The sequence below is a fragment of the Heyndrickxia sp. NPDC080065 genome (assembly GCF_050281185.1).
In the GTDB taxonomy this organism is placed as follows: Bacteria; Bacillota; Bacilli; order Bacillales; family Bacillaceae_C; genus Heyndrickxia.
The window spans coordinates 1-57,671 of the sequence record NZ_JBNNWS010000020.1 but is presented as its reverse complement, the minus strand read 5'-3'; the positions used below and the strand labels follow the sequence as shown (position 1 = coordinate 57,671).

Sequence of the window (57,671 nt, the reverse complement as noted above, 5' to 3'; positions counted from 1 at the left end):
AACCTTCAAAAATGGCAGGTGCAGCAAAAATTGCACAGTCACTTGATCGTCCTCCAATAATGACATCTGCTCCCATTTCCAAAGCTTTTATAAAAGGGTGGATACCAGCAACTGCGACAACTCGAGTAGTTTTTTGAATCTCTTCTTTAGTTAAATTCTCTCTACCATCAAGGCCTTCAAGTATAATGTTATGATTCACTTTGTCGCTTAAATATGAAGTATCCACTTCTGAATAAAAGTAAGCGATTTTGAAAGGAGGAAGATTATGCTCCCTAGCAAGGTCTTTGATGATTTGGACATATAAATCTACACGACTGTTTGTACCACAATCGCCAGCTGAACCAACAAGCATTGGAACATTTTGCTCTCGAGAAGCGAGGAGCATTAATTCAAGATCATGCTTCTGCCATTTATACATACTTACTGAACGATCGGCTCCAAGTGCAGCAGCACCAATATCATCACTTCCAGAGTCGCAACAATAATAATCAGGCTTTGTGGCAGCAGCAAGATAAAAACTTTCTTCTTTTGTCGGTGCGAATCCAAGATGACCGTTTGGACTTACAATCCTAAGCTCTTTTTTCATAATAACGCCTCCAAATCATCACTTGTTATAACCACTGATAACAATATATTACCAATTTTATGTTATGTCAATTCTGAAAATTAAAAAAGTCACGAAATTTATTTATTTCGGGACTGATTTTTTGGTAAGGGCAATGTAAAACTATTTTCTTTTTATAACTTAACTAAGAAAGTTCTCTAACTCTAGCTTCATGGTTTAGCCCTTAAGGTCAAGCTTTTATCAAGGAAGTCAACTTCTGAATTCCAAGTTGAAAGCTAATTTGTTTCGAGACTAAACAAGGTGCTTGTGTAATTGTTCATAATAATTCAGGGAAATTTCTTTTGATAAAGAAGCGATATTTATCTCCTCTGTAAAATGCCTCACGATATTCAAGGGGAGTATTTTCGTTATACATAATGGACGTAACTTTAAAGATAGGCCAGCCTTCTTGCACTTTCAACAATTCAGAAAGTTGAACGTTGGAAGTTATCGATTCAAATGTCTGTTCTACATGAGTAGGCTTTATGAGAAGTTTACTACGATACAAGTCAAGTGTTGAGAAGGCAAGACCAGTCTTTTCAGCTTCACTCGCTTCGCGTTCCATCTCTTTACCAATATGGATAGGGAAAAAACTATCGTAAAAAACAATAGGATAACTGTCTCCATAACCAAGCAGTTTAATATTTGTTATCTGATCTGTTAAATCAACATTCAATACCTTGGCAAGTTGCACACTGCACAGCATATGTCCACAAGTAACAATTCTTGTAGAAGCGATAACTCCTTTTTGTATAAGTGTTTTCTGGAAGCTTTTTATCTCATTTAGTTGTTGTTCGAGTTTATTTTCCATTGAAACGAAGGTTCCGATGCCGTGTTTTCGTTGGAGTAATCCTTCATTCTCGATCATATCAATAGCCTGTCTTACAGTTATTCTGCTTACTTCATATAAGTCGCATAACTCTCTTTCAGGAGGGAGTTGTTTTCCATTCGCCCATTCACCAGATAATATCTTTTCTTTAAATAGAATCCCCAATTGTTCATAGAGAGGCACCGAACTATTACGTTTTAACATATTTTCACATCCTGTACCATTTTATGAGAGATTATAACATCTATTATTAAAAAAAGCCGAAAAATATAAAAATTAAATTTATCTGAAAAATTATTTCATAATTTAAAAAAGTCTGATATAATAAATTGAATTTCATATAACCACTGGTATAACTGGTTATGAAAAGAAGTGCAAATCGGAAAAAGGAGGAAAATTATGCTTGGAATACCTATGCCCATAATTTTTTTGTTGTTGTTAATTGTTTTTGTAGCTGTATTATTTCTCTATTTTAAGAGACCGATGTATGAAATTATGGCTTTATCGTTTCTATTGATGATCACTCTTTCAGGACAGTGGAATAAATTTTTAGAGTTTCTTTTATATCCATCGACAAGCAGTCTTTTTTACACAATTTTCGCTTTTATGATTATTGCTGTTTTATTCGATGCAACAAAAGTAGTTAATAAAATTGTCCAGATCATGCTGGCAATAGTAGGAAGGGTTCGTGGGGGAGCAGGTTATGTTGCTTTACTAGCAAGTACTTTTATGGCCGCACTTTCAGGATCAGGTCCAGGAAATGTAGCAGCTACAGGGGTATTTACAATTCCAATGATGAAAAGATCTGGATTTCCTGCACATTTAGCAGCAACTACAGAAATGTCATCTAGTATGTTAGGTAATATTATTCCTCCCGCAGGAATTATCTTTTTGAGCTATGGAATTCTTGAAAATACTGTACCAGGGAGCATATCGTTAAGCGGATGGATGCTAGCTGCATATTCGATAGGTGCCTGGTTCTTCTTACAAAGATGGTTAACGCTTTTTGTACTTTGTAGGGTATATAAGGTACGACCAATACCATCAAATGAAATCCCTTCATTGTCGGAATCATTTAAACTTGGTTGGTCAGCACTTGTTATTCCAGCTTTAATTTTCATCCCACTATTTATCGATGCACAAGCAAAAGATTGGTTGATTGCTAGAATTGGCGAAAATGGAAGCGCATCCTTTTCTAGTTCAGTATTAATGTTCACTCCCGGAATTGCTGGTGCCTATGCTATTTGGACTGGAAGAAAATCTTTATCAGATAGGAAAGTGAAATTTGGGGCATTGGTAGAAATAGTTAAAAGTTCTTTAACTAAGGTAGTGCCTATTGCCGTTACTATATATTTTGCTTACGCGACTTCACAAGCTTTTGTGGGCATTGGTGCAGAGGAGCAAATCAAGCAATGGTTCATGTCATTAGGTCTTAATGTCACTGCTTTTGTTATTATCCTCCCGATTTTCTTTGCGTTATTGGGAATGGTTCTACCTGGTACTGCCCAGGTTGCTATTTTAGGTGGAGCTATGATTGCTTCTTTTAGTGCACTCGGAGGAAACCCTGTTTTGTTTGCTGCCTTACTTCCAGCTATGACTGGTGCGATGGAAGGAATGACACCACCACTTGCTCTTGGTTTATTTGTAGCAATGGGTATAGCTGATTCGGATTTTTATAAAACAACAAAATTGGCAATCATTTGGATCATTCTCCATCTCATTTTAAGTATTCTACTATTAACGGGAATACTGCCTATTCTTGGATTATAGTTTTTTGTTATTTGAAATAAATCCTATTTTATTTTTCAGGAAAAGAGAGAATTTGAGTTTTGTATAAAGACTTAATACATGAGGAGGTAAAAAACTTGAATATTCTTCAAAAGGTTTATTCTTATGTCTCTATTTTAACTATTCTTTTAGGTTTTATTGTAGGTTTAATGTATTTAATAGCTGTTATTATTGGTGGTTCAGGTGGGGAAATGATTGCTATTTTTTCGGGAAAGGTAATGTTCTGGGGGATCAAGTTAGCGGCAATAGCAGTACTTTTCGGAATAATAAATATTTATATTTCGAAGGAACATTCACTTACAATTCAGGCAGATAAAAAAGAATTAAAAAATATTCAGAGGGATAGTAAAGATGGAATAAGCAGCTCGATTTAGTGAATTACCTATAATTCAAATGATTCTAGTCATATTTTAAATGTTTTAAGCTTGTGATGGACAATAAAAGTAGGGTCAGTCCCCAGTGAAGGAAAATATTTATTTTCCGGGTGACTGACCTTAGTTTTTTGTTAAATCCCCCTGAAGTCAAGATATATTTCTGCAAATTCCAAAAATAAAGATATTGTAGAATATTGTCGTATTTATTATAATATTTTTAATTGATATAATAGTTATGAATAAAAAATGGAATATAGTATATTGCAAAGTTAGCATTTTAACAGCAGGGGGGAACAATTGTGATTAGTGTTGTGAAAAAGTGGAATCATTTAAGTCTAGTAAAACAAATATGTATAGGTTTAATAATCGGAATTATTTTGGCAGTCGCCATTCCGACGGTAGCCAAGCCATTCGTCATATTAGGCTCTTTATTTGTAGGTGCATTGAAGGCAATTGCACCTGTATTGGTATTGTTCTTAGTAATGTCGGCCATTGCTCAGCACAAGAGTGGGCAGAAAACGAATATGAAATCTATTATCGTCCTCTATCTTTTAGGAACCTTTTTAGCTGGGGTAGTAGCGGTTATTGCAAGCTATATGTTTCCGGTCAGTTTAAAGCTGGCAACGGGTAATAATGAATTGACAGCTCCTGGCGGTGTTGTCGAAGTTCTTAGAAAATTGCTGATGAACGTTGTAGATAACCCAATCAAAGCCATTTACAATGCGAACTATATCGGGATCTTATCTTGGGCAATCCTTCTTGGTTTAGCTTTAAAAAACGCCCCAGATACAACAAAAACAATGATTTCGAATGTTTCAGATGCAGTATCCAAAATCGTTACATGGGTAATAAAATTTGCCCCATTTGGAATTATGGGTCTAGTTATTGAGTCTATTACGACAAATGGTCTTGATTCATTATTGAGTTATGGAAAATTACTTGCTGTTTTGATTGGATGTATGATTTTTGTAGCACTTGTTGTCAATCCTATCATTGTGTATGTATGTATCCGTCAAAATCCGTATCCGTTAGTGTTTAAGTGCTTAAATGAAAGTGCTATTACAGCATTCTTTACACGAAGCTCTGCTGCAAACATTCCTGTAAATATGAGATTATGCGAGAAATTAGGTTTAGATAAAGATACTTATTCTGTATCCATTCCATTAGGTGCAACGATCAATATGGCTGGTGCAGCTGTTACAATTTCTGTTTTGACACTTGCAGCTGTTCATACACTTGGTATTCATGTGGACATTCCTACGGCTATTATTCTCAGCGTCCTTGCAGCTGTATGTGCTTGTGGAGCTTCAGGTGTTGCTGGCGGTTCCTTGTTGCTGATACCATTAGCATGTAGCTTATTTGGAATTTCGAATGATGTTGCGATGACCGTAGTTGGAGTAGGCTTTATCGTAGGTGTTTTACAAGATTCTTGCGAAACTGCACTCAACTCTTCCACAGACGTACTTTTTACAGCTGCAGCTGAATTTAGGAAGCGTCGTAAAGAAGGGAAAAAAATAGATATCAATAAAGTAGCATAAAGAAGAAAGCCCCTATCTGTGTGATAGCGGGCTTCCCTTTTTTATACTATTTCAAAATATGGTAATATCTAACTAGAAATTATAAGTTATGGGGGCTCTAACATGCCAATCTACAACAAACTTGTCCGTGACAACATCCCGGAAATTATTAAATCTAATGGGAAAACCCCTAAAATATCTACCTTATCAGATGAAGAATACATAATAGAATTAAAGAAAAAGAGTATTGAAGAAATACAAGAATATATAGAAACTAGTAATGATAACGATGCACTGGAAGAGTTGGCGGATGTATTAGAAATTATACATGCTTGTGCAAAAATCCATAATGCTGATTTCGATAAGGTAGAAGCCATAAGAAGAGAAAAAGCGGAGCATCGTGGGGGATTTGAGAAAAAAACCTTTTTATTTGAGGTAGAGGAATAAGCTGCATTTTATTTGGAGAGAGAATAAGAATGTTTGAATAGATTAAAATAATGAAGCTAATCAAGCGAAAATGGAACTTAAAAAGGTTGTACAAATATTATTATTTTGGATATTCTGTAGAGTATAATTGAATTATTTGATATATATAGGGACTTAGAGATTCTGAATCTTCTGCTAAAAAAGTGTTGCAAAAATTATTTTCTGTATGATAAACTAAATTTAGTTGTTTTTTTACCCCAATCTTTTGAAATAGAGCATTTTACTTTTCATACGATAACTGAATATACATTTATTTTTAATGGAGGAGTCTGTCACCAAGGGATACTTATGTCCCTTAACGACAGGCTTTTTTATATTTTAATAGATAAAAATATTAGAAAGTGAGGAATTACATTTATGATCATTGGTTTATCAATTATACTGGTGCTCGTGCTATTGCTGCCGTTCACTAAGGTAGTTGAGCGTAACTTGGAAGTATTCCTGTTTATTATGGGGATTCTATCTGTACTTGTTAGTAAGTCATTGGACTGGAATCTAATAGAAGAAGCTTTGCTTCATCCGATTAATATTACATTAGCAGTACTTGTTGCCGGTCTTTTGTTCAGATGGTTCCAGGGACCGATTGAAAAAGGGATATTGGGGCTTAGTAAAGCAATTCCATATCGAATGTTTATTGCATTATTTGTAATTATTCTTGGATTCATTTCTAGTGTGATTACTGCTATTATTGCTGCTATTATCCTTGTTGCTGTTGTAAGCGTTTTAAAAATGGATAGAAAATCAGAAATTTCCTTAGTTGTTTTAGCATGCTTTGCAATTGGAATGGGAGCAGTTTTGACACCGATTGGAGAACCTCTTTCGACAATCGTGGTTAGTAAACTAGACGAAAGTTTCTTCTATTTGTTGAAATCTATTGGTGTGTATGTCATCCCAGGTGTCATCGCTTTCGGGGTACTCGCTGCATTCATGGTTAAATCGAGAGATGAATCAGCGGCCATTTTGGCAAAAAATGAAGTAGCAACTGCATCAGATTTAGAAGAGACAAAGAAGAAGGAACAAAATGAAGTGGAAAATGAAACACCATACCAAAAAGAAACGTATACAGAAATTATTATTCGTAGTCTAAAAATTTATTTATTTGTAATGGCATTAACTTTTCTTGGTGCAGGATTTCAACCGTTTATCGATAAATTCCTACTCGGCTTACATCCGTTAGTTATGTATTGGATCAATATCATTTCAGCCATATTAGATAATGCAACCTTGGCTGCTGCTGAAGTAAGCCCAGTCATGAATGAATCGACCATTCAAGCTCTGTTACTGGGACTTATCATCAGTGGAGGAATGCTGATTCCAGGAAACATCCCGAATATTATTTCAGCAGGGAAGCTCAAAATTACCAGCCTGGAATATGCACGAATTGCTTTTCCTATCGGCCTTATTTCCATGGTCCTATTCTTTATTGTCATTGTTATAGTTGGTTAATAGAAGTGTTAAAATAGAAAGAATATCTATTAGTAAAAAATAAGAAGTTGATATAAAAGGCTTTATAATTTTATTTAGCTTCATGGGGAGAAAAAGTTATGGAAATCATTCAACTAGATCTGAAATTTATGTATAACGAAAGTGAAATGGTTATTCATCCTACTATAATTAAAGATGAAAATGAAATCATTTTAGTTGATTGTGGATACCCTGGTATGCTTCCAATATTGGAAGCAGAACTTAAAAGTAAAGGAATTTTACCTGAATCACTAACGAAGGTGTTAATTACTCATCATGATGATGATCATATGGGAGCATTATTTGAATTAAAGGAAAAATACCCTAATATCAAAGTTATAGCAAGTGAAATTGAAAAAGGCTATGTTACTGGAGAAAAAAAGTCTCTTCGTCTTATTCAAGCAGAGGAAATGCTAGTGAACTTACCAGAGACAGAGAAAGATTTCGGATTAGCAGTTATTGATCGTTTGAAAAAAATAAAGAATGTACCAGTCGATATCGTTATTAAAGATGGTGACTCTTTTGATTGGGCTGGAGGCTGTAAAATACTTTTAACTCCATGTCATACACCAGGTCACATATCAATTTAAAATAAGAAATTGGATACGATCATCACAGGAGATGCAGCAGTAATTGAAGATAAAGTTTTGAATGTTGCAAATCCTAATTTTACATTAAACCTTGAGGAAGCAAAAGAATCATTAGATAAATTAATAAAATTAAATGCTAGAAAATATTATTGTTATCATGGTGGTTTATTTTTATATGATAAATGAAAAGCATTTAAACATCATGTGGATTTAGTTAAATAATGGAAGCGTATATACTATGATTTTTTTAAAATGATTATTGTAGATTTTCAATTAAGAGGTACTTTTCTTTAAATAAGGAAAGTGCTTTTTAATTTGGGGCAGGAATGTTTAGATTTATGTATTGGCACCATGTTTATTATTCTATATGAATTATTTCTCAAAGGAAAAATGTATAGATACTAATATCTAACCATTTTTTAAAACTGTTCTTATTATACGAACTGGAAGGTTTGATGAAGAAGATAGAATATTTGTCGAACGAATTAATCATAGAAATAAAGGATTTGTTTAAAATATATGGAATATTTATAGTGTTTTGAAAAAAGTAAAAGGTGGTAAGACAATTGGTGAAAAATTGAAATGTAGTCCAGTTAAGTGCGAAGTTGCATCAGTAATTTTGTGGAGTAGAGATTTAAAGAAATCTGTGGATTTATATAGTAAGTTACTTGGTTTGCCAATAGAAGAAAAAGATAATTTTAGAACTTTACACATATTCCGTTTATCAAATGGATTAGAGATAATGATTGATTCTAATGGAATGAATAAAATTCCAGTACCTCAATCTGCCTCTCCATTATTCTTTATGCCAGCTGATGATATTGATAAAGCTGCTGATTATGTTCATGACCTTGGCTTTGAAATTATTTATGGTGGAATTCATAGAAACCACGCGGTATCTTTCTTTAATATGAGGGATGAAGACTTTAACGTTATTACGATTTGTCAGAAGCATAAATAAAATAATAGAAAAAAAGAGATTGTGAACAATAAACTACAGTGTGATTGTTTAATAAGAACAGACACTTGTTTATTGTCTAGAAAACTAGTGCATTGTATTCCTTTAACTAACTATAAAATTATTAATCAGGAGTGAGAAAATTGGAAGTTACTCAAGTACAAAAGTCGTTATTCAGTAGAATTGGATATCTCTATATACCAGCTAATAATATTGATGAAACAATTGAATGGTATCAAAATAAACTTGGATTTAAGCTTAAAGCTCCAAAGTTTCAGGATGATATTGGTTATGTAGCAGTATTAACACCGCCGGAAGGAAATGTTGTATTACTCCTTGTAGAAACAAGGGACAATACAACAGCAGATTTTTTACGCGATGGTCGCCTGTATCAAACCTTTACTTTGAATTGCTCAGACCTTGAATATACACATAAATCATTAAAGAATAATGGTGTAGAAGTTACCGAAATTTGTATGCGTGGGGAAAATGCAAAATACTTTGTCTTTACAGACCCATCAGGTAATCAAATTGAGGCTGCTTGGTCTATATGGGATTAGGTGACTATAAAATAATTGCTTTTCGATGTAGTGACACTTATTTTTTTAACTAACAGGTGCGTTAATCAAAGAAGGATTAACGCTTTTTTTGTTAAAGTTATTAAGCTAAGGAAGCAGTATAGTTCAGGGAGATTGAAACTTCAAAATAAAGAAAACGTACTATTTTAATAGAGGGAAATTTAAAAAGGTGGTAAATGATAGATGATTTTTCTTGGCATTATTTTAATAGTTATTGGCGTTTTTATGATAATTAAGCCTTCTGTCTTCTGGTTAATAACACAGCGTTGGAAATCAACCGACGGTACGGAACCTTCATATTTATACATTTGGTCAACCCGTTTTGGGGGTATAATGATAACGCTTGCTGGTATCGGAGGGGTCATTGCTTTTTTTCTTTCAAAAAGTTGACTCTAATTTAAGCTATGGGTGCGTTAATGAAGAAGGATTAACGCTTTTTTTGTTAAAGTTATTAAACTAATGGGGAAGTTAGAGGAAGAAGGATTTTTGGTATTACCCAATTAACCTCTTTAATGAACAGATAAGTAAAGAAACTAAAAGTGCACATTGAGAATACGATCATTGTCTAAGCATATAAGGAAAATCGATACGCTAATTCGAATTACAATCTATCTCAAATTAATGGAATAAATGTTTATTGTAAATGTCGAAGGTGACATTTGCAAATAATATGTGTTTAGTTCTTGGTAATGATCTGTGAACTATTAGATTATTAAATAAGTAAAAATATCCAAGAAATAAAGTGAAAGGATAAATCCCTTATGAAACCATCACCGAATAAATCTTTTGTGTCACATGATATTCGAGTTGCCCGATATGCAGCTGTGTCTACTACATTAGCGTTGCTTTCTGATGAAAGGCTTCGAGAACGAGTAGAAGATGCTACTGTTCTTAATACTGGCATAGGTGGTACAACGGCTTTGTTGCAGCTTGAGGACACGGACATATTCTTGAAAATAATACCACTTACGGAATTGGAAAGGCACAATTTCATGTTCACTGGAAACGTGTTTAAACTTCCTGCATTTTGCCACTATGGAATAGGATCACCAGGCGGTAGCGTGTGGCGTGAGGTAGCTGCCCATACAATGACCACCAATTGGGTACTGGCTAAACAGTGTGAGAGTTTTCCGTTAATGTATCACTGGCGGGTGTTAAAAAGTTCAGATCGAAGTATCCAAATCTCAGAGGAACTGAGCGATATCCCCAGAATGGTTAAGTTTTGGGGTTCCACAAAAGTGCAGGATCGTCTCGAGGCTCTTGAGCAATCAGTGTACAGTGTTGTACTTTTTTGTGAGTACCTTCCCTATAACCTACACGGCTGGCTTACGGAACAGGTAGATAATGGTGAAAATGCAGCCACTTCTGCGTTAGCCATGGTGGATATCAATTTGCGATCCGCTGTTTCCTTTATGAATTCAAACGGGTTACTGCATTTCGATATTCACTTTAAGAATGTTTTAACTGACGGACATCTTGTTTATATAACGGACTTCGGTCTAGCAACGTCTTCACGGTTTGAACTGTCCGATTCTGAAATGGATTTTCTCGAATTGAACACAACTCATGATGGGTGTTATGTGGTAACACATTTGGTGAACTGGCTTGTAACGGCATTGATGGGTAAGGTGAATCGAGCTGAACGAATAGACTTCATCCGCCGGTGTGCTAAAGGTGATGAGTTGCCAGAGGTGATGAATTTAGCAGCGGGGATTATCATGCGATACGCTCCAATTGCTGTAGTGATGAATGATTTCTACACAAATCTCATTTCGAAGAGCAGAACTACGCCATTTCCAGTCGATGAGATTGAATGGGTTTGTACAAAAATTGGATTTGAACCGCTTTCCTTTGATGCCGAGCTTGTCTAGTATGTTTTTGAATTTTTTTTTATGGTAATAAAGTGAAGAGATTGTTCCAAAACAATTTATCCGAGGTGTCCAGAATATGCAAGGATTTATCCATAACCTTGTGTATTCTGGACTTTTATACGTGTTTGGAGGTAATAATGAAATAGTAAAAAAATTACTTCTAAATCAACTAATTAGGTTGTATTTTAGAAAATTAGAGCTCTTATTAGACTAATGGGAGTTTAGTTGAACAAGAACATAAATAAAAGGATTTTTGTGCTGTTTCTAGAACTTATTTCTAGAAGGAGTTGAGGATATGAAAAGGTTAGTCATTATTACAGTAGGTAAAACCCATTCTGGAAAAACTACATTTGCAAATGCTTTAAAAAAACAGTTAAATAACTCTTTTGTTATGGACCAAGATAATCACGCAGAATTTATTAATACTTATTATAAGAACTTACAACCCAAAAAAGGACCTAATACTCTTAAGCATTCTCTCTCAAGGCTAATTGTTGATTATGCCAAAGAACACACAGATTTTCACTTTATTATTTGTAACTCAAATCGAAGTAGAAAAGGACGATTGTATTTACTTGAAGAGGTATTTAAAACTGATGAGTTTGTCCGTATCTTGGTTCATTTTGATATTCCCGATGCTAATCTTCGAGAAAGAGTAATTCGAAGTCAAAGAAGTACGAATATATTTAGGGGCCCATATACAAATTTTGAGGAAGTTCTTGCCAGGCAACAGGCTGAATCTTTAAAAGAAGATGTAGTTGATCCAATAGAAGGTGAGGCGGACTATTTATTTGTAATTAAAGACAACGAGGAAACTAATTCAGTTATTCAAAAAATTATTCATATTGAAGGGCAGTTAAGTTGAGAAGAAAACTAATAGGAAGGGGAGAAGAATTTGAAAAGAGTAGATGTTGTATATGTACTTTTGTTTGATGAGAATAATGAAAAAATATTGATGGTAAAAAATAAAGGAATAAAATCATCTTATTTTACACTACCTGGTGGTGCAGTAGAAGATGGAGAAACACTCGAGGAAGCCGCTATTCGTGAAGTTAAAGAAGAAACTGGAGTAAATGTTGAAATAAGTGGTATTTTTACTGTGAGTGAAGCGTTTTTTGAAGAGAGAGGACATCACACGATCATCTTTACTTTTTTTGGAAAAATAGTAGGTGGAGAAATAAATATCTCATTACCTGACGAGATTGAAGAAATTACCTGGATGGACCTTCACTTAGTAGAAAATTACATACATATACCAAGTAAATTAAAAGGATTAATAAAAAGGAAACCTATAGTACCCTATATTCTTAGGGGAAATGTATATAATTAAATGTAATTATGTTTCTGAAGCTAACGGAGTGCATTTCTTTAATAAGAGATGCTTTTTTCTTAATGAGGTATAGAGTAGTTTAGTTGAACAAGCAAAAGTGATAAAATATGAATTCAGCAACTTTTGGAGGGGAATTATGGTAATAACTCAACAATGGAATCAAGAAGATAGTGAATATATTCGAAAAAAAGTAATTGAACATAATCTTTCTAAGCTACCTGATGATGTAAAACATCCAGTCAAGAATATTAGCTTTATTCTTAGGGATGAAGGAGGAGAAATATTAGGGGGCATAACAGGGACAATTTTTTTGTATAACTTACATATTGATTTCCTATGGGTTGATGAATCACTTAGGGGTCATATGAGTTCAAAAGGATATCACAAATACAATCCTGATAAAGCAAAAGACCTGGTGAGATAACCAGGTCTTTTTTGTAGCACACAAAATCTTAGCAAAGAAAAGCATATTCACCGATTAAAATGCTCTCTTGAAGTCTTTGAAATAATCAGCATATGATATTTGTCTATTTCTGTTTCTTACCTGTTCTAGCTGCTTGCGTATTTGGAACAGACTGAGGAGAACGGTGGTTTACACTTCCTCCATTCGGTGGCCCATATGTATGAGCATCGTCAGTGATTTTAGCCCCTTCTAAAAAATCATCTTTTGTTTTCATATCTTTCACCTCCATTTTTTATTATGAGTTTTCCTTTTAATATTATTAATTGGATTTATATTCTGCATGATAGAAATTCGATCCTGCATAAACAGATAATAGGGTATCAGAGTAACCAACCAGCCGATTGACTATTTCGTCTGCAATTGCATATAAAAGTGAGTAAAGTTCCTGGTTAAAGAGCCTTTCGTCGTCGAAGATAATAGTTGTATTAATTGAATATCTCCTTATCTCCATATAAGTTATAATGTATAATCGCTTTTCCTGCGGCCATACCAGTTTCTGGATTAGCATAATTCTTCATAAAAATGTACCATTCAACAGATTAAGTAGGCTGGAGGTTCAGTCAAGAAAGGAGCCAAATGCACCTGCTTCTGCAGATAAGAAAAAACAGCAAGCAGTACCACATCTTTCATTAAGCGGAGAGGAACAGCTTCACGAGAACCGCCGTCTCGTCAGGATTCTCTTCCGGGAAGAAGTGGCCACCCTTTATCGCCTGCCCTTGCACCTTCGGAGCCCATTGCCGCCATATGCCGAGCGGACCGCCTTCTTTTGCATAGTAAGTGTCAAGCCAACCGCCCTCCGCCCACAGGTGCAGCATCGGACACTCAATTTTTTTCGACGCTTCTTTGTCCGCGCGGTCGTGTTCGACATCGATTGTCGCTGCAGCTCGATACTCCTCACAGATACCATGCACGCGGGCCGGATTGTAATAGGTTGAAACATACTCTTGCAAGACTTCGTGGCCGAAGGAACCTTCGCCGAAGGGGTTATGGAAGACGGCCTCGGGAGCACCGAGCAGATAGCAATCCGGCAGAGGTGGTTTCTGCGACAGTAAACTCCAGGGCCAGTAGGTTTGAGCGAAGCGCGCATCTGCCAGTTTCCACGCTTCGAAAATCGGAATGACGTCAAACACGGCCAGACGCTCCACATTCTTCGGATAATCCAAGGCCATACGGTAGCTGACGCGTCCTCCGCGGTCGTGACCGATCACTATGAAGATCGGGAAGCCAAGTTTGCTCATCACCTCAACCAATTCCTTCGCCATCGCGCGCTTTGAATATGGAAAGTGATCGTGGCTAGAGGCGGGTATCCCGCTACGGCCGTAGGCGCGCAAGTCTACGCAAATCACAGTATGATTTTCCGCAAGTTTCGGCGCGAGGAGTCGCCACATCAGGCTTGTACGCGGGAAGCCGTGCACCAATAGAATTGCCGGTCCTTGTCCATAACGGCGCACGAAAATTGTGTTTCCCGAGACCTCGACAAGAAAACAGTTAAACATCCTTTTACTCTCCATTTCACTTTTTGTTATACCATTGAATATATTCGGTTAACTTCGACAATTTGCATGACCCAACAACGATAATTTGATTTTGGAGGCTAAAAGGATACAGGGGTATAAAATTTTGTGGAAGTAGTGATTTAAGTATTATTAAAAGGGGAATAATTTTTGCATTTTAAAAAGTGTGGAGTAGTATTTAGTGAAAGTGATATTGAAGATATTTTAGAAGAAAATGATGAACCAATCTGCGATGAATGTAATATTCTTGGAGATATGACTTTAGATCAAATGGTTAATGAAATAAAAACAGTTACTGCGTCCTTTTTTAAAAGATTTTATAAAGGATTGTTACGAACATAGGCATGATGAACCGGACGAAAATGTACTTGAATTAATTAATATGATTAGAAAAAGATATATATAAAATGCTCCTCTCCTTTGAGAAGGGGTTCCTTCTTATTTAACTAAAGGGGTAGGTGTGCGGCCGAGCCTAGGTCGTATCATATAACGGGTGGGATTGCCGTCGAGCAAGAACTAGCCATTCACTCGTAGCGAGTCTTGGAGGGCTAAAGGTAACTTTAGTCTTTAAGATGTCCTTGACCTTTGGTTCGAGAAAAGGGTTAGAAAACAGTGCAAAGGACAAGCATTCATAGTGAGATATGCAGATGATTTTGTTTGTTGTTTTCAATCTAAAAGTGAAGCTCAACAATTCTTCCAATCATTAAAAATGAGATTAAAGAAATTTAACTTAGAAATTGCTGAGGATAAAACCAAAATTATTCCCTTTGGAAGGTTTGCAGAGAAAGATGCAAAACAAAAGGGAAATAGTAAACCTGCAACCTTTGATTTCCTTGGTTTTACACATTATTGTGGGAAAAGTAAACAAGGAAACTTTCGAGTGTAACGAAAATCAAGCAGGAAGAAAGTCCAAGGCAAACTCAAAGAATCTAAGGGATGGTTGAAGATTAATAGAAATAAAGATATTCATATGATTATGGATAGATTTAAACGATCTCTTGTAGGTTATTACAATTATTATTGCATCACAGATAATACCCAAAGTGTAAACAAATTCAGGGACAAGATCGGATACTTACTGTTTAAATGGCTCAATAGAAGAAGTCAAAGGAAATCAATTACTTGGGATAAATTCAGACTCTTTCTCAATAAATACCCATTAGCTTACGCAAGAATTAAGGTTAACATATATGACTTAAGAAAAGAGATTAGCTACATTATGTGAATGGTAACTAGTAGGAGCCGTATGCGTTAATTACGCAAGCACGGTTCTGTGAGGGGGGAGGAATACAATCAACCGAGAGGTAGAGAGGTTCCCTTCTACTCGACTAGTTGAAGATTATCCTCCTAAACCTTTATTCCTCAACATAAATTAGAGTAATACTTTTTTGTAGGAGGGGGATTGCATATGCGTATTGTATCTCTTGTAATTCATATGAGTTTTTTGGATTTGGGTTATTTTTAATGGGGATTTATGGAGGTTTCATCGCATTTGGTATTATATGTTCTTTGCTTATTGAATTATTGTTAAAAATAAATGACCTGAATAAAAGTGGATTAATATTCTTGAAGGGGGAGTCTAATTGAAACACTTTACAAAATGGATAAATCGGACGTTCAATCATTATCCCAGAAAAAAATTGACTCTCGTTATGGGATCTCAATACGAACCACAAATATTTGGTCAACCAGTTGAACGAAACCAAACTGCGTTTATACGTACCAGTGATGCCGAAAAATACTTTCGTCCTTCCCGCCTCCCTATTAAAAATACCCTTGTCAAGAACATCAAATTTTTTGATCTTTATTATAAAAAAAACTACAAAGAAATTAAACTCCCTGCAACATTAACTCGGACTCCTGATGAAACTGTTTTAAACTACTTTAGTATTTTAAGAGAGGCAGAAAACCTCACTCAAAACCAGTTGGGTGGGTGCGGAACTGTGGGGATGGCAAAGTTGCCCTATCCAATTGCTTATAACTTTTTTACTAAAGACTATCACAAAAGGGTTTCCTATAATGAATATCTTCAATCGTTTGCTGGAATTGGACATATAAATTTAATTAAGATGAACAGACTACCTGATGAAAAAGGCATTGTTCCTTATTTCATTGAGCTAGAAAGCATCGAAGGCTCATCAAAAGGTGTCACCTATTTTGCTTATTATTACGGCTATGTCCAATTAAAAAAAGTTCAAAATCTGTATAAAATTGACCATATGAAATTGTACGGAGAGGACTTCCTATGTGCACCCTACCATCTCTGGCAGCATGATGCGGAAGCAGTCGTTGGTATTATGTATGGAAACTGGTGCAAGTTAATAAAAAAACAGCTACCTACTAAACAAGATAGTTACTTCAAAACCATTGATTATATTGGTACGGATGGAGCAGATTATCGGTTTATCTTTTATCAATTACCAAATGATACAGATGTATTAATTTCTCAATATAAAAAGGATTCTGAAGGAAATTGGGAATCCATCAGAATTGATCCTATCAAATGTGTAAAAAACTAAGCGTGTTAATAAAGAAACTAGAACATTTACTCTAAGCCACAAAATGGGCTTTCATTAAATGAAAGTTCTTTTTTCTTTGTGAAATATTGTACTTAAACGGTGCATTAGTCCAAGAAGGATTAACGCTTCTTTTTATAGAAGTTATTGTACTAACGGAGCAGGAGTTGAAACAGGATTTTTGTAAACCAGATCGAATTATAAACATTATACGAGAGTATGAGGTGGTAATAATGAAATTGGGATTAAAGCGCGATGAAGTAAGATTAGAAGTACATACTGTTGAATGGCAGAAAGAGTTTCATAAGGTGAAGCAGAATATTCTAAATTCAACTCCTATTCAGGAAACTCGAATTGAGCATATAGGTAGCACAGCGATTAAGGATATGGTTGCCAAACCAATATTGGATTTAGTTGTAGGTGTAGATGATATTGAAAATGTTGATAAGGCTATTTTTCAGGGGTTAAAAGAGGCAGGTTTTTTAAGGCTTCGAGTTCAACGTCCTAATGAAATCGTGCTTGCTAAGTTTACTGATGAGTCATACCAAAAAAAAACACACTTTATCCATTTAGTTGAATATAATAAGGAACTCTGGAAAAATTTAATCTTTTTTAGGGATTACCTAAATTCAAACGAAAAAGTACGGGAACAATACAGTAATCTAAAAAGGAAATTTATAGAAGAAAATAATGGTGGAATTGACGAATATACCGACTATAAAGAACAATTCGTAAGAGAAATTTATGGGAAAAGAATATAAGCCTTGTTCAACAAAAGGGAGTGTTAATCGAAGAAGGATTAACGCTTTTTTGCTGAAGTTATTAAGCTTTAGCTATTGAACTAAAGGGGACATTCCTTTAACAAGGGAAGGAATGTTTTTTTCTTTTTTAAGTAAAGGTGCAAGTTCAAGAGGGCAGAGCAGTAATCTAATTAGTAATTACAAGAGGAATATGTATTAAAAGTGACATAATATAGCCGCCATTTGGTGGCTTTATTAGTTTTAATGTATATTTTTTCCTTAAGAAAGAAATTATCAAATGTGTTTTACAAAAAACCAGAACCTTTTTTTAGTTTGAACGTCTAAACTGTAGGTGAACAAATTGGGGGTGAAAGAATGGTTGATTTTAAGGAGGAAGAAATAAAAGATTGGTTTGACCAATATCATCAAACCATCTTTAAATTTATCTTTATGCTTACAAAAGACTATCAACAGGCAGAGGACTTAACTCAGGAAACCTTCTATAAAGCATATAAGCATTATGAATCCTTTAATCGGAATTCAAGTGAAAAAACGTGGTTATTTAGTATTGCACACAATTTAACATTGGATTATTTAAGGAAACAAAAGCCTATACGTTTGATCAAAGAACTGTTCCAGCCACAGATTGATAAGTGTCAGCTTCCAGAAAATATTGTCCAACTGAAGGAAAGTTCAAGGGAGATATATAATGTTCTTTCCACACTTAAGGAGGCTCATCGTGAAGTTATTATATTGAGGAAGATTAAGGGATTTTCAATAAGTGAAACAGCAGAGATCTTGAACTGTTCGGAAGGGAAGGTAAAGTCCACTTTACATAGGGGGATGCTTGCTTTGGAAAAAAAGCTAAAGAAAAAGGAGGATTTTTATGAGCATTCAAACTGATATTAATTCTTATGACCGTTCCCTTAAGAAAGTTGAATATGATATGGAATGGAATATGGAACGTTCTCAGAGGGTAAGAAACCAGCTTAGTAAACAAATCCAAAAGAGTTACTTGAAAACAAACATCATAAAAAAACTTTTTTATCTTTTAACAATCGGGGTTAGTGTCTCTATTTTCTTTTTATTGTTAACTAATCAGTTGGCTGGGGAAGAAAGCCCTGTTACATTAGGTAGTAAAAAGGATAATCAGCAATTGTATACTATGGAAATGATCAATGGAGAGGAAACACCAGTCCTTACTAAAAAAGGAATGGAGAGTATAGTATATCCGATGGATGCTTATAAGCACATAAAAACAATTGTAGGAGAGCCACACCTTATTCCTGTTGTTCAAAAAGATTGGGCAAAAGAACAACTTTATGTTCATGCATTTTATCCAACAAGCTCAAGTGGAAGGTGGATTTCAGTACATTATTCATTAAACGAATCAGGTTCAGTTGAAGAAGGAATAGATGAAAATGGATTTCTGCCAGATTATCCGCTTGATGGACACAATGTTAAAGAGGTAAATGTTGCTGGGCAACGAGCTGTACTTTATGAGCCAACAACAGATTTAGGAATAGCACAGTTGTACATTATTACTAAAAAATATGTTTATTACCTAACAAATGAAGGAATAAATGAAAAAAAGCAAGATGATAGTAAGGAACTTATCCAGCTTGCAAACCTATTTAATTTTGAAGCGGAGAAGTAAAAATATAAGTTACAGTAAGGAACATTATGAAGAAATGTATTTAAACTACCGTGTGCGTTAATCGAAAAAAGATTAACGCTTTTTTTGTTGAAGTTATTAAGCTAATGAACGGGATAGTTTCATAAAAGCTTGAAATCTCATATTAATATAAGGTGTTTTGGAAAATAAACAGATAAAATAGAAAAAGTTAATTTTATTCATATTGTGTGTTAAAAGGATAAGAGCTGCTTTCGAGGGGATAACTGGTGCATCAACTAACTGTACGATTAGGTCTGGCTACTTTTTTTGTACTCTTCCTACTTTAATTATACCATATAAAAAATGGTCAATATAGACTATTTATTCCCATTTATTACTGGTAAAATCAATAGAATCGTTAATGGTTAGGAGAGATGTAGAATGAGTTCTTTGGTTCTCGGTTTTCAGGAAATGGAAAAAACACAGCTTTTCCTCGTTGGCGGAAAAGGGTTAAATTTAGGGGAATTATCAAAAATTCAAGGAATACAAGTACCAGAAGGATTTTGTGTTACAACATTGGGATTTCGAAAAGCTATCGAACAGAATGAAACGTACCAGGATTTATTGAATCGACTAACCATGCTAAAAGTGGAAGATCGGGATCAAATTAGTGAAATCAGCAGGAAGATTCGACAAACTATTATGGAAGTAGAAATTCCTTCCGATGTTGTGCAAGCAGTTATTCACTATCACTCCCAGTTTGGCGCAGACCATGCATATGCAGTGCGTTCTAGTGCGACTGCTGAAGATTTACCACATGCCTCTTTTGCTGGCCAACAAGACACCTATTTAAATATCATCGGCAAAGAAGCCATCTTGCAGCATATTAGCAAATGTTGGGCTTCCTTATTTACGGATCGCGCAGTAATCTACCGTATGCAAAATGGATTTGACCATAGTGAAGTGTACTTATCCGTTATCGTTCAAAGAATGGTTTTCCCACAGGCTTCAGGGATTTTATTTACCGCTGATCCAATTACCTCTAACCGAAAGTTGTTATCCATCGATGCCAGTTTTGGACTCGGAGAAGCACTGGTCTCTGGCTTGGTCTCTGCCGATTGTTATAAAGTACAGGAAGATAAAATCGTCGATAAGATGATAGCAACCAAGAAATTGGCTATTTATGGACTAAAAGGAGGAGGAACAGAGACACAACAGATCGATCCTGAACAACAAAAGCTTCAAACACTTACTGACCAACAAATTTTACAACTAGCACGTATCGGAAGACAGATCGAAGCATATTTTGGTTGCCCACAAGATATCGAATGGTGCTTGGTTGATGATACATTTTATATTGTCCAGAGTCGTCCAATCACTACTTTATACCCCATCCCTGAAGCGAATGATGAAGAAAATCACGTTTACGTATCTGTCGGTCATCAACAAATGATGACTGACCCCATGAAACCACTGGGATTATCTGTTTGGCTGTTAACGACTCCTGCCCCCATGCGTAAAGCTGGTGGAAGGTTGTTTGTTGATGTCACACATCAACTGGCTTCACCTGTCAGTAGGAACATTTTATTAAATGCCATGGGACAACACGATCCGCTCATGAAAGACGCACTTATGAACATCATTGAGCGAGGAGATTTTATAAAATCGTTGCCAAATGATAATAAAGCACCGAGTCCCACTAGAGGCAATACAGATAAACTGGCACAAATTGAAAACAATCCATCAATCGTTTCTGATTTGATTAAGCGTAGTCAAACATCCATTGGAGAGTTAAAACAAAACATCCAACCGAAATCAGGATCAGATTTATTTGATTTTATTCTAGAAGATATTCAGGAATTAAAGAAGATTTTATTTGACCCACAAAGTTCAGCTGTATTTATGGCTGCTATGGATGCTTCATCATGGATCAATGAAAAAATGAACGAGTGGTTAGGTGAAAAAAACGCAGCAGACACGCTTTCTCAATCTGTACCAAACAATATTACATCGGAAATGGGTCTAGCCTTATTGGATGTTGCAGATGTGATTCGTCCTTATCGAGAAGTAATTGATTATTTACAACATGTAAAAGATGATAACTTTTTGGATGAACTGGTTAAGTTTGATGGTGGACAGGAAGCTAGAGACGCTTTCTATGCTTTTCTCAACGAATACGGAATGCGATGTGCCGGAGAAATCGATATTACTAGAACTAGATGGAGTGAAAAACCAATTACACTTGTTCCCATGATTCTGGGTAACATCAAAAACTTTGAGCCGAATGAAAGCAATAGGAAATTTGAGCAAGGGCTACAGGAAGCTTTGAAAAAAGAACAAGAGTTATTAGAGCGATTGAAGCAATTACCGGATGGTGAACAAAAAGCCAGAGAAACAAAACGAATGATCGACCTAATCCGGAATTTCAGCGGGTTTAGGGAATATCCAAAATATGGCATGATTAATCGCTACTTTGTTTATAAGCAAGCTTTACTGAAAGAAGCGGAAAAACTCGTTCAAGCGGGCGTTATTCATGAAAAAGAAGATATTTACTATCTCACTTTTGAAGAACTTGGCGAAGTAGTACGCACAAATAAACTGGATTACCAGATCATCAGCAAACGAAAAGACGAGTACAAATTATATGAAAAACTAACTCCCCCACGTGTTATCACCTCTGATGGTGAAATCATTGCAGGTGAGTACAAACGAGAAAATCTCCCAGCTGAATCTATTGTAGGTCTACCTGTTTCTTCCGGAGTTATAGAGGGAAGAGCACGTGTCATCTTAAACATGGAAGATGCTTATCTAGAAGATGGAGATATATTAGTCACCTCCTTTACTGACCCTAGCTGGACACCATTATTTGTATCCATAAAAGGTCTAGTCACCGAAGTTGGTGGACTGATGACCCATGGAGCAGTTATCGCACGTGAATATGGCTTACCAGCAGTTGTTGGAGTAGAAAATGCTACCAAACTAATAAAAGATGGGCAACGAATTCGCGTGCATGGAACAGAAGGGTATATCGAAATATTGTAATTACTGAACATAGCCAGAATTAATTAGTAGCACCGCTCCGGTAGATGCCAGAGTGGTGTCTCACAATCTTTTCATTGGGACAAAAAGCTAAAGCCAACTTTATCGGTAATGCATACTTACAAACAATAGTTACCGAACCAATTCCACTCAATACACCTATATGGACGATTATCCAAATGCGGAGATCAGCTTTTTTTAAATAAATGTGTGAACGCTATAACTTACACTAATGGGTACATAGAACACTGTACTCTCGTTATTTATATAACAAGAAGGAGGGATTTTTATATGCAATATGGACCTAATCCTAATGCAATCTACCCAAATGAGGCAATTAAAAGTATATGCTATATTAAAAACGTTTTAACACGCTCAAATATTATTGTCGGTGACTACACATATTATGACGACATAAACGGTGCTGAAAAGTTTGAAGAGCATGTTACACATCACTATGAATTTATTGGAGATAAACTGATTATCGGAAAATTTTGCGCAATAGCAAAGGGGATTGAATTTGTAATGAATGGTGCAAACCATAGAATGTGCAGTGTCACTACCTATCCATTTAACATTATGGGCAATGGTTGGGAGAAATCGACTCCAACACTGGCAGACTTGCCCCTTAAAGGTGACACTGTAATTGGAAATGATGTGTGGATCGGTCAAAATGTCACCGTAATGCCCGGTGTGCATATTGGTGATGGGGCAATCATTGCAGCCAATTCTGTTGTTTCAAAAGACGTTCCCCCTTACCATATTGCAGGCGGGAATCCCTGCAAAATTATTAAGAAAAGATTTGATGACGAATTCATCGAATATCTCCTTACCATTAAATGGTGGGATTGGCCTGTGCGTAAAATTTTTGATAATCTTGAAACTCTATGCAGTGGGGATCTGACAAAAATTAAGGAAATTTAATAGCTCATTATGAGCAAAGTGGGAAGTCGAGAATAAGAGTTCTTGGCTTCCCACTTTGCTAATTTCTTTTCTGTTCTTAATCATTAAAGATTATCTATTTCCCACCATCAAAGTCTTCAAACCTTCGTACAATTAATTTCCTTTAAACGAAATAGATATCGTATCAATTTGTGAAGGTGTTGCATCCCTTTAATATTGGTATCGAAATAATCGAAATATTTTTAAGAAAATTAATTGACTCTATCGCTACTCGGTGATACAATGTACTTGTAATTAGTAATACTTAATAGTGTGATTTCCCAAAAGCTATTCAGCAAAAATTTACCTTAGTACTATGTTATACTAAATATAAGTCAGACAGAATAGAGGTGGCTTTGAACATGGAAAATTTAACTGAAATGCTGAAGGGTTCTCTGGAAGGCTGCGTGCTGGAAATCATCAGCCGCCATGAAACCTATGGCTACGAGATTACCCGCCGCCTGAACGAGCTTGGGTTTACCGAGGTTGTGGAAGGGACGGTCTACACCATTCTCGTGCGATTAGAAAAGAAAAAACTGGTGTGCATAGAAAAGAAACCGTCAGATATGGGGCCGCCCCGCAAGTTTTACACGCTTAATGAGGCTGGCCGCCAGGAGCTTGAATTGTTTTGGGAAAAATGGGATTTTGTATCATCAAAAATTAACGTCTTGAAGTCAACATAGCTTCATAAGATGTTCCATCTGATATTTTTGGAGTGTCTTGTTCAGCTTTATAAAAAAGGAGGAAAAATAACATGATGGAAATGTTCAAAAAAATGATTGGTGATAAAAAAGAATATAAGATGATGATGGCACGGGTTGAAGCCTTGCCAGAGGACTACCAGTATGTATTTAAGAAAATTCAAAACTATATGTGGAAATTCACAGCGGGCAACGGGATGGATATGCTGCATATACAGTATGAATTAATCGATTTGTTCGAAGCCGGTGCAGCGGATGGCAGACAAGTGCTGGAAATCACTGGGGATGACGTAGCGTCCTTTGCCGACGAACTAGTGGCAAACGCTAAAACCTATGTCGCCAAGTATCGTGAAGATTTGAATCAGAGTATCTTGAAGCGATTGGGAAAAAAATAAACTCATTAAATAATACCGACTGAATAGCTGGCTACAAATATGAATTGCCACCTTCGTTATTCAGTTATATTTTTAACCTAGTAATAAGTGATACAGATTACCAGTCAGACTAAATAGTAGAGTTTAGACAATCTAGCTCCGCAGGGGCGCTTTATATAAGGAGGAAAAAAGTATGAGCAAAGTAGCGATTTCTGTAAAAGGGTTAAAAAAATCCTTTAAAGACAAGGAAGTCTTAAAGGGGGTGGATTTTGAGGTGCGGCGTGGCGAAATTTTCGCACTGCTTGGCTCAAATGGAGCGGGCAAGACGACGACGGTCAACATCCTCTCGACGTTGATGAAGCCTGATGGCGGCGAAGTAGGTATTTGTGGCTTTGACGTCCAGCGTCAACCGGATCATGTTCGCCAGAGCATCAGCCTGACAGGGCAGTTTGCAGCTTTAGACGGCATGCTCACTGGACGGGAAAACTTGATGATGATCGCCAAGTTGCGGGGAGTTCCCAATCACGCACAAGTCGCGGACAATCTGCTTGCAAGATTCAGCCTGACTGATGCTGCCAACCGCCGGGCTGACAAATATTCCGGCGGGATGAAGCGCCGGATTGACATCGCCATGAGCCTGATCGGGAAGCCAGCAGTCATTTTTCTAGACGAACCGACGACAGGGCTTGATCCCGAAGCGCGGATTGAAGTCTGGGATACCGTCAAGGAGCTTGCCAACGGCGGCACGACCATCTTGCTGACGACCCAGTACCTTGAAGAAGCCGAACAACTGGCGGACCGTATCGCTATCCTGCATGGCGGAAAAATCATCACGACCGGCACCCTTACCGAACTCAAAGAGATGTTCCCGCCAGCGAAAGTGGAGTACATTGAGAAGCAGCCGACATTGGAGGAAATTTTCCTCGCGATCATCGGCAAAAAGGAGGAGATGTAAATGAAAAGCAAAACAGGGGTATTACTAGGGCGTTTAATGCTCAACATCATGCGCAGCCCGGATACGATTATCACGGTGGCGATTACGCCGATTATGATGATGCTGCTGTTTGTCTACGTATTTGGCGGCGCCATAGAAACAGGCACGGACAACTACGTCAATTATTTATTGCCGGGAATCTTGCTGATGGCTATCGCATCCGGCGTCGCTTACACTTCCGTGCGGCTGTTTACGGATGTAAAGAGCGGGCTGATGGCACGTTTCATTACCATGCCCATCAAGCGCTCGTCGATCTTGTGGGCTCACGTGTTGACCTCGCTTGTTTCCAATGCGCTTACTGTCGTGGTGGTTATTCTCGTCGCGCTCTTGATGGGCTTCCGTTCCAGCGCTGATATCCTGAATTGGCTCGCGGTAGCTGGGATACTCGGGCTGTTTACGCTGGCGCTGACATGGCTGGCGGTCATTCCCGGATTGACAGCGAGGTCTATGGAAGGGGCAACAGCCTACTCTTACCCGCTGATTTTCCTGCCGTTTATCAGTTCGGCCTTTGTCCCAACCGAAACCATGCCTAAAATTGTCCGTGCGTTCGCTGAGAACCAGCCCGTGACTTCAATCGTGAATGCGATTCGTGCTCTCTTGTATAAAGGGTCTGTTGGCAACGATATCTGGATCGCGCTTGCCTGGTGTGTCGGCATCATGGTCATCGCTTACTTCTTCGCCAGTAAACAATTTAAACGCCAGTTAGGGTAAGTACACCATAATGGGATTAGCCATATCAATAGTCAGCCGCTGCAATGAATGCATTTGTTATCATATGGAAGGCTGCTAAAATACCAGGGCAACCATCGACAATATCAAAGAAACCCTCAAAATTGGTGTGATTGGTGGCGGCTCTATCACTTATCCCAACGCGAGGTTTGCCATGCATACTTTAGAAGAATTTCCAGCGGGTAGTTCTCTATCGAAGGAGGATAAATTAAAAGAATATAGCCCATAGAAATAAGTGACAGTAAAAGAGTAGATTCCGATTCAAAATCGCTTTGGTAATCAATGTCATTAACTTAAGGAACTATGGATTACATTTCAGTTGGAATGTGATTCATAGTTTTTTTTCGATTGAAGGAAAAAATCTTTAAAGCAGCACGAAAAGAGAGATTTTCCCCCCTTAAATCGGATTTTAAGTTGTTTTATTGAACCTTATCCATTAAAAGGCGCAAAAGGCGCAGGATAGTTACACAATTTTGTTGAAATAAGGTATGAATGGGGGAGTGTTAATGAAAATACTAAATAAATTGCCAAAAAGTAATCCCAATTTACATTTGGATTTAATTAAAAATGGATGGATTCAAATGAAAGAACCTAAGAATTTAATCAGTGCTATTTTGTTTTCTATCCCTTTAATGATTGTCACTACAATAATCTCTATTGAGATAATAAATATCTTTTCCGGTATTTCTTTGAGTGAATTTGGAGTGACACCTGATGCAATATCAATAACAATTAACTTAGGTAGTATTTTTTGGCTAGTCTCACTATTAATACTTCACGAATTACTTCATTTGATTTTTATTCCAAATTTTATTAAATCAGAAAAAACATATGTAGGACTAACTCTGTTCGGGGGTTATGTGATAACGGAAGAAGAGATTTCAAAATCAAGATATATCCTCATTACAATTGTTCCTTTTATGTTTATTTCAATACTTTCCCCACTAATATTAAGTGTATTTGGACTCTTAACAACGACATTAAAGTTCTTGATAATACTAAACGCAATGGGATCGTCAGTTGATATACTTAATCTTCTTCTTATAATTAAACAGGTTCCGAAAAATGCAACTTTAAAAAGTAATGGACCAAACACTTATTGGAAAAACACACAAATGAACGAAAAGTGTAAAGATAACGAAAGTCATCTTATTTAACAAAAGGGTAGCTTTAAATGAATAAATATATGTCCCTCTCATAGTGAAAGGGGATCTTTCTATGTGATATAAATTTCATGATTTGGATTTATTTTTAAACTAAAATGACAAGTTCAATAAGAGGGAGGACTATTTGAAAATTAAATAGAATATATAACTAACTTAGATTAAAGGTGGATTTGATGGAAATTAGGAACGCTATTTTAACCGATGTAAGAGGGATTGCAAAATTTTGAAGAACTCTCTTCTTCTTCAGCTAATATGGACCTAATTTTATGGAGGAATAGAGGTGAAATAGTGCCAATGACAATTATATTGCTCTTGTTACTAATATCAATTTTAGTTTTTAGAGGCGTACAAAACGGAAGTACGAAATTTACTGTTAAGAAGTTTATAATAGGTTTAATTATAACGATCATATTCATTAACGTAATAATGTTTTTCATCTTATAAATTACAGTGTGAGCTAATGTACTTAAAGTAACGGGGCGGTTGTTCAATAAGAAAAATCTCTTTTTTACTAACGAAGCTGGTTAATCCAACAAGAGTTTTGGAAAAAAACAATAGAAAGAGACCAAAAGGGGAGTATTACTAAATGAATAATAACTTTATTGAAACCATTCAATTGGTTTATTCGGACCTATCCATTGAAGAATTTTATCCTAATGAAATTGGACAGAATAATGACGTGTTAATTGTAAACAATTCTTTGGTTTTTAGATTTCCGAAATATAAAAATGGAATAATTCAATTAAGAAGAGAAACGGAAATTTTGAAATACATTAAAGGTATCGTCTCTACTCCTATTCCGAATCCAATTTATCAGTCTTTTGAAGAGTTAGAACCAGGTAAGGTCTTCACTGGCTATTATCTAATAGATGGTGTTCCTTTGTGGAAGGAAAGTTTAATAGGTATAAAGAGTGTTGAATTGGTTAAAGGGTTGGCAACACAACTTGTTTCTTTTCTTGTAGAACTCCATTCTATTTCAGGAGAAAAAGCAAGTCGAGATTTGAAACTAAAAGTTCGTAATCCTCGTGAAGAAATGTATAACCTGTATGACAAGATTCAAAATAAATTATTTCCTTATATCAGAGAAGACGCTAAAAAAGAGATATCACAATCCTTTGAAACTTTTCTAAAAGGGGACGCGTTCTCAAATTTAGATATAACACTTATACACGGGGATTTTGGAGCATCTAACATCTTGTGGAATCCAGAAACATGTAGGATTTCAGGGATTATAGATTTTGGTGGTTCTGGTTTAGGAGACCCAGCATATGATTTTGCTGGAATACTCTCCAGCTATGGAAAAGATTTTTTTGATATGTGTATTAACCTGTATCCTAACGGTGATGAAATATCAGAACGAGTAAACTTTTATAAAAGTACATTTGCTTTGCAAGAAGCATTGCACGGAATTGAGAATGACGATAGACAGGCTTTTGAAAGTGGAATTAATGATTATAGATAGATTGCTAATACCACTAGAGGGTGCTTTACTTCATTAAGGAGCAAAAACTTTTTCTGTTGTTCTACTAAAAAAGCAGGAAAGTGCAAGAAGTCAGTGGAATAAATATACAAGCGTAACAGCATAAGGAGGTTGTAATATGCCATTTCCAACGCATATCGTAGCCGCAGGTGGATTTGTGGAAGATAGACAAGGAAATATCCTTTTAGTAAAAACTGTGACGGTGGTTGGGTTTACCCTGGTGGACAAGTGGAAATTGGAGAAAATCTGATGGATGCATTGGTTCGTGAAATCAAAGAGGAAAGCGGAATTGACGCCACGGTTAGCTATTTAATTGGTGTCTATTCGAATACAGGGATTTTTTAAATGGTATGATGGCGTGACTAATGTACCTACACAAGTTATGTTTGATTTCGTATGTAAACCTATTGGTGGGGAGTTAACTGTTTCTGAAGAAACAACCGATAGCCGCTGGGTGGCGAAAGATAGAGTTCTTGATTTCATTACACATCCAGCTATTCGCACTCGTTATCAGGCCTATTTGGAGTTTAACGGAACGGTAAATTACATGGAATATGTAACGAACCCCGAGTTCATAATCAAACACCAAACAGGTATATCGAAGTAGATTGTTTCTTGTTGTTGAACAAACTCGCCCTTATATATAGTATCCGTTTTAAAACATTGATATGGTGCACCCTTTATCATTGTTTACATGTAACCATAGAAAAGCGTTTAAGGACTTGACTTGGATCCTCTGTGGGCATGATTGGTCTTGAAAGGCTGAAGCCGTTGTTTCATCAGACATGCAAGCCTATCATATCCACCCCTCCAAATTAAGTCCTATCGTTGTTTACGTTGAAAACTATAAATACTTACTGTAAATAATAATGCTTCTACAAAGATAGAAAACTGGCATTTTTGCTATCTTTACATACGGTGAATACGATGGAAAATCATACTGTAGATCAATAATTGGTAAATACCTCGAAGAGAAAGGTTTTAGAGATAATAAAAAATAAATTAAACGAATGATAACTAACTGGTACGAAGGGGCGGTTTAGTAGAACAAGGAAACACTATGGGGGATGTTAAGAAATAAGGGATTATACAATGAAAAAGCCAGTAAAGAAGGAATTATTTTGTATTCAGCGATTTGATTAGGGATTATTTTATAATAGGAGGTTGTTTTTCAAGATGAAAAGTAATGATAAACGTGTTGCTTTATTGCTGGGTACTTACCATATGAGTAATCCTGGACTAGATATACATAATGCAAAAGCCGATGATGTATTAGCACCAAAAAGACAACAAGAACTCAAAGAGGTTGTTGAGAGGCTAAAATTATTCAATCCGACTAAGGTTGCTATTGAAGCACTAGTTGATTCAAATGAGGCTTTAAATAAAGATTATCATTCATATTTGTCGGGTGATTTTACACTCACTGCCAATGAAATTCATCAACTGGGCTTTCGTACTGCTGCCGAACTTGGTCACGAAAGGATTTATCCTGTTGATTGGAACGAATGGACTGGTGGAATATCACTAGGAGATGTGTATGATTATGCAAAACTACACTTACCTGAAATGTATAAACATTTCAATTCTGTTGGAGAGGAGAACATTGATGGTTTTCAAAAGGCACAGTCAGTAAACACTATAAGAGAACTTTTGCTAGAATGTAACAATCACAATGGTATGCAAAGGGACCTTGAGAAATATTATATGAACATTGCACGAGTCGGAGATGGTAAAAACAACATAGGAGTAGATTGGCTCTGTAATTATTGGTACCGTAGAAATATGATTATCTATACGAATATTTCACGGATATCTTCAACAGAAGATAGAATATTAGTAATTTACGGTGCTGGACACATGCACTTGTTAACCCAGTTTATGAAAGAAAGTGGGATATTTTCATTAGAACCAGTTGAAAAATATCTAGGAAATACTCTCCCTGTTGGTCTTTGAATATACCAAGATGCGTTTGATTTATAAAAAGTATATTAGTTAAAACTGGAAGAGGTTTAAAATCATTGGCGGATTTGCATCAAAAAACTTCTGATAAATTAAAAATTGATTATGTTGCAAACAATGTGTTGAATGCAGTTGAATTGATACTAATAGATATAAATAGAAAAATTTAATTTTCTTATTCTGCTAACAGGCACTTTACTTCAATAAAGTGAAAAGTCATTTTGTTATTTTACTAGCAGTTTAGTTAAATAAGCAATATGATTTTTTGATTATTATAGTAGTGTAGTAAGTGCAGAAATAACGCAGAAAATTATCATTTCAGTTATTTCTTCCCACCCTCTAATTGATTTATATTTTGATCAAACTGTTTTCAAAACATTAGCAATGCTTTTATTTTAAGATAGATTAAATATATACTTTTATAGTCCTTCCATAAAAAATCCCCTTCAAGATAGACACTTTTTAGTGACTACTTGAAGGGGATATATGATATATTCTTCAATTTCTTTATATATATATTATTGTTGATTGAAATATGTAGTTTTAATATTTTTTTCGTTCAAAAACTTTTCGATTTCTTTTTGCTTTCTTCCATTAGCTTTAGTAAAATGTTTTGAAGCGAAATTTGATATATCTTTCAAGCTAGCTTTTTCGAATATTTCCTCAATTTCCTGATCTAGTTGTAATAAAACTGCCGTAGACGATGAAATATATTCATAGATTACCTTTGAAGGATTTTTATAATCCTCAGGTATATTATTATTTCTAATAAAATCATGGAAATTCGCATCATTTTTTTTCGTTAAATCTATTAGTTTTTGTAATTTTTCTTGATCGGATTCAGTAACATTCTCATCAGAAATTGTTGAAGAAAGTGGAACGATGTTTTCAGTTAACTCCCAACTATAATCTAAATAATTTTTTATACTTTGTTTCATTTCATCTTCATAAATATTTGTATTCTTTTTTTGAGAGTTGAATATATTTTTTGGAATTACAATAGTAACGTCTTTAATAGATTTTACATCTTTTAATTTATCATATCGTGCATCGTTTGCTTCATTAGATTGTGTATCGTGTGAACAAGCACACATAAATACAATAGTAAGCGACATTAATAGATATATAGTTTGTTTTTTCATTTTAATCTCCTTTTTGCTTAATTAAATTAATTAAACTTTGGAAAATGGCTAAATCCCATTTTAAATACTTTACTAAAAGTGAATATAAATGTTTTATTACATAGTAAGATACTCCAGCAAGTACTAAACCTATGAAAAAAGCTACAATTACATTATTAACATCTGAAAAATGGATTTGATGAAATCCTTTGATAAATCCTACTACTATTAATAAAATAGGTGATACTAATAGCAATGGAGTGGCAATTATCAACGCTAAGAAAATTGGTAATAGCAAGAGTAGCAAGAAGAAGGAAATAATGATAAATATAAAGTTCAAAAAACTTAAGCTCATAACAGAAAATATTGATGATGTGATATTTTTGAGGTTTCGTTTATTATTTGCGTTATTTATAGTGTATGACTTAGTCATTAAACTACATGCTCCTTTCATCCAGCTCAACTCTTATATGTTATCATAATTACCAAGTCTAGTAAATATTTCAAAAAGAAACACAACGAAGTTATGAAAAAGAACTTTTATACAGAGGAGAGTTGTACATGGATTTACAATTACAAGGAAAAAACATATTGATTACAGGTGGATCGAAAGGTATTGGAAAAGCCATTGCAAAAGTTTTTGTATCAGAGAGAGCCAATGTTTCAATTGTTGCTCGAAACATGGAGTCGTTAGAAAAAGCGAAAGAGGAACTTGGTGGTAATGTTTCTATTTTTCAAGCAGATATATTAAATGCTGATGAGCGTGAAAAGCTAATCCAATCTTTTGTGAAAAAAATGGGAAGAATAGATGTCCTCATCAATAATGCTGGTGGTAGTAATGGAGATAAAGCCATGGAAACGGAAATGGATTTATTTTATGAGGCACTAGAGTTGAATTATTTTTCAGCAGTTCATATAAGTAAATTGGCAGTTGAACATATGAAAAAACATCGCAGTGGATCGATTATTAATATAACCTCAGTATTTGGAAGAGAGAGTGGGGGAAAAGTAACTTATAATAATGCAAAATCTGCATTAATTAGCTTTACTAAATCTTTAGCTGACGAAGTGATTTCATTCGGAATTCGCGTTAACAGTGTTGCACCTGGAAGTATTCTTCATGAAACAGGAAATTGGAAAAAACGCCTTGAGGAAAACCCTGAAGGTATTAAAGAATTTGTTAAAAATGAAATTCCAGCAGGTCGTTTTGGAACTCCTGAAGAAATAGGGAATGTCACTGCTTTTCTTGCTTCTGATAAAGCATCGTGGATTGTAGGAGCTAGTATAAATGTAGATGGAGGACAATCAAGGATGAATTTTTAATTTTGAAGCAAAAACGTTTAAGGTTGCAATAAAAAATTTAAAAAACCCCTCATTAAAACAATCATATTGAATCATTATTGGGTGTACTGCTTTCATCTAGGAATTTCTTTTGTTTTCATTTTGAATAATAAAATGCTTCTATATTTTCATAAAAATAACCGAACAATTCTAGTAAGAGAATGTTCGGTCATTTTGCATGTAAACTCTTTTAAAGTAGTGTTTACTTTTATGTGTTTTATTTTTTTACAGCGTGAAGGTAATGAATGGTTTCAAAGGCTAATAGATAATCTTTTCGATTGTCGAAATATTGTTCATTAATTTTATCTGGCTGCAAATGTTCATAAATGAGTAAACCTGCTTTTTCTAACAAATTCTCTATTTCATCATAAGTAAAACACGATTTCATTGATTCTCCGCTTGCTGAAGCCATTTTCACCATATTTTCAACTCTATTAGAGATTCCTTTTTCTTCAAATAGTTTTTCGTCTGCATAATCAAATACTATTGAACTTCCAGAAGGGACTAAGGCAAATAAATGATCTATTAAGCTTGAAATTTCCTCTTTAGTCAAATAATAAGAAACACCTAAAAGACTAAAGAAAGTTTTTTTGTTACAATTAAACCCTTCATCTAATAGAGTTTGATAGGAAAACTTCTTGGTGAAGTCCATAGGAACAAAATGAAGATTACTTGGGATATTAAATTGAGCTTCATCCAACCTTTTCTTTTTAAATTCCTGTGTAGCAGGGTGATCAATTTCAAATATTTCTAAGCTATTTTCCATTTCTGGATATCGGAAACAAAAAGTATCTAACCCTGCTCCGAGTATTACATATTGTTTTAATCCTAGCATCACTTCATTAAGTAATACTTTTTCGCAATACGCAGCACGTGCCAAGGGTGTTGGTGATAGTTGAATTTGCACAATCCATTTTAATATCTCATCTGTATTTTCTTTAAATTTTTGCGCTATATCTTTGTTGAAGAAATGTATGCCTTGAACCATATTCTCTTTGATGTCATTAAATTCATTTTGCTTAATTAAATCTTTGGCTAAATAGTCATTAAAGATTTTAGGTGTATCGAATTGACTATGGTAAGCTCTGCCAAATGCTGATATTAATGAAGTTAAACTAGACTCATCCTTTTTCATGCAAATACACTCCTTCATTTTAAAACAAAAAAATAGGATTCCCCTGGCCAGGAGAATCCTATTATATACATTAAATTTATAAAAGTAAATTATAGCATAAATAAATTTTTTTGTCAAGTTTTAATTGAAAACTTAAATGATTTCTTACAATAATAGACAACTGTAGACCATAAATGAGCAGTATGATGACAAATTGCAATGAATGTTCCACATTTGAAGCCTTTTTTTGGACAAACAGCGTTTTTATAAATTATTATTATTAGGCAAGATTAATAAGACACGAATAAAGAAAATATGTACTGGTTCAAATGGCTTGAACTATTTGAAAATAATAAAGAAGCAATAAAGGTAAAGAACTTTATGGTTCAATGTAATGTAGCCTATGCTTATACAAAGACAGCAGATTATAAAGAAAGAGAGCTAATATTTGTTAAAGGAGATTGAGGTATGACAGAATTTTGGGAATCAAGTTTTATAGAAAATCAAATGATGTGGGGATTTGAACCTTCAGACTCCGCAATCTTGACAAAGGACTTTTTCCTTGAAAAGAAAGTTAAGGATATATTGATTCCTGGTATTGGATATGGTAGAAATGCAAAGGTTTTTATTGACAACGGAATAAATGTAACAGGAATTGAGATTTCAAAAACTGCGATTGAATTGGCAAGGCAAAATGGGCTTAATTTTAGTATGTTTCATGGTTCAGTATCCGATATGCCTTTTGATAACAAACTTTATGATGGTATATTTTGTTATGCGCTTATTCACTTATTGAATAAGCGTGAGAGAGATAAATTTATTAAAGATTGCTATAATCAGCTAAAGCCAAACGGATATATGATTTTTACTACTATTTCAAAAGAAGCCCCAATGTTTGGAAAGGGCAAACAACTGGGTAAAGACTATTTCGAGATAATGGAAGGGGTAAAAATGTTTTTTTATGATTCTGACTCGATAAAACAAGATTTTGGAAAATATGGGCTGATAGAACTTTCGGAAATTGTTGAGCCTCATAAGAATATGGAAAATAAACCTCCATTTAAATTTATAATGGTAAAATGTCAAAAAGAACAATAATTATAATTGAGTAAAAATTCAAAAATAATTAATTGTTAATTGATATGGTTTATATGTAATCTATTCACTAAGTCCTTCAGTGCTTATGCATTATTAATAAAAGGCGAATGAAGGGAAGTCAAAGGGCTTCCCTTAAAAATCGCTTAATTTTCAACACCATTTTAAAACATTGCCTAATAAAAAAATTCTGAAATTTAACCTATCGTTTATATTGAGGATACATGTTGGGCAATAAAAAAACAGAAGATAAGTAGTTCAGTTTTGGAGTAAAAACGTATAATCGCACTCCATAATGAACTACTTAAATTTTACAGCGATAAATGCTATTCTATATCGTTCTATAAGCTCCATTAACTTTCGTTTGTTTATGACATCAATCTTTTCCCATGGTCTATGCCTTTGGGCTACCTCATTGACTGTTTTGATGAATACTTCTACTCTCCAGGCATTCGCAAAAGAGCCCCAATCTAGAGAAAAACCATATTTTCTACCCAAACATATTCCAGCTTCCACAATGGAACCGTGCCAATCCAAAACTGTACCTAATGTATCAAACATAATAATTTTTATTTTTGAAATGTCCATAGTGACCACCCGATATTAGTTTTGCGTAAAACTTTTATGAGACCATCATTGAATTAGTGTTTAGAATCTAGATTGCAAACATATAGTTAGCTTGATGTAAAGGGAGTACCAAAAACGAAAAAATTACTTGGTAGGGGTGAAAAATTTTTCAGCCACGAACAGGTATGTGTCCTTGTAGCAAGAGACTGAACAAAATCAACAGTTTCTAAAGTAGCCTGTATGGGGCGTGTTGTGAAAACCAAAGTAGATAAGTTAATTGGCTCAAAATTAACTTCTGAAAATGTTCTTGTCACCGATGCTTGGAGAGCCTATAAAACTCATGTAAAAAAAGGATTAGAACATTACAGAATTAATCAAACGATGGCAAACACGTTATTAAGGACTTATATCACATTCATAATGTCAATGGTCTCCATTCTCGTTTGAACAATGGATAGAACGCTTTCAAGGTGTATCTACGATATATCTGGATAATTACCGTACTTGGTTCTTGTTTGTTGATAGCCACAGTAGCTGTAACTGCTAAACTAAAGTAAGCAGAAAATGCTATTTGCAATAAAGAAACTAACTATCAAGTATATTCGTCAAATATGGAAAGGAGGCAGATAACTTTGAAAAAGTTAGTATTTATTCCAATATTGATTTTTTTATTTGTAACTTTGATGGGTTGTGATTTAATTCCATCTAAAGATAAATTGTCGATTGAAATGATAGCATTCAATAGTCTTACAGATAAAGAAAAAGAATTAATTCCTGTAAGTCCGAAAGATTCAATCATAGAGAAAATAACAGTTAAGGATGAAATTAAATCCTTTATTGATAAGGACTATGACAAAGACCAAGTTTATTCTGTTACATTTAATAATACTGAAACTGATTCATCGGGAAAACTTACGGTTTTTGTTGATTTGGATAAAGAAACAGTTGTGGGGAAAGGCTTTACGAGCAAATAATATCTTTCCCTGTTACAAAATGAAGCATCAATAAAATTAGGAAACCTTTTAAAGTTGGTTTCCTTTAATTCTATTCAGTTATCAACATTAAAATTTAACAGAGCCAAAATAATAAAGGAAATCCGATATTTTAGGAAAGACTGTGTAGCTAAGCAGGACAATTTTACATGAATGATGAATCATAAGATGTATTCTTATTTTTTTAAAGGAGTGAAATTTGTGTCTAACGTTGAGATAAGAAGACCTCGAGTAGAGGACATTGAAGAACTACATCAATTTTTCGATATAGTTATTAAAGATACGTTTGCTAATGAAAGATTATCGGAGTTGGCTGATGATATTGAAAATGAGATTGAAAGCAAGAAGAAATACTTGAAATATGATTTCGAGAGTTATGGGAAAGAGAGATATTTTTTAATTGCTTTTGATAAGATGGGTAATAAAATTATCGGTACTATTGAATATGGTCCCGCAAGTGAATTAATTGACAAATTAACCGAAGGAGCAATGAAAGACTTGCATGAAATAGGGACTGTATTTGTTCATCCGGATTATCAAGGGCGTGGTATTGGAAGGTTACTGTTAAATGTGATGTTCTTAACTTTGTTGAATAGAGAAATTAAAGAATTTTGTTTGGATAGCGGTTATTCCAATGCTCAGAAGATCTGGAAGAAGAAATTTGGAGAGCCTGATTATTTCCTACAGAATTATTGGAGTGAGGGGTCTCATCATATGATTTGGCGGAGAAGTATAAATGATATGTCTATCGTTTTTAGTAGATAAATATAGTGAACGTTAAACTTTTGGTAAATGAAAAAATACGCCCCTGTATAATTAAATAGGGGCGTGAACAGGTCTATATTTTCTTAACCTTCATTTCTCACAAGTAAAGCACAACACTCGACATGAACTGTGTTAGGAAATAGGTCTACAGGTTGAACGGCTTTAAGTGTGTAACCAAAAGGTTCAAGTTCTTTGATATCTGTTGCAAAAGTATCTGGATTACATGATACATAGACAATTCGTTCTGGTTGGGAACGGCCGATTCTCCTCATTACTTTCCCGCCTGCTCCTGAGCGAGGAGGATCAAGCAATAATAATTCAGGGTTGCCAAAGCTTTCTAATACTTCATCAATCCCTTTTCTGGCATCCTTCGCTAAAAAGTAAGTATTTGAGATTCCATTATCTTGTGCATTTCGTTTAGCTGATTCGATGGAAGTTTCGACAATTTCGATACCAGCCAGTTTGGCTACTTGACTAGCAAATGGTAAAGAAAATGTTCCGACACCACAGAAAAGGTCGATCATTTTTTCTGTTTTCTTAGGTTGTCCCATTTCTAAGGCTATTTCTACTAATTTTTGGGCTTGGGTTGGATTCGTTTGGAAAAAGGTATCAAACCAAAGTCGATAACGGTATCCAACCATTTCATCATAGATAAAATCACGTCCTGCCAGAATATGATTTTTTTCTGATTGGGTACGGTCAGCCCATTGTGTATTTTCAAGCCATAATAAGCTTTTTACTTGCGGGAACTTCTCCTCAACACGAACAACCAAATCGTTAATCGCTGATTCGAGATGGCCAGTAGGTGCTTCAGTAGCAAAAAGGGCAAGCATCATTTCACCTGTCACAAATGACTGACGGACCATTAGATGCCGAAGCAATCCTTCATGGGCATCTTTATCATAACCTTTTAATTGATGAGATTTTACCCAGTTTGCTATCTCCATTGCAGCTTCTACCATTTCCTTCCCTGCAATTAGACATGTTTCAAGTTCGATAATTTTTCGGAAGTTCCCTTGTTCATGTAATCCGAGAGAGCCATCTTTCGCAAAGGTAAATTCCATTTTATTGCGGTAATGCCACGGATCATCCATTCCAATTGTATCTCGAACAAGATTTGGGTCAAATCCTTGCGATTCGATCGCTTGCTTTACATGATTCGTTTTCTGTTTAAGTTGGCCAGTATACTGCCAATGCTGCCATACACAGCCGCCGCACAGATCAAAGTGTGGACAAGGTGGATCCATTCTTTCAGGGTTGGCTTCCAAAATTTCTTCCGCGATCGCTTTTCGTCTTCTTCGATCCGGTTGATCAACGGTTACACGTACTTTTTCACCAGGGAGTGTTTGCGGAATCGTCAGTTTTAATTTCTTTGGATTTCCAAGCTCATTCTCACGCCAAACTACCGCTTGTCCTGATCCTTTTTTATCTAATTGGCGTATTTCAGTTACCAAAGTTTCTCCAATTTCGTTTACCAATGAAGTTTCCTCCTAATTTTCATCTAATATGTTAAAGTATTGGTCATACTTATTTATCTTTAATTTTTAACACACTTCCTTAGTATACATAAATTAGACCGGATTAGGAATGGTTAAAACATTTGTTAAGAATTGAACTTTCAAAACAAATTAGGAGTAATTATTATTCTAAGTTTTATTTTATCGATCATCGGTTTAATTAAAAAAAGCCTAAAGAATTAATATATATATATTGTAATAGGGTTGCATTTATCTTTTAATAGCTGTAGGAATGTTACTTTTAATCATATTTAATTACTGGCTTCACGTGTCTAGATATTAAAAGTAGTTTCTTAGAATGAGTGAGAAGTACGGAAGGAAAAATTTAATCATCCAAATATTAGATAACGTCTAGCGCCTTTATTTTGGGACACCTTCAAAACAGGACTATTTAACTAATTTTATGAATAATCCGAAAATTATTGAAATAATGTAAACATCTATGTCAAAATGTACATAACACAAGGCCTTGTGAATATTAAATGAAAGTGGGATTGTATGTTTAAAAAACATTCTGCTCTTATTTCGATTGTACTTAGCATTGCACTACTTATACCATTACCAGGTATGAGATATGCTGCAAAGGGAGAAGAGGCTCTGCAGCAGCATGCTGCACAAAGTGTAACGAATGACCTACAAGTAGGTGACGTAAACATTGTTCCACTCCAGGTCACAGGTCCGCCAAAGGATCGACTCAACTTAATTATCTTTGGCGATGGATATACTGCTAACGAAATGGATAAATTCCAAAAGGATGTTGATAGAAACCTAAACGTCCAATGGAGTGTAGAGCCGTTTCGTAGTTATCGTTATTACTTTAATGTGTATATGGTCCAAACCCCTTCTAAAGATTCCGGCATCAGCTGTGACCCTGACGACGGAAATGTCCGTCGCGATACGGTATTCAACTTAGAGTTTGCAAGTAAATGCCCTGCAGACAAACTAGCACGGGGTATCACCTATGGTTCTGGCGGCACACAAGCACGTACGAAAATCATTAACGAGAATGTATCCCCTACTCTTGGTATTTCGTCCAATTCTCAGAACATCCAGACATTAGTAATCGCAAATACCTTTACATATGGAGGTATCGGTGGTGTCCATGCGACAACCTCGGGTGGAAGTCCCCAAGGACCATTAGTCTCCTTGCACGAGTTAGGGCACTCGCTTGGGAATCTTCAAGATGAATATGCCTACTATGATCGTGGAGTTCCAGGAGGGCAACATCCAATTAGCGAGCCGAGTTCCATTCATCACACACGAATGTCCTCTGAGCAAATGATTGAGAAAAAAACTAAGTGGTGGCGCTGGTTAGGTGAGGAGAGTGAGTCTGGCGGCATCATCCGAGCTGCCGATTCTAATGGATATGAGAGTGGGGTATACTATAGCTCTAATGTGTGGCGACCTAGTGAACATTCGATGATGAGACATACTGGTTTCTATTTTGATCAGGTCAGTCGGGAACAAATGACCCAACGAATTACCGGTATGCGCAATGCTAACATGATGCCGTTATTATCGACTACAGTCGGAGAGGTCGGTCCAAACGATGTGGTCTGGGTCGAGACGATGCACCCAAGATTCCACATCTTAGATGTTTCATGGGAAATTAATGGTAAAGAAATATCAGATACTCATAACAGCCGCTATATAAAGCTAGCTGATTTAAACGTAAAGAACGGTGATACTGTTAAGGTAACAGTAAAGGACCAGACTGAATTTGTCCGGGATCCAAACTATCTGAATGGTCCAAGGATGACTCAGACTAGAGAATGGACTGTTGGTAATCCGCTGACAAAGACGTCGGTAGATGTGAAATTCACATTCTCATCACCGACGAGTCATGCCCTAGCTAACAATGAGGTAGTCTTTGTCGAAACCACAAACCCGAATGACAGGGTGCTGGAAGTAACCTGGGAGCTAAACGGCAAAAAGATTTTAGGAACAAATAACAGCCGTCTTCTCGATCTAGGAAAATTGAACCTTCCTAAGGGTGCCTCTCAACTGAAAGCGATTGTAATTGACCCGGGCAACCCTAATGGTGATAAGGATACACTTATTTGGACTATAGACAATGGTTTGCCAACAGCTGCTAGATCATTATCTGAACCGCTAGTAAAATTAACTGGTAATGTTGAGCACAATGTTTACTTTAACGATTTCGATATGCTCCTCAAACCAAAGGATGATCAGCAAGGATTCGTCGTTGGTGAGTTCCGTTTAAACGGTGACGGTTGGTATAACTATTTTGGATTTCCAGAGAAGCCAGATGGAACGCCATTTAAGTTCACACACTCAGGAACCAATGTAAAAGAATTAACGTATGGGAATCTTGGTACTGGCGGTTTGTCAAAAGCTACTTTTGAACAGACTTATACTGCAAAGGATCCAGGTGGTCCATTTATACCTGGCTTTGGTACACACACAATTGAACACCGTGCCATTGATGCTGCTGGAAACATTGGCAAAGCGGATAAGTTCAAAGCAACTGTGTTGCCTGGGGAATTAGCTAAATGTACCACAACTGTCACAGGTAAACACAATGGCGGAATAGTCATCACTAAGGGAGTGACCTGCATTAAGGACGCTAACATCAATGGTGGTGTCAAAGTTAGCAAAGACGCATCAGTGGTGGTATTTAACAGCTCAATTAAAGGAGGTTTACAAACGGATAAAGCCAACCTTGTACAAATGTTTGGCACAACTGTGAATGGGCAAACCAAAATTACAGGAACAACAAACAATGTGACATTAGCAGGAAACAAATTCAATGGTGGTCTTATTTTGTCCAAAAACAACCAAGTCTCAGCGAATAAGCAATTCGGCAGCTATGGACCTATAATGGCCGGAAACTATGTTAATGGTAATCTTTCCAGCAACGGAAACAGCTCGAAGGTTAGAGACTTCGGAGCCCCAAATACTATAACAGGGTCCATTTCTGGCCAGTGAAAGGATATGAAATAAAAAGTTACTAGTATGCTCCTGACAAGTTGAAATTGAACTGGTGTGCGGTCATTATTATAACAACACCTTTTAGTATCTAAATCGTGGTCTAACATAAATCATAAATAAAATTCATGTTTGAATGTTAGTTAACTAGACTAATAATTAAATGCCTTGCTGCATATGAAGTGTAGCAAGGCACTTATTTTTTTCTGGCTTGATATTCCATTCTGTTACAATACCACAATTACTATGAACGAATTTTTAGATGGTAAACCTATTGTGCGGCAAGTAATAAGAATTATTATCCTTCCCACAAGGATTTAGTATATTTTTGTCACTGTCCACTAAAAAGGAGGCGGAAATGAAACTAAATAATAGCATCATTGCAGATATACGGCAGTTCAATAGATTTTATACGAATATTCTTGGTGTATTAGATAAACATATATTGGATACCGGATATTCTTTAACTGAAGCTCGGGTCATTTTAGAAATAGGTTTGATGAACAGTATATAGCAAACAGCTTCGTTGATAAACTAGAAATTGATCGAAGTTATATGAGTAGAATAATAGTCAAGCTAAGTAAAGATGGACTTCTTATTAAAGAAAATTCGAAACTGGATATTAGAACTAGTCTGATCCGATTGTCAGCAAAAGGGGTCGCTCTGTTCAATCAGATAAATGAAAAATCTGATGAACAAATAAAGAAATTATTCCAAGGTTTATTGGAAAAAGAAATGAAAGAAATCCATGCTTCTATGTTGTTTATTCAGAAAAAATTGAATCGTTTGGATAGAATATAGAATGATAAGATTTGATAATGATTATACAGAAGGTGCTCATGAGCGTATTTTGAAACGTTTAATGGAAACCAATGAAGAACAAACTCAGGGTATGGTACGGATGTTCATTGTGAAAAAGCTAGAAATTATATTAGAAAAGCATGTGATACAGCGACTGCAGATATACACTTTCTAGTAGGAGGGACTCAATCGAATACCACGATTATCACTTCGGTTTTGCGCCCGCATCAAGGTGTGGTTGCTGCAATTACCGGTCATATTGCAGTACATGAATCTGGTGCGATTGAAGCCACTGGTCATAAAGTACTTACTTTGCCGAGTGATGATGGGAAAATTCAGGCAGAACAGGTGAAAGAATTATTTGATGCTCATTGGAATGATGTAACTCATGAGCATATGGTACAGCCAGGATTGGTTTACATATCTCACCCTACTGAAAATGGGACGACTTATAGTAAATCCGAGTTGGAAGCACTAAGTAAGTATGCAAGGAATGTGGTATACCGTTAATGATGGATGGGGCAAGATTAGGATATGGTTTGGTTTCAAAAGATAGTGATCTTTCTTTAGCAGATATTGCAAGTCTTTGTGATATTTTCTACATAGGGGGAACAAAAGTTGGAGCAATGTTTGGTGAAGCAGTAGTTATCATAAATGATGCCCTGAAAAAGGACTTCCGGTATATGATCAAGCAAAAGGGAGGATTACTTGCTAAGGGCAGATTATTGGGAATCCAATTTGAAACATACACTATTTGAAGATGGTTTATACTATGAAATTTCTAGTCACGCTGTGGAAATGGCCATGATGATTCGTGAGGCATTTGTTGAAAATGGATTTTCATTACGATATGATTCCACAACTAATCAGCAGTTTCCCATTTTACCAGATGATGTATTAATAAATTTAGGAAAAAAGTATTCATTTTCATTTTGGGAAAAGGTCAATCCTACACACAGTGTAGTAAGATTTTGTACCAGTTGGGCGACGAAGAAAGAAAATGTGGAAATGTTAGTAGAAGATATTAGGGCCATACATAGTTGACTATTGACTTAAATAGATGACTCGGGTTGCTCTCTACAGTAACAATAAATTATTTATTAAACAGCAAAATTTTTGAATGCGCTAAGTGGGAAAGATGAATTCTCAAGATTTAGAAATTAATCTGAATTGCATTTGAAGATTCTTCTCCGCTAACCTATACTTTATTAAAAGGAGTTGACCAAATATGAAAATAATGGAAGTAATCAAGTCCCGCCGTTCAATTGGCGCTGTTGAAGAAAAAGATGTGCCAGATGAAGTCATTCATACCTTGTTAGAAGCGGCAACATGGGCCCCCAACCATAAAAAAACGGAACCTTGGAAATTTCGCGTTGTGAAAGGGGAGGGCCGTATAAAATTAGGTAATGAAATGGCACGAATTACTGAAATGAAAACAAAAGGATTAAGTGAAGAAGATGCACAAAAAATGATTGAAAAAGCAAGAAAAGGACCATTAAGAGCACCTGTCATTATTATCATGGCGGTTAGTCCAACCGGAAAGGTGCCGGAAATAGAAGAAATTATAGCAGCTGGATGTGCGATGCAAAACGTATTGCTCCTTGCGACAGAAAAAGGCTTAGCAACAATCGCAAGAACTGGAGATATAGCTTATGAACCTGAATTAAACAAGTATCTTCAATTAGATGAAAACGACAAAATTGTAGGACTTGTTTATGTTGGTTATCCAAAACAGGATTTCGATATTAAAGCACAACGGATCCCGGCAGAAGAAAAAACAATTTGGTTTAGGTAATTTTAAGGATTTCTCTTCTCAGTATAGTGAAAGAGATATAAATATTTTGGATATTAAAGAAAAGTAATTCTTTCTGTTTTGTTTATTAAGTAAAGGGTTACTTTTCAAATTTACTACAGAATTTATAGTTTATTTGCTCCGGGTCCTTGAAAAATCGTAAAAAGGTGCCTTTTGTGAAAGACACCTCGTTTTATATTGATTGTATTTTAGTCTCTCGTTGCTTCAATTTCAATGGAGACTTTAACCTGGTCTCCGACCATGACTCCTCCTGCCTCTAATACAGCATTCCAAGTTAATCCATACTCACTCCGGTTGATCGTTCCATTTGCACTAAAACCTGCTTTTATGTTCCCACCTGGATCTGTTGCTTGTCCTTCATAAGTAACTAAAAACATTTCTGGACGGGTAGTTCCGTGAATAGTTAAATCCCCAGTTACTTCATACTCACCTTCACTTTTCTTTACAATCTTACTAGACTTAAACTGCATTTTTGGGAATTTTTCTACATCAAAGAAGTCAGCAGAACGTAGGTGATTATCTCGGTCTTTGTTTCGAGTGTCGATGCTGGCTACTTCTACATTGAACTCAATATCTGCTGTTGTTAAATCTTCAGGATCAGCTTCAATTGATGCGTCGAATGTAAGAAAGGTTCCTTTAACTTTTGCGATAACCATATGTTTGATTGAAAAATCGATACTACTATGTACTGTATCAACAACCCATTTGTGCTTTTCAGCCATCAAATTACCTCCATTTTATGTAAGTCTCAATACCCATTATGTCCCTGGTTATGTTAATACATTCATCATTAACATATATCTAGCTATCTTTGGGTTTCGGAACTTCTTATTTAACAATCTATGCTTATGTAAAAATATTTAATGATCTCCATCCCTAGACGGAGAAAAAATCAAACATAATTATGAGGTAATTTCCTGAAATTAAAATATAATGAATATTGTAGGCAAATAAATATTTTAAAAACGATTAGGGGGACAACTATGCTAAATAAATCATTGATTGAAGATGTACTTACCGCAGCGTTATCTACTGGCGGTGATTTCTCAGAGATATTCGTAGAAGATCGGTTTACGAATAATATGATGTTGCAAAGTGGAAAAATCGAAACGAGTTTGGCAGGACGCGATTTTGGTGTAGGTATTCGTGTATTTAAGGGATTGCAAAGTGTCTATGCGTATACCACTGATTTCTCAAAGGAAGGTTTAATAAAAGCAGCAAAAAATGCTGCCCAAGCAATAAACGGTGATCACATAATTCAGCTATCTCCATTTGTTAAAGAAACAGCTGTTAATGTTCATCCAATTGAATTATTGCCACAAGAAATTGCAAAAACTAGAAAAGCTGCCGTTATGAAGAAGGCTTTTGATACAGCAAAAAACTACCATTCTAGCATTTCACAGGTTACGGTTCGGTATATGGATGAAGAACAAAATGTATTAATTGCAAACTCTGAAGGAAAGTTTATTGAAGATAAACGAGTAAGAAGTCGAATGGCCATACAGGCAATCGCATCACGTGGCAATCAAATGGAAATGGGATTTTATGGACCGGGTGCCCATCAAGGGTTTGAATTTATGGAAAATTTAAACTTGGATCATTATGCAAAAGAAGCTGCCAGAATTGCTGTGACTATGCTAGATGCAGATCCATGTCCAAGCGGAAAATTTCCAGTGATTATCGATAACGAATTTGGCGGAGTTATTTTTCATGAAGCATGTGGACATGGATTAGAGGCTGCTGCAGTTGCGAAAAATAATTCAGTTTTTGCGAATCGAATTGGTGAAAGAGTAGCACCTGAAATCGTTACATATATTGATGATGGTACATTAACCAATGAATGGGGTTCTATTAATATTGACGATGAGGGTGAAAAGGCACGTAAAAATGTTCTGATTGAAAATGGGATTCTTAAAGGGTATTTAATTGATAAATTTAATTCAAGACGAATGGGAATGGAGTCTACAGGTTCAGGTCGCAGGGAATCGTTCCGTTTTGCCCCTACTTCAAGAATGACAAATACATTTATCGCACCTGGAAAATCAACACCAGAAGAAATTATATCTAATACTGAACACGGAATTTACACTAAATACATGGGTGGGGGTCAAGTAAACCCAGCTACAGGTGATTATAACTTTGCTGTTATGGAAGCCTATGAAGTGAAAAACGGGAAATTAGGAAGACCATTAAAAGGAGCCACTTTAATTGGAAATGGTGCAAAAACGTTACAGCTAGTTGATATGGTCGGGAATAATTTAGGGCATGGAGCAGGTATGTGTGGTGCATCAAGTGGGAGTATTCCTGTTAATGTAGGGCAGCCAATGATACGAGTTAGCGAAATCACAGTAGGCGGAACAAAGGGGGAATAAGTGGATGAATCTACAAGACTTTCAACAAAAGCTTTTTGATGCAGCATTAAATGATGGTTTTTCAGAAACAGAAGTTTACTTTGAAAATAAAGAAGTATTTGGTTGTCGAATTTATAAGGGAGAAATTGATCAATACGAAATTGCCGAAGATGGTGGTGTTTCATTTCGTGGACTGTACAACGGAAAAATGGGCTATGCCTATTCCGAAAAAATAGATAGTGAATCGATTCCATTCTTGGTTGCAAGTGCAAAAGAAAATGCCTGCATCATTGAGGATGAAAGTGTGGAAGATATTTTTTCAGGAAGTGATCACTATGAACAGGGAGATTTTTTCTCAAATGAATTGAACGAGGTCACCATTCAAGAAAAAATTCAATTAATAAAGGATGTAGAAAAGGAAGTTCTAAACTATGATCCAAGAATTTCTGGAACGGATTATTGCTTGATCAAAACCGTCAACTCAACAAGAGCCCTTTCAAATAGTAAAGGAGTTTCTTTGAAAGATCGTTCGAATTATTTATTCCTTATTGTTGAAGCGATTGCGAAGGATGGAGAGGAAACGAAAACAGGTTTTAAATATATTGTAACGAAAGATTTTTCATCCCTTAATGCTAAGGAAATTGCAAAACAAGCAGCTGAAGAAGCCCTTTCATTCTTAGGTTCTAAATCAATTGAAAATAAAGATTATCCTGTACTATTAAGAAATGATGCAGCAGCCAATTTGTTAGCAACTTTTTCTTCTGTCTTTTCAGCTGAAAATTCACAATCAGGTAGATCTCTTTTACACGATAAACTGGGAACAAAAATAGCGGATGGTAAAGTAACAATTACCGATAATCCTTTATTGAAGGATGGTGTAGCCAGCAGGACATTTGATGGTGAAGGGGTTGCTTCTCGAATAACTAAACTTGTTCATGAAGGTGTACTGCAATCGTTTCTTCATAATCAAAAAACAGCAAATAAGGATCAAACATTAACAACTGGAAATGCACATAAAGAGTCCTATAAAAGCGCAGTAACGGTTGGTCCATCTAATCTTTATATTGAACCAGCATCAGTGTCCTATGAAGAATTGATTGCATCGATGGATGAAGGAGTCATTATTACGGAATTATCTGGCCTCCATTCAGGAGCTAATCAAATTTCTGGTGATTTTTCAGTAGCCGCTAATGGTTATTATGTGAAAAACGGAAAAATTGAGACCCCGGTTAATTTAATGACCATTGCAGGAAATTTTTTTGAATTATTAAACCAGGTTGAAGGTATAGGCTCAGATCTCATTTTTCCACTAAGTAATATTGGTTCACCTTCATTGAAAATCAAGTCGTTAGCAGTTACGGTAGAGTAATAGGTTTATATGTTAAAAAGATCGTGCCGGATGAAAGGTTCGATCTTTTTAATTGTATTTTAACGGGTATGTGTGATCATCTAGTTTTATTTTCACACATACCCTGGTTGAATTTTAAAATCAACAATCAATAACAAAACCATTTTTATACATAACTAATGGATTTTTTCTATTATAATGTAGATATATAAATTGATAGTCAACTTTTAATTGAGGTGAGAACGGATGGAAACAATAACTTTTGAAAATATTTATACCCTTGGACATATTGAATATGAAAACGATTTCTATAAACACTATCATTATCCGGAAATGTTAATAAGATATGATAGTAATTTTTTAGACTTCAAAAGAATGCCATCTTTAGAGGAATTCCTAGCATCAGCTGTATATTTACGAGACTATCATAAGAAACGTGGTCAAAAGCATGTGAAATTTTATTTTCCTGAAAATCAAAAACCTACTGAGGAATTAATGAATTATTTTAACCAAAATGATTATCAGTATGGATTTAGTGAGTTGTATATGATAGAGCCTCATCAATTTCCTACGGTTAAGAACGATCCAGATATAAAAATTATCCCAGTGAATAATGAAAATTTTGACACATTCTTGAAACTTCAGTACGAAATAGATTTAGAGTTTGGTGAAGAATTCGCCAATCAAAAGGTGGATTTACATAAACGTAATTTTAATGATGATAATATCATACAAGTTCTTGCTATTTATAAAGGGATTCCTGCTGGATCTGTCGATATCATTATCTCAGAGAGTACAGCAGAAATTGACCAGTTAACTGTTTTAGAAACATTTCAGAGAAAGGGGATTGGTTCGAGGCTGCAAAGATACGTGATGGATCAATATCCTAATCAAACCGTGATCTTGGTGGCAGATGGAGAAGATACACCGAGAGAAATGTATCAAAAGCAAAACTATCAATATCTTGGTTACAAATATGAATGTTATAAAGTGTACTCGGACAAATAGTTGTTTTACAAACGTTTAATTTTGGTGGCATTTTATACTTTAAAGCGGTGATGGATGCTTTTGTATCATACATGGAGGAGGAGCTTAGGGATGAAAAGTGAATTGTTTTATTAAAACCCAAAAACGATCTTGAATAAAGGGACAGGCTTTCTTTCCGGTTACACTCATTCTCTTAATCCATATACAGGCTGCTCATTTGGGTGTTCCTACAGTTATGTAAGGCAAATGCCTATTTCCCTCTTTAGAGAAGGGGAATGGGGGAACTGGGTTGATGTTAAAAACGGTGCAGGTATTCTGTTTAGCAAGGAGCTTCGCAGTGCCAAAGCAAAAGGAGAAGTGACTATTTTTATGTCTTCAAGCACAGATCCATATCAGCCTGTAGAGCATAAGGAAAAAGTAACGCGTTCATTACTAGAGGTTATGGTTGAAGATCCTCCTGATTTCTTGTTAGTGCATACGAGAAGCCCCCTTGTATGTAGAGAAATTGATTTGCTTCAGCTACTAAAAGAAAAAGTCAGGGTAAGTATGACGATTGAGACGGATTCGGAAACGATGCGCAAACAGTTCACTCCGGGGGCACCTCCTATTCAGGCACGCTTTAAAGCCTTGCAAAAATTAGCGGACGCAAATATTCCGACCCAGGTTGCGATAGCACCCATACTGCCAAGTGGTGAGAATTTTCCTCACAAATTGAAATCATTTGTTGATCGGATTTGTATTGATGACTAATATATGGGCGACGGCAGTGGAGGAAAACGGACAAAAAAACTAGGAATTGAAAAAAAAGTATGCCGATCTTGATTTAGAAGAATGGCATGGACCTCAAGCGGTCCAAGAGGTTTATAAGAGATTCTTAGAAGTTTTTCCCGAAAATCAAATTTATGTAAGCAAGAAAGGGTTCGAACCGTAATATAAAACTGTAAAAATAGGTCCTACGGGGCTAGTGTCAGAGATAATAAAGTTGTTTAATTTACAATAAAGTCGTTTAAAACATAATAAAGTTGTTTGAAAAATCTCATTTTGATTTGGACTTCTGCAACTAAAGGGGCAGGAGCTAAAGAAGAAATGGTAGAATTTATTTAAAAATAATACTAACAGGTAGTGTATCTTCAAAAAGTAAATCACACACATTCTTAAAAATATTTAATAAACAAGGAGACATTATAACATGACAACTTCTAATAAAAATTTAAGGATTTGTGACAAAGGGCATAAATATTATAAAAGTAGCGATTGCTCAACATGTCCGATTTGTGAGCAGGAGCGGAAACCTGAAAAGGGTTTTCTTGCATTGCTTTCAGCTCCTGCAAGACGAGCGTTGGAAAACAATGGTGTAACTGTTGCCAAGTACAAGTAGCAGTAGCGCCTTAGTCGAGATCTTCCACGTTTAGAGAGGATTATTTGCCCTTTCCATTTACCTGAGCTAGCTTCTGCTAGATGTAATCCCGCATGTCTCAACAGAGAATTCCCATGTGCGAATCCACTTAAATCGCCAGCTTCTCCTAGAATACCAGCCAGTGAAATTTCGCTGATACCCTCGATGGCAAGTATTTTTTTCGCAAATGTAATTTGTTTAAGTATGCTAGTGACTTCTTGTTCTACTCTTTCAAGTTGAGTTGTAGCTAAATCAACTCTTCAAGTAAATGTTCTAAATGGAGCTTATGGGCTTCGTGTGCTTGTTTAGAACCTACAGAGTTTGTAGCAAAGTCAATTTGGGCTTGTGCTTTTTTGAGCCCAGAGTGTCTCTTCATCACTGTTTTCCAACCTTTAACGATATCCTGGGGTGTTATTGAACTTAATTCATTTGGTGTAGGGAATAACCGAAGGGTTGCGATCGCACCTTTTCCCTTTATATCCTTAAATACTTGTCGAAGCTCAGGAAAGACAATATCTACCCAACGATTTAATTGGTTAATAGAGCTAACTAGACGCTTAACTACTACATCTCGGTTAGCCATGAGTACCCGAAGCTTTTCGAAGGACTCAGAAGTAGGTCGGATGAAGGAGTAATATCCATTTTTGACCATATCTGCAATTACTAATGCATCTTTTTTGTCGCTTTTGGATTGAGTGTTATCACGATTCTCCTTATTTTTTTTCACAAGATGAGGGTTTACGGTTACTACATCAATATTTTGATCGTATAGCCATTTAGATAGGCTTAACCAGTAGTGTCCGGTTGGTTCCATACCAACAATTTCAGTAGTGTACCCTTTGGAACTTTTTAAGCTATTAATCCATTCTAATAATCTAGCGAAACCGTTTTTATTGTTCTCGAAGGAGAGAGGATCACCAACAACTATTCCACGATAATTCACAGCGCGAGCAACATGAAACTGTTGTGCAATATCTACACCAACAACAAGATGTTTATCCGAAATTCTTTCTATTAGTTGGACACTTTTCCTTCTCGGATCGATTGTGCTAAAGGGGCAATCGCAATCGAATTCACTTCATCATATGTAGGTTTCTGTATTCCCGTGGGGTACAGTTATAAAAACGTTTGAACATTTTTGAGAAATTACTTGGACTGTCAAGCCCACATAAACTTGAAATTTCCGAAATGCTGTTAGCAGGATTTTTTAAAAGAAAATCTGCTCCTTGCATAATTCTATGTTTCAATAAATATTGAATGGGAGAGAGTTGTATGGTCCTTTGAAAACAGCGTAAACACTCTCTTTCTCCAATATCAGCCACTTTTGCAATATCAGCCAAAGTTAAATTGTCTGAAAAGTTATTGTGAATGTAATCAAGCATCTTCCTGATACGGAGATTATCCTGATTAAGGCCCATATCTCCCGTCGCAAGTTCCTGTTCAAATTGCCGGTACAGAAAAAAACAAATATTGGATAACTTTTCTCTGACAATGAATTCAAAGCCAGAAGCATTTTGAGCTAACGCTTCAAAAGCACTCCTAAAATGATTTGTCGCTTTTTCGTTATTGTCTGTACTTAATAAATAGCCATCAAATGAAGTGCAAGATATAAGTGGCAGGATAAATTTTTTTGCAAATACAGAATCCTTGTTTCCTGTGATAAGTATTGGGCTGAAAACCAGAGACTGCAATTCACAATAGGAGGCAGTCATTGCAACATGGGGAATGTTGGAATTTAAAGCAATACAATCCCCCTTTTCTAAGTGAAATGATTTCCCCGGTATATGCAGTTTCAATGCTCCATCTTTTATATATATAAATTCGATTTCTTCATGCCAATGCCACGGTATAATATCTTTTGATTCTTCTATAAATCGTTCAGAATACCCAGCGCAGGGGAATTCAAAAGTTCCGTGTGGCTGAAGTTCTTTACCTGCACTGTTCAAATTCAATCCACATTTTTGTAATCCCATCGTTCGTCTCCTATCGGTCGTTTTTGTTATAGTATACGTCCGAAATTGAATTGTATCAATTAATCTGAGGGCGATATACTTTTATTAGTAAATTAAATAGCTCAGGGAGGAAGTGATACTGTTGTTTTATGGACAATTACTCCCTGATTTGACAAAGCTAGAAATCCCGCCCGGTCTAATTATAATGATAGTTTAGAGAGAAATCATTCCCTTTACCTCAATAGATAATACTTGTCGGGATTCTTGATGGATGAACTTGAACAATCGGTTGGGTTTATTCTATATTTGTGTTTAATAATTCTTGTAAATGAGGTGTTCATTATTAGTCAAATCACCAATAATTCGATTTGCTTGAAGAAAATCAATCAAGAGCTCATTAAACAGGCGTTAAAAATGAAGGAGCAGGGAACGAAATCCATGATTGCGAGAGCAACAGGTCTCAATATGGGAACTTGTGGAAATATTCTTAATGAATTTATAGAGACCGGTAAGATCATTGAGTCAGAATTGGAAAAGCCCAACAGCGGAGGGCACGCAAGGCGTTATGTATACAATGCAAATTTTGCCCATATTGCTTGTCTCTATGTCAGTCAGTTCTGTAGGCGGCCAACATTCTCTTACCTATGTGGTGGCGAATTTAATATGGGAGACCGTGGAAGAGGAATTTCAAGAGGTGCCCCTAGCTGACGGTTTTACTATCGACCGTTTCGTTGAGGCTTTAGTCTTGAATTATCCGGATATCAAAGCGCTTGGCATCGGAATTCCCGGTTTTGTTCACCAAGGAGTTATTAATGTGTGCGACATTGCCGAGTTGCGAAACGTTCCACTGGAAGCACAGTTGAGGGAGAAGTATGAACTTGAAGTTACAGTCGACAATGATATGAATTTGACCGCCTATGGTTTCTATAAAAACAGAACTGTGATGAAGACAAAACGATAGTTGTCATAACCATTTTTTGAATAAAAAGTTCTGTAAGGTAGCGTGGAAAAGGATGGTTTATATAAGAAATTTAAAAATTTTGAATGAAATAATGATATATTGTTGAATTTTTGAATAAAGGTACCTAAACTCTTTCACTCTTCCACTTGCAAAAAAACTGTAAAGAACTGATGAGTAGTTTTAAAACTATTAACGTAGCAGAGGTCAAAAAGCAGTTTATTAAAATAAAGTGCGGAGGAAGAAAGATGTTAATTAGAAATGTTGTAGTTCAACAATCAAGAGGTCTTCAGGCTGAAAACTCTGTTAAATTGGTTGAAATTGGTTCCTCATTTAACAGTGAAATCACCATCATTAAAAATGGAATTTCAGCCGAGCTCGATATAATAGAAATTTTTAATTTAAACGTTGAAGAAGGACAGGAGATTACGTTAATAGTAATTGGATTGCACGAAAGATATGCAATTGAGGTATTGGCAGATTATCTTATGGACAAATTGTAACTTTTAACCTTGTATATACAGAATAGGTAAGGTAAACGTTTCAAAACTTTATGATAGTCGATAGTTCAATGAAAACTGAAAAGGAAAAAATGTAGTAGGAGAAAAGTAAAAACCTGACCACCTAGTATTATCAGTAGACAGAAAAAATGCAATAAGACTGCTCAGAATTGTATTAGTAAAACTTAACCAGGCAAAAGGTTGATTGGAACTAATCAATATTGAGCTTCCACAGATCCGAAATAGTAGTGCTTTGTTTTTCAGAAAGAGAATCTGCCAAATATTGTTGATAGTGGCGGATTGGGGCATAGCATTTTTAAGAAGCACAAATATGAAACAGCCATTAGTTTTGGGGGGACAAGTATGAACCATTCATTAAACAGTCGTCAAATTCAATTATGGTGTATCGCCATTTATTTCATTTTTGCACTGCCTGGGTTTGCTATAGCATCATGGGTATCGCGTACGCCAACTATTCGGGATGCTCTCGGGGCTACAACGGCACAGATGGGGTGGATTATTTTTGGATTGTCAGTAGGATCCATAATCGGCTTGACGAGTGCAAGTCATCTTATTGCGAATAAGGGTGGTCGCTTTGTAATGGTAGCTGGGCTTGCGGTCAGTTCGTTTGGACTTGTAATTGTAGGTGTTGGCGGAACATGGTTGACTAATGGCATCACGGTGTTTTTGGGATTAGCTGTCTTTGGCTTCGGGAATGGAGTATGTGATGTGGCGATGAACGTGGAGGGAACCGCGGTTGAGAGGGCTGCTCAAAAATCGCTTTTAACCGGTTTTCATGCCGCGTTCAGCATGGGTACGCTGTTTGGAGCAATGACTGGAGCAGCTGCGGTTAAGGCTGGTATCTCGGTCCCGATCCACATGGTGATTACCGTGGCGCTTATTGTGCTGTCAGTTATATTTTTATACCGGCTTGTACCCGCAGGCACAGGGAAGGAAACTAGCAGTGATTCAATTAAGCCGCCAATGAGCGCTAGGGAGCGCACGTTCGTATGGAAAGAAAGGCGCACCGTTCTAATTGGTATCATCGTGCTTGGAATGGCCTTTGTGGAAGGCTCTGCAAACGACTGGTTACCGCTAGTTATGGTGGACGGCTATAACGTTTCGCCAGCAATGGGTTCATTCGCTTTTGGACTATTTGTCGGTGCAATGACTTTTACCCGTGCAGTAGGCGGCATATTGCTCAATCGTTTTGGTAGAGTTGTCGTTTTGCGGGCATCAGCGCTTTTTGCGATTGTAGGGCTGCTTATAGTTATATTGGGACAGAGTTACGCAGTCGCAACTGTCGGGATTTTGTTCTGGGGAATTGGCGGGGCATTTGGCTTTCCGGTGGGGCTATCCGCTGCAGGAGACGATCCACATGGAGTAGCAGCAAGGGTAAGCGCAGTATCTACGGTTGGTTATCTTGCATTCCTTGTAGGTCCTCCTTTTTTGGGGATTATCGGCGAATCGGTCGGATTGCTGCGAGCACTTAGTGTCGTGCTCATCGCTGTAACTATCGCTGGATTTCTTTCCCAAGCGGTGAAGCCCATTGGGAAGCAAAATAGTTCGAAAACTGAATCGGATGTATCTAATTACTAGGTATAGTTCGAAATCCTAAGTTGTGCTTTCTAGATATCCAGCTCAAAATTATATGGTTTTACTGGATAAAAGGTAAAAATGTACCACTTCGACAAGTGCTGCTCTTAATTTTTATTTCTTTTTCTCGTTTTTACGAATAGCAAAGTAATACATGGAACTGCTTAAGATAGATAATTCTATTAGAATTTTTACTTTAGGAGTGCATTATGCTTTGTTTATCACGATACCAGTGTGACATTCATATAACACTTACCAAAAAGTTGTAATAGAAAACTAGGAGCTCTTAATTTATTTACACTTTATTGAATAGATTTAGAGTCACTATTAGTCGTTAACGTACTATGAACTTCTTATCCAATTGGGGGAAATCGTATGATTAAATTAGTGTTAACTGATATGGACGGAACATTCTTGAACAATAACGGTGATTTTAATAGGGAACATTACAAGGATGTAAAAAAGATTATGAAAGAAAAAGGCGTTGTATTTGCTCCAGTTACCGGCAAACAATGTGAACGTGTAGAAGAGTTATTTGGTGATGATGCAGATGATTTGTGGATTTTAGGTGATAGCGCAACTCGAATCAAGCATAACGGAGTATTTGTTTATGAATCTCTACTAAGTAATAAATTAGGATTGGAAATTATCCGTTTACTTGAGGAAATAAGTTTGGAACATACCATTATTGCATGTACAAGAAACGGTGCAGTTATAAAAGAAAACATACCTAAAGAAGAAGCGGCTATTGTCAGAACGTCCTATGCTCAAGTAATACAAGTCCCTGATTTTAATGAAATAACAGATGATTTTGTTAAAATCACGATTCACGACCCATTGTTCAGATGTATGGAGACCAAGGAAAAACTATCTCTGTTTTTTGAGTCGGCTTACATTGTGGCTTCTGAAGCAGCATGGATTGATATAGCGAATGCGAATGTTCATAAAGGAACTACAGTTGCACACTTGCAACGTTTATTGAATATTACCCCGGAAGAAACAATGGCATTCGGAGATGGTTACAATGATTTAGAACTCATGGCTCGCGCTACGTATAGCTTTGCAGTTCGAAATGCAGTTCAAGAATTAAAAGATGCTGCAAATTTTATTACCCGTTCAAATGAAGAAGATGCTGTTATGAAAACAATCATTCAGATACTATCCATACAGGACAATAATTACTAAAGTGGAAAATTAAAATGATTTGGAGGACATTAGGAAAATTAGGTGAAGCCAAATGGTGGAAGGTATGAAATTATTAACGCTAAACTGTCATTCTTGACAAGAAGATAATCATTTCACTATGACTGCTTTAGAAATGGGTTACAAAAAGTATTTTGAACAATGGAAAGATCAAGGATTACTTAACTAATAAGGGCATTTCTTATTGAAGTAAAGGGGCAGTTGAAGAAGAAAAACGTATAATGCGTATTTGAAGCAAAACGACGGAGGGGTGAAGTGATGAAATCGTTTGTTACATCAGCTTTAAGTGCAATCATAACAGGGATTTTAGACGCAAAGAGGGAAAAATTAGTTTTACTATTACTTGCTCAGAATGCGGATGTCTTGGAGAATTAGGAAATTATTTTTCAAAAGAATCTGGGGATATAGCAGTTGTTAATGGTGACGGAATCGGCGAAAACGAAGAAAACATTGTATCAATTCGATGCAAGAAATGTGGAATTGAAATAGTCAGTTCAGAATTTTAATGCACAGTTCGATTCTATTGTGAAGAAATGTACTTAAGCTAAACCAGCTAATAGTTTGTCAATATATTTCATTAAAAACTTTAAAATAGTTCATGCTATACTAAAATGTGCATGCCAAATAACCCTCCGTTAGTCTAACTTTGGAAGGTTTTATATTATTTAGTTATATTTAGGTTCT

Annotated in this window: 57 protein-coding genes and 9 pseudogenes (1 of these 66 running past the window's edge); 53 read left to right on the top strand and 13 right to left on the bottom strand. The window is 35.9% G+C overall.

Features of this window, described 5'->3' with window-relative positions; genetic code table 11:
- Positions 1 to 586 carry the beginning of an acyclic terpene utilization AtuA family protein gene (locus ACQKP0_RS21240; RefSeq protein ID WP_427407835.1) on the bottom strand. It extends 806 nt beyond the left edge of the window, so the window shows 586 of its 1,392 coding nt (coding positions 1–586); the start codon lies at positions 584 to 586; its stop codon lies off the left edge, out of view.
- A gap of 295 nt (positions 587 to 881) precedes the next feature.
- Entirely contained in the window at positions 882 to 1,637 is a 756-nt protein-coding gene (locus ACQKP0_RS21235; protein ID WP_427407834.1) for a GntR family transcriptional regulator, read from the bottom strand.
- A gap of 195 nt (positions 1,638 to 1,832) precedes the next feature.
- Here ACQKP0_RS21235 and ACQKP0_RS21230 point away from each other — a divergent pair, with 195 nt between their 5' ends.
- The 14 genes from ACQKP0_RS21230 (at position 1,833) to ACQKP0_RS21165 (ending at position 12,813) form a co-directional block, all read left to right on the top strand.
- Positions 1,833 to 3,203, top strand: coding sequence for a TRAP transporter large permease subunit (locus ACQKP0_RS21230; RefSeq protein WP_427407833.1), 1,371 nt, complete (start codon positions 1,833 to 1,835; stop codon positions 3,201 to 3,203).
- A gap of 95 nt (positions 3,204 to 3,298) precedes the next feature.
- A complete protein-coding gene (locus ACQKP0_RS21225) occupies positions 3,299 to 3,595 on the top strand; it encodes a hypothetical protein (protein WP_427407832.1) in 297 nt (98 codons plus the stop codon).
- Between the two features lie 299 nt (positions 3,596 to 3,894).
- On the top strand, positions 3,895 to 5,133 hold the full coding sequence (gene sstT, locus ACQKP0_RS21220; RefSeq protein ID WP_427407831.1) for a serine/threonine transporter SstT: 1,239 nt from the start codon (positions 3,895 to 3,897) through the stop codon (positions 5,131 to 5,133).
- Between the two features lie 102 nt (positions 5,134 to 5,235).
- Positions 5,236 to 5,559, top strand: a complete 324-nt coding sequence (locus ACQKP0_RS21215) for a nucleoside triphosphate pyrophosphohydrolase (RefSeq protein ID WP_427407830.1) — start codon at positions 5,236 to 5,238, stop codon at positions 5,557 to 5,559.
- Positions 5,560 to 5,955: 396 nt separating this feature from the next.
- A complete protein-coding gene (locus tag ACQKP0_RS21210; RefSeq protein ID WP_427407829.1) occupies positions 5,956 to 7,044 on the top strand; it encodes a DUF1646 family protein in 1,089 nt (362 codons plus the stop codon).
- A gap of 98 nt (positions 7,045 to 7,142) precedes the next feature.
- Complete coding sequence (locus tag ACQKP0_RS21205) at positions 7,143 to 7,652, top strand: MBL fold metallo-hydrolase (RefSeq protein WP_427407828.1); 510 nt, start codon at positions 7,143 to 7,145, stop codon at positions 7,650 to 7,652.
- A gap of 9 nt (positions 7,653 to 7,661) precedes the next feature.
- Positions 7,662 to 7,838, top strand: coding sequence for a hypothetical protein (locus ACQKP0_RS21200; protein ID WP_427407827.1), 177 nt, complete (start codon positions 7,662 to 7,664; stop codon positions 7,836 to 7,838).
- Between the two features lie 352 nt (positions 7,839 to 8,190).
- A complete protein-coding gene (locus ACQKP0_RS21195; RefSeq protein ID WP_427407826.1) occupies positions 8,191 to 8,613 on the top strand; it encodes a VOC family protein in 423 nt (140 codons plus the stop codon).
- Between the two features lie 140 nt (positions 8,614 to 8,753).
- Positions 8,754 to 9,170 carry a VOC family protein gene (locus tag ACQKP0_RS21190; RefSeq protein WP_427407825.1) on the top strand — a complete coding sequence of 139 codons (417 nt, stop codon included), beginning with the start codon at positions 8,754 to 8,756 and terminating at the stop codon, positions 9,168 to 9,170.
- A gap of 201 nt (positions 9,171 to 9,371) precedes the next feature.
- Entirely contained in the window at positions 9,372 to 9,578 is a 207-nt protein-coding gene (locus ACQKP0_RS21185; protein WP_427407824.1) for a DUF6199 family natural product biosynthesis protein, read from the top strand.
- Between the two features lie 371 nt (positions 9,579 to 9,949).
- Complete coding sequence (locus ACQKP0_RS21180) at positions 9,950 to 11,059, top strand: protein kinase (RefSeq protein WP_427407823.1); 1,110 nt, start codon at positions 9,950 to 9,952, stop codon at positions 11,057 to 11,059.
- A gap of 295 nt (positions 11,060 to 11,354) precedes the next feature.
- Positions 11,355 to 11,924, top strand: a complete 570-nt coding sequence (locus ACQKP0_RS21175) for an AAA family ATPase (protein ID WP_427407822.1) — start codon at positions 11,355 to 11,357, stop codon at positions 11,922 to 11,924.
- Positions 11,925 to 11,954: 30 nt separating this feature from the next.
- Positions 11,955 to 12,389, top strand: coding sequence for an NUDIX hydrolase (locus ACQKP0_RS21170; RefSeq protein WP_427407821.1), 435 nt, complete (start codon positions 11,955 to 11,957; stop codon positions 12,387 to 12,389).
- A 136-nt stretch (positions 12,390 to 12,525) separates the two neighbouring features.
- On the top strand, positions 12,526 to 12,813 hold the full coding sequence (locus tag ACQKP0_RS21165; protein WP_427407820.1) for an acetyltransferase: 288 nt from the start codon (positions 12,526 to 12,528) through the stop codon (positions 12,811 to 12,813).
- A 103-nt stretch (positions 12,814 to 12,916) separates the two neighbouring features.
- On the opposite strand, the gene ACQKP0_RS21160 is transcribed toward ACQKP0_RS21165, so the two are convergent.
- The 3 genes and pseudogenes from ACQKP0_RS21160 to ACQKP0_RS21150 all read right to left on the bottom strand — a co-directional run bounded on the left by ACQKP0_RS21160 (position 12,917) and on the right by ACQKP0_RS21150 (position 14,348).
- On the bottom strand, positions 12,917 to 13,066 hold the full coding sequence (locus tag ACQKP0_RS21160; RefSeq protein ID WP_427407819.1) for a hypothetical protein: 150 nt from the start codon (positions 13,064 to 13,066) through the stop codon (positions 12,917 to 12,919).
- 45 nt (positions 13,067 to 13,111) lie between these two features.
- Positions 13,112 to 13,385: pseudogene (locus tag ACQKP0_RS21155) on the bottom strand (hypothetical protein); the annotation flags it as partial.
- A gap of 96 nt (positions 13,386 to 13,481) precedes the next feature.
- Complete coding sequence (locus ACQKP0_RS21150) at positions 13,482 to 14,348, bottom strand: alpha/beta fold hydrolase (protein ID WP_427407818.1); 867 nt, start codon at positions 14,346 to 14,348, stop codon at positions 13,482 to 13,484.
- A gap of 168 nt (positions 14,349 to 14,516) precedes the next feature.
- On the opposite strand from ACQKP0_RS21150, the gene ACQKP0_RS21145 reads away from it, so the two are divergent.
- The 19 genes and pseudogenes from ACQKP0_RS21145 (at position 14,517) to ACQKP0_RS21055 (ending at position 30,615) form a co-directional block, all read left to right on the top strand.
- On the top strand, positions 14,517 to 14,708 hold the full coding sequence (locus tag ACQKP0_RS21145) for a hypothetical protein (RefSeq protein ID WP_427407817.1): 192 nt from the start codon (positions 14,517 to 14,519) through the stop codon (positions 14,706 to 14,708).
- A gap of 262 nt (positions 14,709 to 14,970) precedes the next feature.
- Positions 14,971 to 15,252 (top strand): annotated as a pseudogene (locus ACQKP0_RS21140) (reverse transcriptase domain-containing protein); the annotation flags it as partial.
- A gap of 54 nt (positions 15,253 to 15,306) precedes the next feature.
- Positions 15,307 to 15,591, top strand: coding sequence for a group II intron maturase-specific domain-containing protein (locus ACQKP0_RS21135; protein WP_427407816.1), 285 nt, complete (start codon positions 15,307 to 15,309; stop codon positions 15,589 to 15,591).
- Between the two features lie 358 nt (positions 15,592 to 15,949).
- Positions 15,950 to 16,885: a hypothetical protein gene (locus tag ACQKP0_RS21130; RefSeq protein WP_427407815.1), complete on the top strand. Its 936-nt coding sequence runs from the start codon at positions 15,950 to 15,952 to the stop codon at positions 16,883 to 16,885.
- A gap of 230 nt (positions 16,886 to 17,115) precedes the next feature.
- Positions 17,116 to 17,643, top strand: coding sequence for a GrpB family protein (locus tag ACQKP0_RS21125; RefSeq protein ID WP_427407846.1), 528 nt, complete (start codon positions 17,116 to 17,118; stop codon positions 17,641 to 17,643).
- A 354-nt stretch (positions 17,644 to 17,997) separates the two neighbouring features.
- Complete coding sequence (locus ACQKP0_RS21120; RefSeq protein ID WP_427407814.1) at positions 17,998 to 18,525, top strand: RNA polymerase sigma factor; 528 nt, start codon at positions 17,998 to 18,000, stop codon at positions 18,523 to 18,525.
- Positions 18,509 to 19,279 carry a hypothetical protein gene (locus ACQKP0_RS21115; RefSeq protein ID WP_427407813.1) on the top strand — a complete coding sequence of 257 codons (771 nt, stop codon included), beginning with the start codon at positions 18,509 to 18,511 and terminating at the stop codon, positions 19,277 to 19,279. Before ACQKP0_RS21120 ends, ACQKP0_RS21115 begins: the two co-directional genes overlap by 17 nt.
- Before the next feature lie 399 nt (positions 19,280 to 19,678).
- Positions 19,679 to 22,279: a phosphoenolpyruvate synthase gene (gene ppsA / locus ACQKP0_RS21110; RefSeq protein WP_427407812.1), complete on the top strand. Its 2,601-nt coding sequence runs from the start codon at positions 19,679 to 19,681 to the stop codon at positions 22,277 to 22,279.
- Between the two features lie 288 nt (positions 22,280 to 22,567).
- Positions 22,568 to 23,200 carry a Vat family streptogramin A O-acetyltransferase gene (locus ACQKP0_RS21105; protein WP_427407811.1) on the top strand — a complete coding sequence of 211 codons (633 nt, stop codon included), beginning with the start codon at positions 22,568 to 22,570 and terminating at the stop codon, positions 23,198 to 23,200.
- Positions 23,201 to 23,580: 380 nt separating this feature from the next.
- Positions 23,581 to 23,901: a PadR family transcriptional regulator gene (locus ACQKP0_RS21100; protein ID WP_427407810.1), complete on the top strand. Its 321-nt coding sequence runs from the start codon at positions 23,581 to 23,583 to the stop codon at positions 23,899 to 23,901.
- A 71-nt stretch (positions 23,902 to 23,972) separates the two neighbouring features.
- Positions 23,973 to 24,314, top strand: a complete 342-nt coding sequence (locus ACQKP0_RS21095; protein ID WP_427407809.1) for a DUF1048 domain-containing protein — start codon at positions 23,973 to 23,975, stop codon at positions 24,312 to 24,314.
- Between the two features lie 172 nt (positions 24,315 to 24,486).
- On the top strand, positions 24,487 to 25,248 hold the full coding sequence (locus ACQKP0_RS21090; RefSeq protein WP_427407808.1) for an ABC transporter ATP-binding protein: 762 nt from the start codon (positions 24,487 to 24,489) through the stop codon (positions 25,246 to 25,248).
- Positions 25,249 to 25,998: an ABC transporter permease gene (locus tag ACQKP0_RS21085; protein WP_427407807.1), complete on the top strand. Its 750-nt coding sequence runs from the start codon at positions 25,249 to 25,251 to the stop codon at positions 25,996 to 25,998.
- Positions 25,999 to 26,522: 524 nt separating this feature from the next.
- A complete protein-coding gene (locus ACQKP0_RS21080; RefSeq protein ID WP_427407806.1) occupies positions 26,523 to 27,173 on the top strand; it encodes a DUF3267 domain-containing protein in 651 nt (216 codons plus the stop codon).
- Positions 27,174 to 27,768: 595 nt separating this feature from the next.
- Entirely contained in the window at positions 27,769 to 28,644 is an 876-nt protein-coding gene (locus ACQKP0_RS21075) for a phosphotransferase family protein (RefSeq protein ID WP_427407805.1), read from the top strand.
- A 136-nt stretch (positions 28,645 to 28,780) separates the two neighbouring features.
- Positions 28,781 to 28,912, top strand: coding sequence for a hypothetical protein (locus tag ACQKP0_RS21070; RefSeq protein ID WP_427407804.1), 132 nt, complete (start codon positions 28,781 to 28,783; stop codon positions 28,910 to 28,912).
- Positions 28,912 to 29,007: an NUDIX hydrolase gene (locus ACQKP0_RS21065; protein WP_427407803.1), complete on the top strand. Its 96-nt coding sequence runs from the start codon at positions 28,912 to 28,914 to the stop codon at positions 29,005 to 29,007. The genes ACQKP0_RS21070 and ACQKP0_RS21065 overlap by 1 nt, the downstream gene beginning before the upstream one ends.
- 13 nt (positions 29,008 to 29,020) lie before the next feature.
- Entirely contained in the window at positions 29,021 to 29,269 is a 249-nt protein-coding gene (locus ACQKP0_RS21060; protein WP_427407802.1) for an NUDIX hydrolase, read from the top strand.
- 569 nt (positions 29,270 to 29,838) lie between these two features.
- A complete protein-coding gene (locus ACQKP0_RS21055) occupies positions 29,839 to 30,615 on the top strand; it encodes a DUF5694 domain-containing protein (protein ID WP_427407801.1) in 777 nt (258 codons plus the stop codon).
- Positions 30,616 to 31,139: 524 nt separating this feature from the next.
- Here the strand turns inward: ACQKP0_RS21055 and ACQKP0_RS21050 are convergent.
- Positions 31,140 to 31,763 carry an NDxxF motif lipoprotein gene (locus ACQKP0_RS21050; protein WP_427407800.1) on the bottom strand — a complete coding sequence of 208 codons (624 nt, stop codon included), beginning with the start codon at positions 31,761 to 31,763 and terminating at the stop codon, positions 31,140 to 31,142.
- A 1-nt stretch (position 31,764) separates the two neighbouring features.
- Positions 31,765 to 32,166, bottom strand: a pseudogene (locus ACQKP0_RS21045) (hypothetical protein); the annotation flags it as partial.
- 137 nt (positions 32,167 to 32,303) lie between these two features.
- Between ACQKP0_RS21045 and ACQKP0_RS21040 the strand changes: the two are divergent.
- The gene (locus ACQKP0_RS21040; RefSeq protein ID WP_427407799.1) at positions 32,304 to 33,065 is read left to right on the top strand and encodes an SDR family NAD(P)-dependent oxidoreductase; all 762 of its coding nucleotides are present in this window, start codon (positions 32,304 to 32,306) and stop codon (positions 33,063 to 33,065) included.
- Between the two features lie 235 nt (positions 33,066 to 33,300).
- Here ACQKP0_RS21040 and ACQKP0_RS21035 read toward each other — a convergent pair whose 3' ends face one another.
- Positions 33,301 to 34,218 carry a class I SAM-dependent methyltransferase gene (locus ACQKP0_RS21035; protein WP_427407798.1) on the bottom strand — a complete coding sequence of 306 codons (918 nt, stop codon included), beginning with the start codon at positions 34,216 to 34,218 and terminating at the stop codon, positions 33,301 to 33,303.
- A gap of 294 nt (positions 34,219 to 34,512) precedes the next feature.
- On the opposite strand from ACQKP0_RS21035, the pseudogene ACQKP0_RS21030 reads away from it, so the two are divergent.
- Both ACQKP0_RS21030 and ACQKP0_RS21025 read left to right on the top strand, forming a co-directional pair.
- Positions 34,513 to 34,662, top strand: a pseudogene (locus ACQKP0_RS21030) (IS1595 family transposase); the annotation flags it as partial.
- Between the two features lie 3 nt (positions 34,663 to 34,665).
- The gene (locus ACQKP0_RS21025) at positions 34,666 to 35,295 is read left to right on the top strand and encodes a class I SAM-dependent methyltransferase (RefSeq protein ID WP_427407797.1); all 630 of its coding nucleotides are present in this window, start codon (positions 34,666 to 34,668) and stop codon (positions 35,293 to 35,295) included.
- Positions 35,296 to 35,592: 297 nt separating this feature from the next.
- Here ACQKP0_RS21025 and ACQKP0_RS21020 read toward each other — a convergent pair whose 3' ends face one another.
- A complete protein-coding gene (locus ACQKP0_RS21020) occupies positions 35,593 to 35,880 on the bottom strand; it encodes a hypothetical protein (protein WP_427407796.1) in 288 nt (95 codons plus the stop codon).
- 147 nt (positions 35,881 to 36,027) lie between these two features.
- Between ACQKP0_RS21020 and ACQKP0_RS21015 the strand changes: the two are divergent.
- From ACQKP0_RS21015 to ACQKP0_RS21005, 3 genes and pseudogenes are all read left to right on the top strand, one after another.
- Positions 36,028 to 36,394: pseudogene (locus ACQKP0_RS21015) on the top strand (IS1595 family transposase); the annotation flags it as partial.
- A gap of 97 nt (positions 36,395 to 36,491) precedes the next feature.
- Positions 36,492 to 36,833 carry a hypothetical protein gene (locus ACQKP0_RS21010; protein ID WP_427407795.1) on the top strand — a complete coding sequence of 114 codons (342 nt, stop codon included), beginning with the start codon at positions 36,492 to 36,494 and terminating at the stop codon, positions 36,831 to 36,833.
- A 186-nt stretch (positions 36,834 to 37,019) separates the two neighbouring features.
- On the top strand, positions 37,020 to 37,616 hold the full coding sequence (locus tag ACQKP0_RS21005) for a GNAT family N-acetyltransferase (RefSeq protein ID WP_427407845.1): 597 nt from the start codon (positions 37,020 to 37,022) through the stop codon (positions 37,614 to 37,616).
- Between the two features lie 83 nt (positions 37,617 to 37,699).
- On the opposite strand, the gene rlmD is transcribed toward ACQKP0_RS21005, so the two are convergent.
- On the bottom strand, positions 37,700 to 39,094 hold the full coding sequence (gene rlmD, locus ACQKP0_RS21000) for a 23S rRNA (uracil(1939)-C(5))-methyltransferase RlmD (protein ID WP_427407794.1): 1,395 nt from the start codon (positions 39,092 to 39,094) through the stop codon (positions 37,700 to 37,702).
- A 537-nt stretch (positions 39,095 to 39,631) separates the two neighbouring features.
- Here rlmD and ACQKP0_RS20995 point away from each other — a divergent pair.
- The 4 genes and pseudogenes from ACQKP0_RS20995 to ACQKP0_RS20980 all read left to right on the top strand — a co-directional run bounded on the left by ACQKP0_RS20995 (position 39,632) and on the right by ACQKP0_RS20980 (position 44,678).
- Positions 39,632 to 42,082, top strand: coding sequence for a M64 family metallopeptidase (locus ACQKP0_RS20995; protein ID WP_427407793.1), 2,451 nt, complete (start codon positions 39,632 to 39,634; stop codon positions 42,080 to 42,082).
- Positions 42,083 to 42,440: 358 nt separating this feature from the next.
- Positions 42,441 to 42,883, top strand: a pseudogene (locus ACQKP0_RS20990) (MarR family winged helix-turn-helix transcriptional regulator).
- Between the two features lies 1 nt (position 42,884).
- Positions 42,885 to 43,927 (top strand): annotated as a pseudogene (locus tag ACQKP0_RS20985) (threonine aldolase family protein).
- Positions 43,928 to 44,111: 184 nt separating this feature from the next.
- Positions 44,112 to 44,678, top strand: a complete 567-nt coding sequence (locus ACQKP0_RS20980; RefSeq protein WP_427407792.1) for a nitroreductase family protein — start codon at positions 44,112 to 44,114, stop codon at positions 44,676 to 44,678.
- 206 nt (positions 44,679 to 44,884) lie between these two features.
- Here the strand turns inward: ACQKP0_RS20980 and ACQKP0_RS20975 are convergent, their stop codons facing one another.
- A complete protein-coding gene (locus ACQKP0_RS20975; protein WP_427407791.1) occupies positions 44,885 to 45,418 on the bottom strand; it encodes a YceI family protein in 534 nt (177 codons plus the stop codon).
- A gap of 261 nt (positions 45,419 to 45,679) precedes the next feature.
- Between ACQKP0_RS20975 and ACQKP0_RS20970 the strand changes: the two genes are divergently transcribed.
- From ACQKP0_RS20970 to ACQKP0_RS20950, 5 genes and pseudogenes are all read left to right on the top strand, one after another.
- The gene (locus ACQKP0_RS20970; protein ID WP_427407790.1) at positions 45,680 to 47,068 is read left to right on the top strand and encodes a TldD/PmbA family protein; all 1,389 of its coding nucleotides are present in this window, start codon (positions 45,680 to 45,682) and stop codon (positions 47,066 to 47,068) included.
- A gap of 4 nt (positions 47,069 to 47,072) precedes the next feature.
- Entirely contained in the window at positions 47,073 to 48,416 is a 1,344-nt protein-coding gene (locus ACQKP0_RS20965) for a TldD/PmbA family protein (RefSeq protein WP_427407789.1), read from the top strand.
- 225 nt (positions 48,417 to 48,641) lie between these two features.
- On the top strand, positions 48,642 to 49,403 hold the full coding sequence (locus ACQKP0_RS20960; protein WP_427407788.1) for a GNAT family N-acetyltransferase: 762 nt from the start codon (positions 48,642 to 48,644) through the stop codon (positions 49,401 to 49,403).
- A gap of 126 nt (positions 49,404 to 49,529) precedes the next feature.
- Positions 49,530 to 50,313: pseudogene (locus ACQKP0_RS20955) on the top strand (radical SAM protein).
- A gap of 258 nt (positions 50,314 to 50,571) precedes the next feature.
- The gene (locus tag ACQKP0_RS20950; protein ID WP_427407848.1) at positions 50,572 to 50,760 is read left to right on the top strand and encodes a hypothetical protein; all 189 of its coding nucleotides are present in this window, start codon (positions 50,572 to 50,574) and stop codon (positions 50,758 to 50,760) included.
- Here ACQKP0_RS20950 and ACQKP0_RS20945 read toward each other — a convergent pair.
- Both ACQKP0_RS20945 and ACQKP0_RS20940 read right to left on the bottom strand, forming a co-directional pair.
- Positions 50,721 to 51,823, bottom strand: a pseudogene (locus ACQKP0_RS20945) (IS110 family transposase); the annotation flags it as partial. The gene ACQKP0_RS20950 and the pseudogene ACQKP0_RS20945 overlap by 40 nt on opposite strands.
- Positions 51,824 to 51,851: 28 nt before the next feature.
- Positions 51,852 to 52,751, bottom strand: coding sequence for an AraC family transcriptional regulator (locus ACQKP0_RS20940; RefSeq protein WP_427407787.1), 900 nt, complete (start codon positions 52,749 to 52,751; stop codon positions 51,852 to 51,854).
- 231 nt (positions 52,752 to 52,982) lie between these two features.
- Between ACQKP0_RS20940 and ACQKP0_RS20935 the strand changes: the two genes are divergently transcribed.
- The 5 genes from ACQKP0_RS20935 (at position 52,983) to ACQKP0_RS20915 (ending at position 56,969) form a co-directional block, all read left to right on the top strand.
- Entirely contained in the window at positions 52,983 to 53,438 is a 456-nt protein-coding gene (locus ACQKP0_RS20935) for a hypothetical protein (protein WP_427407786.1), read from the top strand.
- A complete protein-coding gene (locus ACQKP0_RS20930) occupies positions 53,404 to 53,691 on the top strand; it encodes an ROK family protein (RefSeq protein WP_427407785.1) in 288 nt (95 codons plus the stop codon). Before ACQKP0_RS20935 ends, ACQKP0_RS20930 begins: the two co-directional genes overlap by 35 nt.
- 245 nt (positions 53,692 to 53,936) lie before the next feature.
- Positions 53,937 to 54,191 carry an HPr family phosphocarrier protein gene (locus ACQKP0_RS20925; protein WP_427407784.1) on the top strand — a complete coding sequence of 85 codons (255 nt, stop codon included), beginning with the start codon at positions 53,937 to 53,939 and terminating at the stop codon, positions 54,189 to 54,191.
- Between the two features lie 360 nt (positions 54,192 to 54,551).
- A complete protein-coding gene (locus ACQKP0_RS20920) occupies positions 54,552 to 55,787 on the top strand; it encodes an MFS transporter (RefSeq protein WP_427407783.1) in 1,236 nt (411 codons plus the stop codon).
- A 372-nt stretch (positions 55,788 to 56,159) separates the two neighbouring features.
- Positions 56,160 to 56,969, top strand: a complete 810-nt coding sequence (locus tag ACQKP0_RS20915; protein ID WP_427407782.1) for an HAD family hydrolase — start codon at positions 56,160 to 56,162, stop codon at positions 56,967 to 56,969.
- Positions 56,970 to 57,671 lie beyond the last annotated feature (702 nt).

Coding starts and splice junctions, on each gene's coding strand:
- ACQKP0_RS21235 (WP_427407834.1), bottom strand. CDS start 1,637: ATGTTAAAACGTAATAGTTCGGTGCCTCTCTATGAACAATTGGGGATT.
- ACQKP0_RS21230 (WP_427407833.1), top strand. CDS start 1,833: ATGCTTGGAATACCTATGCCCATAATTTTTTTGTTGTTGTTAATTGTT.
- ACQKP0_RS21215 (WP_427407830.1), top strand. CDS start 5,236: ATGCCAATCTACAACAAACTTGTCCGTGACAACATCCCGGAAATTATT.
- ACQKP0_RS21210 (WP_427407829.1), top strand. CDS start 5,956: ATGATCATTGGTTTATCAATTATACTGGTGCTCGTGCTATTGCTGCCG.
- ACQKP0_RS21205 (WP_427407828.1), top strand. CDS start 7,143: ATGGAAATCATTCAACTAGATCTGAAATTTATGTATAACGAAAGTGAA.
- ACQKP0_RS21185 (WP_427407824.1), top strand. CDS start 9,372: ATGATTTTTCTTGGCATTATTTTAATAGTTATTGGCGTTTTTATGATA.
- ACQKP0_RS21180 (WP_427407823.1), top strand. CDS start 9,950: ATGAAACCATCACCGAATAAATCTTTTGTGTCACATGATATTCGAGTT.
- ACQKP0_RS21175 (WP_427407822.1), top strand. CDS start 11,355: ATGAAAAGGTTAGTCATTATTACAGTAGGTAAAACCCATTCTGGAAAA.
- ACQKP0_RS21165 (WP_427407820.1), top strand. CDS start 12,526: ATGGTAATAACTCAACAATGGAATCAAGAAGATAGTGAATATATTCGA.
- ACQKP0_RS21160 (WP_427407819.1), bottom strand. CDS start 13,066: ATGAAAACAAAAGATGATTTTTTAGAAGGGGCTAAAATCACTGACGAT.
- ACQKP0_RS21150 (WP_427407818.1), bottom strand. CDS start 14,348: ATGTTTAACTGTTTTCTTGTCGAGGTCTCGGGAAACACAATTTTCGTG.
- ACQKP0_RS21125 (WP_427407846.1), top strand. CDS start 17,116: ATGAAATTGGGATTAAAGCGCGATGAAGTAAGATTAGAAGTACATACT.
- ACQKP0_RS21120 (WP_427407814.1), top strand. CDS start 17,998: ATGGTTGATTTTAAGGAGGAAGAAATAAAAGATTGGTTTGACCAATAT.
- ACQKP0_RS21115 (WP_427407813.1), top strand. CDS start 18,509: ATGAGCATTCAAACTGATATTAATTCTTATGACCGTTCCCTTAAGAAA.
- ppsA (WP_427407812.1), top strand. CDS start 19,679: ATGAGTTCTTTGGTTCTCGGTTTTCAGGAAATGGAAAAAACACAGCTT.
- ACQKP0_RS21105 (WP_427407811.1), top strand. CDS start 22,568: ATGCAATATGGACCTAATCCTAATGCAATCTACCCAAATGAGGCAATT.
- ACQKP0_RS21100 (WP_427407810.1), top strand. CDS start 23,581: ATGGAAAATTTAACTGAAATGCTGAAGGGTTCTCTGGAAGGCTGCGTG.
- ACQKP0_RS21095 (WP_427407809.1), top strand. CDS start 23,973: ATGATGGAAATGTTCAAAAAAATGATTGGTGATAAAAAAGAATATAAG.
- ACQKP0_RS21090 (WP_427407808.1), top strand. CDS start 24,487: ATGAGCAAAGTAGCGATTTCTGTAAAAGGGTTAAAAAAATCCTTTAAA.
- ACQKP0_RS21085 (WP_427407807.1), top strand. CDS start 25,249: ATGAAAAGCAAAACAGGGGTATTACTAGGGCGTTTAATGCTCAACATC.
- ACQKP0_RS21080 (WP_427407806.1), top strand. CDS start 26,523: ATGAAAATACTAAATAAATTGCCAAAAAGTAATCCCAATTTACATTTG.
- ACQKP0_RS21075 (WP_427407805.1), top strand. CDS start 27,769: ATGAATAATAACTTTATTGAAACCATTCAATTGGTTTATTCGGACCTA.
- ACQKP0_RS21070 (WP_427407804.1), top strand. CDS start 28,781: ATGCCATTTCCAACGCATATCGTAGCCGCAGGTGGATTTGTGGAAGAT.
- ACQKP0_RS21065 (WP_427407803.1), top strand. CDS start 28,912: ATGGATGCATTGGTTCGTGAAATCAAAGAGGAAAGCGGAATTGACGCC.
- ACQKP0_RS21055 (WP_427407801.1), top strand. CDS start 29,839: ATGAAAAGTAATGATAAACGTGTTGCTTTATTGCTGGGTACTTACCAT.
- ACQKP0_RS21050 (WP_427407800.1), bottom strand. CDS start 31,763: ATGAAAAAACAAACTATATATCTATTAATGTCGCTTACTATTGTATTT.
- ACQKP0_RS21040 (WP_427407799.1), top strand. CDS start 32,304: ATGGATTTACAATTACAAGGAAAAAACATATTGATTACAGGTGGATCG.
- ACQKP0_RS21035 (WP_427407798.1), bottom strand. CDS start 34,218: ATGAAAAAGGATGAGTCTAGTTTAACTTCATTAATATCAGCATTTGGC.
- ACQKP0_RS21025 (WP_427407797.1), top strand. CDS start 34,666: ATGACAGAATTTTGGGAATCAAGTTTTATAGAAAATCAAATGATGTGG.
- ACQKP0_RS21020 (WP_427407796.1), bottom strand. CDS start 35,880: ATGGACATTTCAAAAATAAAAATTATTATGTTTGATACATTAGGTACA.
- ACQKP0_RS21005 (WP_427407845.1), top strand. CDS start 37,020: ATGTATTCTTATTTTTTTAAAGGAGTGAAATTTGTGTCTAACGTTGAG.
- ACQKP0_RS20995 (WP_427407793.1), top strand. CDS start 39,632: ATGTTTAAAAAACATTCTGCTCTTATTTCGATTGTACTTAGCATTGCA.
- ACQKP0_RS20980 (WP_427407792.1), top strand. CDS start 44,112: ATGAAAATAATGGAAGTAATCAAGTCCCGCCGTTCAATTGGCGCTGTT.
- ACQKP0_RS20975 (WP_427407791.1), bottom strand. CDS start 45,418: ATGGCTGAAAAGCACAAATGGGTTGTTGATACAGTACATAGTAGTATC.
- ACQKP0_RS20970 (WP_427407790.1), top strand. CDS start 45,680: ATGCTAAATAAATCATTGATTGAAGATGTACTTACCGCAGCGTTATCT.
- ACQKP0_RS20965 (WP_427407789.1), top strand. CDS start 47,073: ATGAATCTACAAGACTTTCAACAAAAGCTTTTTGATGCAGCATTAAAT.
- ACQKP0_RS20960 (WP_427407788.1), top strand. CDS start 48,642: ATGGAAACAATAACTTTTGAAAATATTTATACCCTTGGACATATTGAA.
- ACQKP0_RS20950 (WP_427407848.1), top strand. CDS start 50,572: ATGACAACTTCTAATAAAAATTTAAGGATTTGTGACAAAGGGCATAAA.
- ACQKP0_RS20940 (WP_427407787.1), bottom strand. CDS start 52,751: ATGGGATTACAAAAATGTGGATTGAATTTGAACAGTGCAGGTAAAGAA.
- ACQKP0_RS20925 (WP_427407784.1), top strand. CDS start 53,937: ATGTTAATTAGAAATGTTGTAGTTCAACAATCAAGAGGTCTTCAGGCT.
- ACQKP0_RS20920 (WP_427407783.1), top strand. CDS start 54,552: ATGAACCATTCATTAAACAGTCGTCAAATTCAATTATGGTGTATCGCC.
- ACQKP0_RS20915 (WP_427407782.1), top strand. CDS start 56,160: ATGATTAAATTAGTGTTAACTGATATGGACGGAACATTCTTGAACAAT.